Origin of the sequence: Rheinheimera texasensis, assembly GCF_964031785.1 — a bacterium.
In the GTDB taxonomy this organism is placed as follows: Bacteria; Pseudomonadota; Gammaproteobacteria; order Enterobacterales; family Alteromonadaceae; genus Pararheinheimera; species Pararheinheimera texasensis_A.
In genome coordinates, this window is record NZ_CAXIRE010000022.1 from 57672 (window position 1) to 115342 (window position 57671).

Sequence of the window (57671 nt, forward strand, 5' to 3'; positions counted from 1 at the left end):
GGACCAAATCAGCTTCCAGTTCAGCCCACCATAACTGCTGATTGCCCCAATACAGATAAGCACGGCCGTCATCGTCGATAAACACCGCCGGGTCGATATTGCGCCAGCTGTGGTTTTTATCTTTGGCGGTATCTTCGAGCAAAATCAACGGCATACCACGAGGGTCAGTAAAAGGCCCAAAAGGGCTGTCGCCCACCGCCACGCCAATCGAAAAGCCAAAAGCACCACCAGTCTGACCGCCTTCCACCGCAGCATAAAAATAGAATTTGCTGTTGCCGCTCTGGTCTTTGCGCGCAATCACATGATGGGCATACGCATTGCCGGTTTTGGCATCACCACGCGCCCAGGCAAAATCGGAGTAGCGCAACACAGCACCATGGTTTTGCCATGTCTGAAGGTCCCGGCTACTCCAGAGCCGGTAGTCATACATGCGGTAGTCTTTACCTTGTGCAGTCTGTTCGTCGTGAGTGGTGTAAAGGTACAAAGTACCGTCATGCACCAGCGCCGCCGGGTCTGCGGTATAAATCAGCGGGCCTTGTTGGCTTGTTGGATCTTTGCTGTCGGATTTAATAATGGGGTTGTTGAACTGGGTTGGTGCTGTTTCCGGGGCTGATTGGCTGACCTTTGATGCGGCGGATTCTGCTGCATCAGCAGCACCATAAGCGGTATTAAGCAGCACAGCGCCAAGCAACATCATCGGCGCGAATCGCGGTTTAACCGCACAAAAAGAGGACAACATCAACATCACCACAAACCCTGGCAGATAACAAAAAGTGCTTGTTAGTGTGTTGAAAATTCAGCCAAAACGGAACGGCAAGGCCGTTATGAAACTGGGTAAGTGGATTACCTTATTTGACCGCAGGCAGACGTTTACAATCTTAAAGTCTGACTGCGCCATTTGTAATACTTGTGCGTTATAGATCTTTTGGTGCATTCATTTTTTTTTGCCGCTCTTCCTCTTTTTTTATTTTTGCTGCAATGTTTGCAGTTTGTAGATCTAAGGATTTTGTTATTGATTGCGATGAATATGTTATGGATACATAAAAATCTTGATTATCTAGGAAGGTTATCTTGGTGTCGCCATCATAAAAATAATATTCATAGACTGCAAATTTCATAGGGACACTTCCACCTTCTGGAGTGCCATATTTATTTTTTAACGCTGCCAGCAGGCCATAACTTTTTTCATCCTTTTCGTATGAAACGTTTATTTCATACAGTTTGTTTTTCGTGAATTTTAAATCCGCCCACTTTACCTTCCCAAACTGGTCAAATTTGTTAAATGATCTGATCTCAATTTTTTCCACGATGCCAGCATATTCGCCGCCGAACGCATCGCCTTGCGTGATGCCTGATGCGCCAGCATTGTTTAAAATCGACAAAGCTTGCGTCTTTGTAAGTACACCTAGATCAAACCCTAAGTACTCTCCTGCTAAGAGAGCATTAGAGAAAAGTAGAGGTGCAATGAAGGTTGAAAGTTTTATTGTGATTTTCATTCTTGGCATTGAAATTTCCTTTTATAGTATTTTTGATGTGTGTTTTATAATTTTATTAAGACTTAAGGGTGATTAAGTCCGGTTTTTTTCTTAATTAGCTTTAATTGTTCATATTTTGGTTATTTCTAAGTTCTAAAAAATTAATTTATTAAAAGACCAGGCGGCATCGACATTAAACCCACCCTGGCATACAAGCAGCCAGCAGGTAAATGTTGACCACCCGGTCTACTTTATTGTGTAAACAGCGTCTTACTTATAACCAAACTGGTTAATGGTCGTAATCCATATGTTGGCAATATTCTAATGCTACGGTATTACTCGCCGTTCACTGCGGTTTCGAAAAAGTGGTATGAAGATACCAGCAAGCAAAATACTCAGTGAGCCAGGCGTTGGTATGGAAGATGGTGGGTTTACAATCGGCGCATCTCTTACCAATGCCACGCCAACATTACTATTTTTTGAGGTCAGTTTGAATTTGTGGACGTTGTCTGCCAAAAACATCGCGCGCCCTGAATATTGATTTGTGGCATTCTGAGACATCACAAATGTCATATCGCCGATCACTGACGCAGATCTGAACCAGCCATCGTTGTTTGAATCATCGCCAAACATAACCCAACTTTCTGCGGCTGGATCATTTTGCGAGTAGCAATACGTCGAGGTTACATTCGCGCATCGTAATAGTTCTGTAAAACCGAACAAACTAACAAAATGATCTGCCGGGCTATCTTCCTCTGGTGTCCATGCAATTTCGGAAATCAGGCTACAGGTCTCACAGATATCCCAACTGGACTTTGGTAATCCGAAACGAAATGTGCCGAATAGATCTGTTAACTGACGACTATTGGCGAGCCGCCAACCGTCGGCCGAGAATGCCGCGAGTGCGGACTGGATACTCATACCTTTGGTGATATTCCAACTTAACCATTCTAATTTACCGTCGCTGACTACGGTGCTGGAGCTGTCTCGGCTATAACCGTAATGCTCGATAACCGAAGCTTGTGTAACTTGACTTGATAAAAGTAAACCTAACGAGATTATAAATTTCTTATGCATTCCCTCAGCCTCCAAGCCGCGTTGAAATATTTTTTTGAAATTAATAAAAACTTTAAAGCCCGGCGAAGCTGCATAAAGGAGGCCAGTGATTTGTTTATTTATTAATCAACAACTTGGGTGATCAAAGTTTTATCTGATCCAGAAAGTGCATAAAAATCTGACAGTTAGTTATTGAATTATTGGCAGCCTTCAGGAGGTTTACATATGTCTGCAACTAACCATTCAAGTGAATTTTCAACACGGAGGAAAGGCTGTAGCAGATGCTCAGTCCGAGGGATCCAATGTGTGTGACGCCCAATCTTGTGTCAATGTCCGAGCCGTTTGCTGTGGTTTGCGTTAGGCTTTCGTTTTTGATTGTGGGTGTCCATAGATTTTGTTGTTAGTGTGTTGAAAATTCAGCGAAAACGGAACGGCAAGGCCGTTATGAAACTGGGTAAACGGATTGTTTTATTTGGGTGGTACTTGATTCGACTTAATATCGGCTCTCATAAGAGATGAAAGTGCATAGTATCTCTCTTGTCATCAACCACTCATCAGGAACTTGTAGTAAGTATTATAAACAAAACTATTACAATGATTATGTAATAAATTAGGTCGGTATACCCATTGTCAGATTTTTTTTGAAGATTAATTTGAGATGGAGATGAATTTACATCAGTTTTTTCTATTGTCTGGTTCGATGGCTTTGATGTTTTTTGTATTGCAGAATCCTGAGTAATCTGTTCAGTATCTAAGTGTGTTTTTTCATTTGTATGTGTCACAGACTCCTTGCTGGCAGCTATTTCTTCAGCTCGAATCTTTATATAAACAGCTTGAACTCTGTTCTGTTCGCCATCTGCCTCTGCTATAGCTCTGGTCATAAGACCGCTGTAAATATTGCCACGACTCATTTCGTCTGCGATCTGGTTATATATCGAGTTGTCAATATGCAGTTTTTTTTGCGAATTGTCAGAAAGTTTTTTTGCACCTGTTTTGATTTTGGCGTAGAGCCAATATGCGATATGAATAATAATTAAAAAAATGCCCCACATGACAGCAGCGTTGATCGCTGATAGCTCATTTTGTTGTCCAAATAGATACGTTACATTTATGCTTGCAACAATCCAAGAGCCTTCAATCAGCAGTGGCGGGCGAGCTTTATAAATTTTGGTCAATGTGATGTGGATAAAAGTCGCAATCAATAGACAAAAAATAAACCACATAATTACCTCAAGCTCAAATATTAATTTAAATTTTTTGACAGGGAAGCAGTGCGTATTTCTAACAATGAAAATTTATAGAAAGTTGTATGGAAAATAAATTATATCATTAAAAGCTGACTACACCAGTCACTGCATTTCTAATGGGTTAGAGCTTTTTAGGTATATAGAATCGTTCGATTGCCGGGCTCCGGCTAATCGGTGCGAAATTAATGTTCTCACCAATATTATAATACCTAAATGGCGGTTGCATGTCTGCCATTTATCAAGAAACTTGAGACTTTCTCAATTACCATGGCTCTCGTATTCAACTTAATCCGTTTGGTAGCAACCCTACCTCATTGCGTTCTGGAATGGCCAATCCATTAGATTTAGCGATTGCAATAATTTTATTTTCAAGGTGAGGAGCCCATCCATCCGTATTTCCTTGATAACAACGATTGCAGATATTAGCTCCATAAGTTGGTAAAAATTTACCTTGATATAATATTGGCCCCATTTTGAAGCTTTTACTACATAAATCGCATGTTAAGTTGATTACATTATCTGACATTAGTTACCTCTTTATTTAAATGGCTAAAGCAACATAATTTTGAATAGACTAAAATCTTAGTGAATTGGCACCGTCAGAAATACTTCGGATTGTGACAATGCTTGTTCATAAGTAAAGCCAATAGTGAGATTTAAATATTAACGCTAATGTTTGATTCTTGCACGATGTGGAGCTTAAAACGAATCCTCTAAATGGCCAGTTGACTAAAAAAGCAGCATCCCATCTACTTGAAACTCTCTCAGGAATTCAGGGAAATACTTTGAATCATCTTCTCTCAAGGTGACTCCTTGTGTGCCCCTAACGAACGAAACACAGGCTTAAACCTGCACAGCGGTTGAGGACTAGGTGCAACCACTCCGAGGACACTGATTTAGTCCGTTAAATGCACCGGCACTAACATCGCCACAACTGAAGGAAATGATTGTCGTTGGCTTTGCAGGTTTTCCTGGTTCAGGTTTTGTTGGAGTTTTGAATGTTTGTGTTGAGCGAATTGAGCGGATTGCGGGCGACCACAATCGTGTGACGACCAGAGGCCCTTACATATTCTTAAATGCTCGCTTTTGGCACAAAGCGACGATGCAAACGAACTCGTAAAACGGCCGGACGACAACGTTAGCAGACCCTCTGCGGCAGGGATGCCGCAGAGGAGCCTACACGGATGTATTCACGGCGTGTCTGCGGTGTTGTCGTCCGTGCCGTTTGCTGCGGTCTTCGTTAGCCGTTCGTTTTTAAATGTGGAACTCAATGGATTCGTAGTCGTACGGCGTGTGACGCCCAGCGGGCTTCGCTTGCCGGTACCTACGACTCCCGTTCAGAACGCGGTTAGGCGCTGCAGCCTTCCCGTGGCGTCAAGTCCGATTCGCCAAACAAAAAAAGCCCGGCAAATGCCGGGCTAACCAGTTACACACATCACTTACACACACTGGGACTAAATGCGCTGGCGGGGACAGGGCGACCTCGCCAGCGGGGTACTGCAAAACTAGCGGTACAGCACCAGGTTGACCTGGTTTTCCAGCAGTTCCTGGCGGCCGCTGACGGCTTGTGGGCTCAGCTGTTTCTGCTCGGTCAGATCTGCCAGCGATTGCAGCGAATGCTGGCCTTGCTGGATAGCCTGACCCAGTGGCGCGCTCCAGCCGGCGTAGCGTTTAGCGACGGCCTGGCCGAGGAAGTCTTTTTCCAGAAGCAATGCCGCCTTCTTCAGCGCTAAGGCTAAGTGGTCCATGCCGCCGATATGGCCGTGGAACAGGTCGTAGCGGTCAACGCTTTGGCGGCGTAACTTGGCGTCGAAATTAAAACCACCAGTGGAGAAACCGCCGGCTTTGAGAATTTCGTACATCACCAGGCTCAGTTCTTCCACGCTGTTCGGGAACTGGTCGGTGTCCCAGCCGTTTTGCGCGTCGCCGCGGTTGGCGTCGATGCTGCCAAAGATGCCGAGCGAAATGGCGGTGGCCACTTCATGGTGGAACGAATGGCCGGCCAATGTGGCGTGGTTGGCTTCAATATTGACGCGGAATTCTTTCTCCAGGCCAAATTGCTTGAGGAAACCGTACACAGTGGCCGAGTCATAATCGTATTGATGTTTGGTCGGTTCCTGCGGTTTGGGTTCAATCAGCAGCAGGCCTTTAAAACCGATTTTGTGTTTGTGTTCGACCACCATCTGCATAAAGCGACCAAGTTGCTCGCGTTCCTGACGCAGGTCCGTATTGAGCAGCGTTTCATAGCCTTCACGGCCGCCCCACAGCACATAGTTTTCGCCGCCTAAACGCTGGGTCGCGTTCATCGCGTGAAACACCTGGGTGGCGCCATAGCTGAACACTTCCGGGTCCGGGTTGGTCGCAGCACCAGCGGCATAACGCGGGTTACTGAACAAATTGGCGGTGCCCCACAGCAGTTTGACGCCGGTTTCTGCCTGTTTTTGTTCCAGCACGTCGGTCATGGCGGCGAAGTTATTGATGTATTCGCGGATGCTGTGGCCTTCCGGCGCGACGTCGATGTCGTGGAAACAATAATAAGGAATGGTCAGCTTGCTGAAGAATTCAAAGGCCACGTCGGCTTTTTGCCGGGCCCGTTCCATCGCATCACCGGCTTCTAACCATGGGCGGCCAAAAGTGCCCTGACCAAATACGTCCTGGCCGTTCCAGCAGAAGTTATGCCAGTAACAGGCGGCCATGCGTAAATGCTCGGCCATAGTTTTGCCGAGGATTTTTTCATTGGCGTTGTAATGTTTAAACGCCAGTGGGTTGGTGCTGTCGGCGCCTTCATAGGCAATTTTGTCTAAGTTGTCGAAATACTGAGCCACGCTGCTCTCCTGATTGGTCTCGATTAAGGCTGATGCTGTCATGTTGGCTATCGCCCGGCGTTCTCACAATTATGTTTTTTCAGAGCTACCTTGTGCTTTTCGGTGGCAGCATTAACCGGCGGCAAAAAACGGTTCTACTGCGCCATACAAGGCTTTAAAGCGCGCAAACCGCACGCTCAGCAGCTGATGACGCTGCTGGTCCGGTTGATGCGAACTGACCAGCGGCGGCGGTGGGCATAAAGCCGCCGCTGCCACTGTTGGATTCAGCGCCAGGGCCGCCAGTCGCGCCGCGCCGAGCGCCGGGCCGACTTCACCGCCTTCGCGAAAATTCAGCGGTAAATTCAGCACGTCGGCCAATAACTGGCGCCAGAATGCGCTTCGCGCGCCACCGCCAATCAGATTGATTTCATTGGGGATTCCGGCCGCACTGTGCAGGGCTTCAGCGCCTTGCGCTAAGGCAAAACTGACGCCTTCGAGCACCGAATAAGTTAGGGCGGCGCGGTGAGTGTCGTGCGTCAGGCCAAACCACAGGCCTTGTGCATTGGGGTTGTTATGTGGCGTGCGTTCACCGGATAAATATGGCAGGAATAGCGGGGCCTGGCTGATGTTAATCTCTGTGTGTTCCAGTTCAGCTAAAAGCTCTGTCACCGGATTTTTCATCAACTGCTCGCTGTACCACTGCAGACAACTGGCGGCGCTTAAGGTCACCGCCATCAGATGCCAGCTATTGGGTAGCGCGTGGCAAAACGCATGTACAGCTGATTGCGGATTGGCGCTGTAGCCTTGGCTTACCGCGAAATAAACGCCGGAAGTGCCCAGCGACAACATGGCCTGACCCGGCGCTAAAATCCCGGCACCAACAGCGCCGGCGGCATTGTCGCCCCCACCGGCTACCAGTGGCACTTGCGCCATGCCCCAGCGCTTGGCTAAATCGCTGCTTAGCACGCCGGTGATTTGATTGCCTTCATAAAGTATTGGCATTTGATTGCGGCTGAGGCCACAGACACACAGCAGCTCGTCGCTCCAGTCGCGCGCGGCTACATCCAGCCACAAAGTGCCGGCCGAATCAGACATATCTGAAGCAAAATCGCCGCTTAAGCAAAAGCGTAAATAATCTTTGGGTAATAACACCATGGCGATGCGGGCAAAAATGTCCGGTTCATGCGCGCGCAGCCACAGCAATTTGGGCGCGGTAAACCCCGGCATCGCCAGATTGCCGGTGATATCGGAAAGCTCTGGCACCCGCTCGGTCAGTTGCTGGCACTCAGCAAAACTTCGGCCGTCATTCCATAAAATCGCCGGGCGCAGCACCTGATGTTGGCTGTCCAGTAAAGTGGCGCCATGCATCTGACCGGCAAGGCCAATAGCTTTGACTGCGCTTAAATCGTGACGCGCACTTAACACATCCAGACATTGTTGTAAGGCGGCCCACCAATGCGCCGGCTCTTGTTCTGACCAGAGCGGCTGCGGCCTGCTCACCGAAAGCGGCGCGCTTGCACTGTCTATTACGCTTTCAATCGCGGGGTCTTGCGCATCCAGCAAAATCACTTTGATGCCGGAGGTGCCTAAATCGATGCCGAGATACATGGGCCAAATCACTTCTGTTGCCGGGAAAAGATGGGCTCATGCTTGGGGTTTGACGTCATCGCAGCAATTATGAAAATTCATAATTTGCTGTTGAATTCTGTTTTCGTCTTCCAGTCTGGCGATGGTGCAGTCTATTATCTGAGCGGATAAGACGATTTTACTGATAACCAAAAAAGATAAAGACGGTGGAATTATGTTCAAGGCAAAACACAGTATTACGCTGCTGTTTAACGCAAACAAAGTGTACGATCGACAGGTGATTGAAGGTATTGGGCATTATCTGCAGTCGTCGAAAGTCGACTGGGATGTGTACCTCGAAGAAGACTTTTTATGCCGGCTGGAGCATATTCAGGAATGGGGCGGCGACGGTATTATCGCTGACTTCGACGACATGAATATCCAGCGCGCCTTAGCCGGCACCGACAAACCGCTGGTCGGTGTTGGCGGCTCTTATGCCAATGCGCAGGATTATCCGCCGGTGCCTTATGTCGCCACCGATAACTTTGCGCTGGTGCAGGCGGCTTATGAGCACTTAAAACGCAAAGGGCTGGACCGTTTTGCCTTTTACAGTGTGCCAGCCGACGAAAACCATCGCTGGGCGGCCGAGCGTGAAAACGCCATCAAAAAACTGACCGCCAAAGACGGTTACGATTGCCAAATTTACAGCGGCCATTGCACCCGGCCGGAGACCTGGCAATACGCGATGAACCGGCTGACTGACTGGATCCAATCCTTACCCAAACCCATCGGCATTATCGCCGTCACCGATTCGCGCGCCCGCCATCTGCTGCAGGCTTGTGAGCATGTCGGCATCATAGTGCCGGACAATATCGCCATCATCGGTATCGACGATGATGACATCGCCCGTTATTTAAGCCGCATCAGCTTAAGTTCGGTGACTCAAGGCTGTTTCGAGATGGGTTATCAGGCAGCGAAATTGCTGCACACGCAGCTTAATAACATCGATGTTGGCCGCAAACGCATTCTGGTAGCGCCGGTTGGCGTGGCGTCGCGCCAATCCACCGACTTTAAAGCGCTGCGTGATCCTTATGTGATCCAGGCGATGCACTACATTCGCCGCAACGCCAGCCGTGGCGTCAAAGTCGAGCAAGTGACTGATTTTGTCGGCATTTCGCGCTCGAACCTCGAGCAACGGTTTCGCACTGAACGCGGCCATTCGATTCACACTGAACTACACAATCAGAAGCTGACCCGCGCCTGCAAAATGCTGCTGGATACGCAAGTGAACCCGACTGAAATTGCCAATTTATGCGGTTACCCGTCGCTGCAATATATGTACGCAGTGTTTAAACGCCACTTCGGCCAGACGCCAAAAGAATACCGCATGGCACGCGGTGAAGCTTTTGTTGATCAGGCGGTGAATGATTGAGGAGGGGGAGTGGCCGCATAAAAATGCCGGCCATTAAATAGTGAGGTGCCGGGTTTAAAACTCATCGTTAAATTGGTGCAATACATCCATGTGCTGATGGAGAACCCGTGCTACTTCAATTCCGTCTGGTCGAATACCGTCTGAAGATGCGAAGCGGTAAAACAAGATATGTTTGCCACATGGAAAGCTCCGCGCGCCGGGCGCTATCTCGTCGCGTTGTCGGCCCAATTCGGGCTGCAACGCCAACATGCATAAGGTTTTATCCAAATCTGCCAGATAAGCTCTGGCTTGGGTTGTTCCCCAACGGCTGATTGCAGTTGCAGCAATCCCTCTGAGATCGGCCTCTGCCAGCGCCGACAGCCGGTAGTTAGCCATTAGATTCAGAGCTTACTTCTGCAAAAATATCTAAGGCACTTTTTGACGTTGATTCGCCAACGGAAAGTTGGTCAAAGCCTCTTGCTACTTCTTGTCTGAGAATTTCAAGCTGTTGTTGTTTCAACATATCTTTCTCAAACAATAAACGTAATCCGTCACGGATCACTTCACTGGCCGAGGTGTACAAACCAGAAGCGATTTTTTCATTGATGCGTTTTTCAAACTCTGTACCCAATGTGATATTCATGGTTACCTCGGTTTTTGCCTGTGTTATGCGCATATTATGCCTGTGTTGTGCGTCTGACAATATGCTTTGGGGAGCTGTCACAATGAACAATCAATTTGCGGCGACCTGGAATGACACTTCATCTCCGGCCAAAAATCGCACAGTGCTGATGTGTTTTCATAACAGCCCGAGCATTGCTGTCAGGCGGTTTTTTCCTTCTAATTCATCAGGAAAAATGGAGATACACTGATGAATTACTCATTGAAGTTAGTTGAAAAACTCAGCACCATCGCTTTGTTTGGTCTGCAACTTGGGGCCTGTCAGGATGCCAACATGGCTGCCCCGGCCGCGACGACAACGCCTGTTGTTCAAGCTGCACAAACCGCGCCTGCAGCTGCGGTTTTTGACTGGTTTAGTTACGAAGGCCGCGACCCTGAGTTCGCCACGCCTTTGACCGCCGGCACTTACCAGAACCCGGTACTGGCCGGTTATTTCCCGGACCCGACGATCACTAAAAGAACCAATGCCGACGGCAGCGAAGATTTTTATATGGCGGTGTCGTCTTTTGTCATGACGCCGGGTTTGCCGATTTTGCACAGTAAAGACTTAGTCAATTGGCAGCTGATTGGTCATGCACTGGAACGGGATTCGCAGTTTGATATGCGTGGCCAGCAAATTTCGCAGGGCATTTACGCGCCAACCATCCGTTATCACGACGGTGTGTTTTATCTGATCAACACCACAGTCGCGACCCAAACCACCAAAGGCGGCAATTTCATCATGACCGCAACAGATCCGGCCGGCCCCTGGTCGGACCCGATTTGGTTGCCGGAAGTGCCAGGTATTGACCCGGATATCTTTTTTGATGACGACGGCAAAATCTATATCACCCACAATGCTGAAGCACCTGGTGAAGCCTTGTACGAAGGCCATCGCGCTATCTGGCTGTGGCAATACGACCCGCTGCAAAAAGCTGTGCTGAAAGATTCGAAAAAACTGCTGGTCAATGGCGGTGTCGATTTGGCGAAAAAACCAATCTGGATTGAAGCGCCGCACCTGATTAAACACAACGGTTGGTACTATCTGATTTGCGCTGAAGGCGGCACCGCCGACCAGCATTCCGAAGTGGTGTTTCGCAGCAAAAGCCTGAATGAGCCATTTGTGCCCTGGGAGAAAAACCCAATTCTGACGCAACGCGATTTGGCACCGAACCGGCCAGATCCGGTGACGACGGCTGGCCATGCTGATTTTGTCCAGCTGGCGGACGGCACTTGGTGGGCGGTGTTTCTGGCGACGCGCGCTTATGATGAGCAATATTTTAATGCCGGTCGTGAGACCTTTTTATTGCCGGTGAGCTGGCAAGACGGCTGGCCGATGATTCTGCCGCAAGGCGAAGTGCTGCCAATGCGACCGGCGTTGCCGGCGAGTCTTGTCGGTAAAATGCCCAAAGTCGCTGACCCGCTGACGGGTAATTTCAGCTGGCGCGATGATTTCACCACGTCCATTTTATCCAAACACTGGTATCAACTGCGTGAACACAGCAAGGCCAAATTACAGTTGGATGGTCAGCAGTTACAGTTAAACCCGGCCGCTTCGCTGGCCACGCTGGAGCAACCGGCTTTTGTCGCGCGGCGGCAGCAACATCTGCATTATGACGCCAGCACCGCACTGACAGTGCCAGCTGCTGGCAGCTCTGCGGGTTTAGTCGCCTTTCAGAATGAGCAATATCACTATTATCTCGGCGTGCGCCGCAATGCTGATGGTGCTGAGATTTTCCTCGAACAAGCCGCAGGGGCTGCGCCACAACAACTGGTGAGCCTGGTGGTGAAGGCTGCGCACCATCAAATCCAGCTGAAGATCAGCGGTGATAAAGGCGAAGTGCGGTTCTTTTATGCGCTGGGTGGCGCGGGTGGAGAGCATGCGAAATGGCAGCTGTTAAGCAGCCCGCAAGGTGCGGTGTTTGATGGCAAAATCCTTAGCACTCAGGTCGCTAAAGGTTTTGTCGGCACCATGCTTGGTATGCATAGCCGGCTGGAACCTGCGCTGCTGAATACGGTTGCTGTGGCGGATAAACCCTGATGCGATGGCTGCGGTCTGTCTTTGTTGCAGCGGTGTTCGGCCTGTTGTGCAGCGGCGGCCTGGTTTTAGCCGCCGAGCCTGAAGTTGCCGCTGCGCCTTATGTCCTGACTCAAGCCAGCAGCCCTGCTGATTTTGCGCTGGTTGGCGACAAGCAACAGGCGCAAATACTGCTGGACCGGCATGACCACAAAGGTTTGCAGCGCGCCGTTGCCACTTTGCAGCAGGACATCGACAAAGTCACAGACCGGCAGTTGCCGGTTTTTCACAAGGTGACCGCAGATGCGGGCTCAGGTCTGGCGCTGATTATCGGCAGTCTGGACCAATCGGCCTTGCTGAAAGATTTAGTTCAGCGCGGCAAACTCGATGTCAGCGCCATCCAGGGCCGCTGGGAAGCCTTTCAAATCAACTTGGTGCAGGCGCCGCTGCCCGGTATCCGTCAGGCATTGGTGATTGCCGGCAGCGACAAACGCGGCGCCATTTTTGGGGTTTATGATTTAGCTGAGCAAATCGGCGTATCGCCCTGGGTCTGGTGGGCCGATGTGCCGGTAAAAACCAGCAAGGTGCTGTATATCAAAGCCGGAACGCTGAAAGTCGACGCGCCGAAGGTCAAATACCGCGGTATTTTCCTCAACGACGAATACCCGGCGTTAACCAGCTGGGTTTTGCAAAAATACGGTGGCTACAACCACAAGTTTTATCAGCAGGTGTTTGAACTGTTGCTGCGGCTTAAAGCCAATTTCCTTTGGCCGGCGATGTGGAACAACGCCTTTGCCGACGACGACGCCAAAAACGCATTGCTTGCCGACGAAATGGGCATTGTGATGAGTACCAGTCACCACGAGCCGATGATGCGCGCCGACAAAGAATGGAACCGCTATGGCAAAGGCCCTTGGGAATATTCAAAAAACCGCGACGCTATTTATCAGTTCTGGCAGCAGGGCGCGAAGCGGCATAAAAACTTAGAGAGCATCTTCACACTTGGCATGCGCGGGCAAGAAGATGAGCCGATGAGCGAAGGCGAAAATATCGGTCTTTTAGAGCGCATTGTCGCCGATCAGCGGCAAATTCTGGCTGAAACCTTTAAAGGTCGGGGCATCAGTACAGTGCCGCAAGTCTGGGCTTTATATAAAGAAGTGCAGGGGTTTTACGAACGCGGCATGCGGGTGCCGGACGATGTGACTTTGCTGTGGTCCGACGATAACTTCGGCCATTTACGTCGTTTGCCGACCTTTGATGAGCGCAGCCGCAGTGGCGGTGCCGGGGTTTATTATCATTTTGATTATGTCGGCGGGCCACGTTCTTACACCTGGATTAACTCGACACCTATTGCCAAAATCTGGCAGCAAATGGATTTGGCCTCACGTTATCAGGCGAACCGCATCTGGATAGTCAATGTCGGCGATTTAAAACCGATGGAATATCCGATCGACTTTTTCCTGCGGATGGCCTGGAACCCGACGCAGTTTAATGCCGGCAACCTCGAACTTTATGCCCGCGATTTTGCTGCGCAGCAGTTTGGTGCTGAGCACGCCGAAGAAATCGCCTATTTATTAGAAGGTTATAGCCGCCACAATGGCCGGCGCCGGCCCGAAGCCATGACAGCGCAGAGTTATCCGCTATTGGCCAACAACGAAGCGGCGCGGGTCAGCAGGGAACTGGCAGATCTGGCCGCTCGTTCGACCGCATTACTGGCCAAACTGCCGCAAAATCAGCAGGATGCTTTTATTCAGCTGGTTGACCATCCGGTGCAGGCCACGCAGGCGTTGTTTGAGCTGTATCACGCAACGGCGCGTAATCAGGTGTGGGCCGAGCAAGGCCGGCGCGAAACCAATACCGCTGCGGCGGAAGTCAAACGCTGGTTTGCACGTGATGCGGCACTGACGGCACGTTATCACCAGCTTGGCGCGCCAGCGGGCCAGCCTGGCCGCTGGGATCAGCTGATGGCGCAGCCGCATATTGGCTTGGCGTATTGGCGCAATCCGGAAGCCAATACCATGCCGGTGGTGCTGACGAATCAGCCGATCACGCCGGCCGATATGGGCGTGGTGGCTGAAGGCTCTGGTACAAGTTGGCCACAAAGTGATGACCTCGGGCAAAGCCTGACGCTGCCGCGCTTTGACCGTTTAGGCACGCAGCAACGGGTTATTGAGATTTTTAACCGTGGTAGCCAGCCTTTTTCGTTTGCAGCCAAAGTAGTTGGCGCCGGTAAGGCTGCAACCGACTGGCTGCAGATCAGCGCGCAACAAGGTGAGGTGGCTGAGTCCTATCCACTTCGCGTCAGCATCGACTGGCGCAAAACCCAGCCGGGACTGAATCAGGCCGAGGTCTGGGTCAAAGGCACCGGTTATGGCTGGGCCAAAGTCAAAGTGACGGCACTGGATAGCCCGGCCGCACAAGCGCCCGTGCTGAAAGCTGCCTTGGCTTCGGCTGCGACCGCGCCTTTTGCCGACGCTGATGGTTATATTGCCATCAACGCCAGCAGTGCGCTGGTCACTGGCAATACAGCCGAACGCTATTGGCAGCAGGTAGCAGGTCTTGGCCGGTTTTTAATGGCCGAACAGGCTGGCAGTATGGTGGCAGTGACACTACCGGATCATCTTGCCGATTTAAGTCCGGCCGTTATCAAACAAGCACCACAGCTGCAGTTCCCGCTGTATTTCCAGCAAGCCGGTGAATTTACTTTGCAGCTGCAGCTGTCGCCAGCGCTGCAAATCACACCGGGCCGTGGTGTGCGCCTCGCGCTGGCGCTGAATGACGCAGCGCCACAGCTGCTCGACCTGATGGCAGATTATGACGACAAGCTCTGGCAACAGTCGGTGCTGGATAATATCCGCATCCTGCGAATGCCATTGCAGGTGAAGACTGCGGGCCTGCATCAACTAAGGGTCTATCTGGTCGACCCGGCAGTGGTGCTGCAAAAAATCCTGATTGATACCGGTGGTTTAGCACCGGGTTATTTAGGCCCGGTGCAGAGTCGCCGTTTGCAGTTACAGCAGGGCCAATGACAGCGCGTTGATTCGCCGGGGCATTGCGCCACCGCTGTTGTTAGCCCTTTCTTGCAGCGTGGCAGGGCTTTGTGGTGATTCGGCAAGGTTTGGCGGCTAACCAGTCCCAGTCGCTGGCGTCAGCATGGCACTGCGCACCGCGGGGATTAAGCGCCGGCTGACCGGGACTTGTTGCCCACTGGCCAGAATTAATACGGCGCCACTGCCGCTGTCGCTATCTGTGGTGGTGCGAAATTGCCGGACCTGATGTGCGTTGACCAGATATGAGCGGTGCACGCGGATAAAGTGGCCGGGTAATTCCTGCTCCAGCGCTTTGATGGTGCCGCTATATAAATGTTGCCGGCCATCGGTCTGCCAGATCTCGGTGTAATCCCGCGCAGCCTGACAATAGGCGATATCGTCGGCCAACAGCCGCTGCACCTTGCCGGCACTGGTTATGGTCAAACTGGCTTTTGGCGCAGTGCTTTGATGTTGTTGTAATTGCAGTTGAAGTTGCAGGATCAGCTGTTGGTCGGTCAGCTGTTGTCTGAGCTGTTGCTGACGTTGCAGCGCCTGCTCGACAAAGAGGCCACAGAGCAACAAAGTTACCAGCAAAAACGCTAAAATTTCCTGAAAAATACCGTTCAACACCACTGCGGAACCGACATAAAGCAGCAGTAATACCGCACTGCTGCCGGCGCCTGCTGTGCTTGTTGCATCCTGGTGGTCTGCCTGATACCAGCGGACGCCGGCGATACAGGCCGCCAATGCCGCCGGCAATAAAGTCGCGATGGCAATGCGTGCATCAAAGCTGTCCAGCCACCACAGCAAAGGCAGCAGTACCAGCACAGTCAAAAGCGTCCAGAAACGCCAGAGCGCGGGCTGATAACGCAGCAGCGTTAACCACAACAACGCAAAACCGAAGCCGCAGGCACACAACAAAATGGCGCACAGCCGCAGCTCATGCAGCGGATAAGGATAACCGAGCAGGCCCCGGCTCATTTCCAGCCCTAGCTGCGCCGCAGCACAAAGACTCAACAGCGCCAGCAATGCATCTTGTCCACGGGTAGCAATTGCAGGCTCGGCAGGACCGCTGACTGCGGTGCTGCTGCCCAGCAATGCCAGCGTACTGAAATACAACAGACCGGTGCATAACACACCCAGGATCAACAAACCGAGTCCGGTGTATTGCTGCAGGTAAGCATTGACATTGCCGTAGGGACCAATGCCAATAAAATGAATAGGTTGCGCCAGTTTGAACCAGCCTTGTTGGGCCGACATCAACAGCACCAGTTGGTTACTGCCGGTGCGAAGCTGCGTTGGCGGTAAGTAAATCTGGCTGTCCATCTGCCCGGGAATTTCGCTTGCAGCGACACCGGGCTGGCCGTTCTGACCGACTAACTGGCCGTTTAAATACACTGCGCTGGACGCTTTGGCGAAGATAAACAGCGCCAGTGGTTGTGCTGTGGCGCCGGATGGCAGTTCAAACGGCAGTTCCAGCCATAACAACCTGCCTTGTGGATCGGCTGGCTGTGTTGCCTGTGACTGACAGCCTGCAGCACTGAAACTGGCGGGTAAAGTGCGGACTTGCTCAGCATCACACCAGGCCTGAATGCCTAACGCCTGTAGTTGCGGCAGTGCACGGGGTTGGCTTAACACCCAGGCAAAACAGCCGAGCAGGATGATCAGTATCAGCGCCACCGCACTGTTGCGCGCAAGAGGCATTTGGGGCAGGGCATAGGTTGGCATGGATGGCTCCGGTGGCAAAAAAGCGCTGCCGTTTAGCGGAAAAAACACCACCGTTCAGCGCCGTCGCAGTGATACATCCTACCGTTGGCAGATGTCTGCTCGCGATGCAGCTCCGGCCTTGTTTTACTGCAGGAAAGTTAACCAAGGAGTGCATGTTATGTTATTGAAATGTCTCAAGACAAGCAGTTTGTCCCGCCGCCCGGTCCGGCCGGTTTTTGTTCTGGCCACCACGCTGTTGCTGCTGGCTGGTCACAGTGCGCAAGTTCTGGCTGCGGGGGCAGCACCAGTGCGCTACGCCAATGAAACGGCATTTCGCTTCACTGCCGGCAATGGCGAAAGCACTGACGCTTATCGCGGCTTCTTTTTAGTGCCGGAGAACCGGCAGCGCGCCGGTAGCCGCTTGCTGAAATTGCAGTATGTGCGCTTTCCGGCGACAACGAAGCAACCGGGCGCGCCAATTGTTTACTTGTCCGGTGGCCCCGGAGGTTCTGGCATCCATACCGCCAAGGGCCCGCGTTTTCCACTATTTACCGGTCTGACCGCGCAGGCCGATGTGATTGCGTTGGATCAACGTGGCACCGGCTTATCTGCTGATATCAAGCCATGCCAGTCGTCTGTGCTGGTGCCGACTCATCAGCGTATCAACGAGCCGCAATTTGCCGCGTTGTATCAGCAGGCTGCAGCCGAGTGTCAACAGCGTTGGCAGCAGCAAGGCGTTGATTTGCTGGGTTATACCACAGTGCAGAATGCGCTTGATCTCGATGCGTTGCGCCAGCATCTGGGCGCGGACAAACTGACATTATGGGGCATCTCCTATGGCACCCATCTGGCACTGGCGGCCAGCAAACTGTTCCCCGAGCGGCTGGATAAACTGGTACTGGCCAGTGTCGAAGGTCTGGATCAGACGGTCAAACTGCCGGCAGAGACCCAGCTGTACTTCCAGCGTTTGCAGCAGCTGATTGCACAGAACCCGGCATTGCTGGCGCGTTTTCCCGATATTGCCGGTTTAATGCAGCAAGTACTGCAGCAACTGGAGCAAACACCGCTTGCACTGCAACTGAAGCAGGCCGATGGCAGCAGCCGCGAATTTTTGTTTCAGCGCCTGCATTTGCAAATGCTGACGTCGATGTCGTTGGCTGACCCGAACCAGCGGATGGGGCGATTGCTGCAGTTGTATCAGGGTTTAAAAGCGCAGCCAGAGGCGATGAAGCCGGTACTGGAACAGATTCTGGGGACTGGCCTGCTCGATGGGTTCATGGCAGGGCCAATTGAACTGCAACCGATGTCATTGCTGATGGATGTCGCGTCCGGCATCTCAGCGCCCCGTCTGCAGCAATACCAGCAACAACAGTCGACGGCGCTGTTGGGCGGTATGCTGAATTTCCCGATGCCGCAGCTCAACGGCACAGTGCCGGGACTGGATTTGGGTGATGCATTCCGTCAGGAAGCCCGCCATGCCATTCCGACGCTGGTGCTCAGTGGCACGCTGGATGGCCGCACTTATCTGGCAGAACAACAGCAAGCTGTCGCCGGCTTATCCGCCCGTCAGCAAGTGACAGTGCGTTACGGCGGGCATAACCTGCTGGAAAGCTCGCCGCAGGTGCTTGCACTGATGCAGCAATTTATCAGCACAGGCAAGGTCAGTCAGCAGCAGATCGATTTACCTGTGCCTGATTTGGCTTTGTAAAAACGCTCCGTGTTTGCCGGGCCAGCAAAGCGAGGTTGTGGTCCGGCATCCCACACGATACGCACGGCTTTGATCATCAGCCACAGGCCTTGATACATGCATCTTAACTGATTTAGATTTGCCGCGAATGTGGGCTGATATGTAGGGATAATTCATTTTTAAGCAGAAAAATCAGCGAAAAAAATTCATCGGATCTGCGTTTTCAGGGCTGGACAGTCGTCGGAGGTCTGGCTAGTCTGGTCTGAACAGTTTGGATCTAAACATATAACTAAAAAGTATCCTATGAATATTATCCTGTTCGCCATTCCGTTATTTTTATCCCTCATTCTGCTGGAACTTTACTTAGACTGGCGGGCGCAAAAACAAACTTACCGCTTTAACGATGCGATTAATTCGCTGAACCTCGGCATGATGAGCCAGGTGATGGGGCTAGCCTATAAAACCCTGCAATTTAGTGTGTATGTGCTGATTTTCCAGCATTTGGCACCCTGGAGCCTTGGCACTGAAGCGCTGTGGGTTTATCTGTTTGCTTTTGTTGCTTATGACTTCTGCTACTACTGGTTTCACCGCATCAGCCATGAAATTAACCTGTTCTGGGCCGGCCATGTGGTGCATCACCAAAGCGAGGAATACAACCTCAGCACGGCGCTGCGCCAGTCCAGTGGCGGGTTTTTCAGTTTTATTTTTTATCTGCCGCTGGCGCTGATTGGCATAGAACCACTGGTGCTGTTGACGGTCGGCTCACTGAATCTGGTGTATCAGTTCTGGGTGCACACGCGCCATATCAACCGGATGCCGGACTGGTATGAAGCGGTGTTTGTCACGCCGAGTAATCATCGGGTGCATCATGCGCAAAACCCGCTGTATATGAATAAAAACCACGGTGGTGTGTTTATCCTGTGGGACCGCTGGTTCGGTACTTTCCAGGACGAACTGCCGGAAGAACCGGTGATTTTTGGCATCACCAAACCGCTGCAAAGCTGGAACCCGATCTGGGCCAATCTGGATACTTATTGGGCGCTGGTGAAAGACAGCTGGCGCACCGGCTCTTTTGCCGACAAATTCAAAGTGTTTTTCAGCAAAACCGGCTGGCGGCCGGCCGACGTGCGTAAACAGTTTCCGAATAAATTCGCTAACCCTTATCAGCAGGTCAAATTTGACACGCCGCTAAGCGGCGCACAAAAGCTTTATGTGTTTTTGCAGCACCTGACGTTAATTGCTTTAGTGCTGTATTTCCTGCTGAGCGCCGGCAGTTTCAGCGTTGTCACTATTTGGGCTGGCGCTGCCGTCATTCTGTTCTGCTTATTTTGCCTTGGTTATTACCAGCAACAACGCCAGCACACAACTTGGCTGGAATGCGCTAAAAATCTGCTGTTGGTGCTGCTGGCGCTGTATTGGTTTGGTACAGCCGCAACCTGGCCTGCGCTTGGTTGGTTGTTGCTGGTCAGTGTTGCGCTGTTGCGTAGTTCACGTGGCCATAGCAGTGGTTTGCTGGTGCAGGGCAAAAATTCTTAATACCAAGGACATTCGTCCACAACGGCCAGCTGTCCACAGCAGACATCTGGCCGGCATCTCGACAAAAAATCTATAACAAGGGGCTCAAGCCCCAACACACCACACGACAGGGGAAGATATGAAACAACAGGGCAAAGTGCAGTTGTCACGCATTTGTCTGGCAGTTTGTTTGGCGATGGCCAGTCAGACTGCTCAGGCACAACAAACTAACGCCAAAGCAGAAGCAGAAGGGCTGGAAATCATTCAGGTCACAGCGCAAAAACGCAGTGAAAACATGCAGCAGGTGCCGATCGCTATCACGGCTTTTAGCCGCGACAACATCGATAAAATGGGCCTGGTGAATGTCAATGATTTAGGCCGCATCACGCCGGGCCTGGAGACGAACAACGCCACAGCAACGCAGACCTCTTTTAACATTCGTGGTATTTCTACCAACGATTTTGGTATTGGTCTCGATGCGGCCGTCGCTGTCTATATCGACGGTGTCTATGTCGGCCGGCGCGGCACCTCGAATATGAACTTCACCGACGTTGAGCGGGTGGAAGTATTAAAAGGCCCTCAGGGCACGCTGTTTGGCCGTAACTCGGCCGCCGGTGCTATTCATATCATCACCAAAGCAGCCAGCGCCGATGCTGAAGGCCAGTTCCGCGCAACACTGGGCAGCCACGGCAAACAGAAAATGGAATTCTCCGGCACTGCAGCGCTGACTGATACCGTCAATGGCCGCATCGGCATTAACCGCAATAAACGCGACGGTTATCTTGATGTAAAAAACAGCAAAGACAAATACGGCAACCAAAATGACTGGTCGGCGCGTGGCTCGCTGGAAACCACGTTAAACAACGGCGCCAGTCTGGTCGCCCGTGCTGATGTTTCCAATATCGATCAGCAAGGCCGGCCGGCGGTGACGCTGAACACTGCTTATGGCAGCGGTGACCCTTTTGGCCCGATTGAATACGATTTTGAAGGCCATGAAACCCGTGAAGCCGGCGGCTTATCCGTTGAATATCAACAGGATTGGTCTGGCATGCAGTTCACCTCGCTGACCGCTTACCGCCAGTTTGACCGCGGCAATGCGATGGAAGATGACGGTTCGGCTTTTGCCCGTGCTTTTTTTGCCAGTAATCTGATTGAAGACCAAAACCAACTGAGCCAGGAATTCCGTTTAAGCCAAAACGGCGATGATTTTAAATGGACCTTAGGCGCCAACTGGTTTCGCGAAAATATCGAACAAATCACCCAGGCAACTTTTAATACCCTGACGTTTGACGCGCTGGCCGTGGTGCAGATGGGCGCAGATCCACGTTCAGTGCCAATGTTGCCGCTTGGTACCGGTGTCGCCGGTGCTTATATGACGATGGGCACCGCAGCGGCGCGTCAGGCAGTGGCCGCTGAAATTGGCCGGCTGATGATGCAGGGCATGAGCTTTGCCCAGGCGCAGGCCAGCGTCGGCAATGCGCTGGTTAATGCCAACCTGACCAAGGTGATGGGCCAGCATATGGAGCAGTTCGACAACGAAGGCACCACCACCAGTACGGCGATCTATTTTGACGGCACTTATGCGCTGACCGAGCAGCTGGACTTGACGCTGGGTGGTCGTTATACCTTTGATAAAAAAGACTTTTACTTAAATAGCGTACCGCGTAACTTCTTTAACGTGCCATTCGGTAATGTCGGCCAGGTGCCGCTCGCCGTAGCCTTTATTCCGCAATCGGCCGATCAAAATGCCGATTGGTCCAAGTTCACGCCGCGGGCGGTGCTGGATTATCAGTGGACGCCTGAACTGATGACGTACATCTCTTATGCTGAAGGTTTTAAAGCCGGTGGTTTTAATACCTTAGGTGAAGCGGCGCCGGTCAAAGAAGAAACGGTGAAAAACACCGAAATCGGCGTCAAATCGACCTGGCTCGACAACAGAGTGCGGCTGAATCTGTCGGCTTATCAATATGACTATACCAACCTGCAGCAGTTGGAACTAGTTGGCCCACCGGGTGGCGTGCCGACTTACAACCTGCGTAACGTCGACGCGGAAGGCAAAGGCGTGGAGCTGGAGCTGATTGCGCTGGTGACTGACGATTTACGCCTGACCGCCAATTACGGCCATCTCAACACCGAATATACGAAGTGGCAATATTTCAGCTGGGAAAACAGCGGCAGTAAAGTCGGTCAGCCAATCTCCGGCATGCCGGAAGATCAGGCCAGTTTGCTGCTGGATTATTATTTTGCCGGTCTTAATGGCCAGTTTAACTGGAACCTGACTTACAGCTACACCGGCGATCGCACTGAAGGCGTGGACGGGCCGAAACTGGCGGTGTTGCCGTTTGAGCAAGGCAGCGTGAAAGGGCTGAATAATGATGCGCTGAATTCGATTAAAGGCTTTGGCCTGGTCAATACCCGGCTGAGCTGGCAGAGCGACAACCATCCGTTTAGCCTGGCGTTTTTTATCAATAACGCGCTGGATGAGCAATACATCATCCAGACCGGCGGACAGGCGATGGCAGTGGGTTCGCCTATTGCGACACCGGGTTTACCACGCATGTACGGCATTGAGTTTGGTCTGACGTTCTGACAAGTTGTACAAGGCCCTGCGGGGCCTTGTTTTTTTCTGACTGAATTGGAGCAGCATGATGTGGCTGGCGGTAGCAGGAGAAGTTGGTCTGGTGATGGCGCTGGGTTTATGCGCGCTGCGGTGTTGGCGGCAGCGGCAAACTACGCCGGCACTGCAGTGGTGGCTGCTGGTGTTGGCCGTTGCTTTGGGATTTATTGCTATCAACGCGGCGGTTGGCGCGCTGCGTTATGCCGGTGTTACTGAAGTGATCCCAGTGCATATGCAGCTGACGGCGGTTTCAGTCGGCTGGATGATGCCGCTGTATCTCGCTGCGGCGCTACGCTTATGGGGCAAGTTGCCCGGCAGCGTCTGGGGATTGTGGCTGGTGCTGGCGTTATTGCCGGCGGTGTCTGCGTTGCCAGGCCTATTGCGTGATGCCATGCTGGTCCTGGCGCTGCTGCGGCTTATTCAGCAAACGCCGGTGCGACTGAGTTTGACGCTGGCTTTAGCGTTGTTGCTGGCGGTGCCGCTGATTAACTTGTTGCCCCTTCCTGCAGACGCAGCACTGGGTCTGTTTCATCTGCTGCTGGCCGGGCATTTTTACGCTGTTTATCGCGTTGTGCCGGTTTTGTCTGCGCCCAGACTGGCGTCGTAAAAGGCCCAATGATTGCGGCCAAAATGTTTGGCCTGATACATAGCGCTGTCGGCTTTCTGGCACAGCGCATCAAAGTCAGTGCCGTCGCGCGGGGCAATGGCGATGCCGATGGAGCAGGTCGCACTGAAAGTTGTATGACCAAATTCAACCGGTGTCGCCACGGCGGCCAGCAATTTTTCCGCCAGTTGTTGCACTTCAGTTTGTTGATGAAAACCTTCCGCCAATACCAGAAATTCATCGCCGCTGATGCGACAGACCAGATCTGACCCGCGCAGATGGCTGCGTAACTGGCTGGCGACGCTTTGCAACAATTTGTCGCCGGCATGATGACCGAGGTTGTCATTGACCTGCTTAAAATTATCCAAATCGATAAACAGCAGTGCGACCCACTGCTCTTGTGGCCGGCAGCATTGCATGGCTTGTTCCCAGCGTTCCCGCGCCAGTACCCGATTGGGTAATTGGGTCAGCGAATCATGGTTAATCAGCTGGCGGATTTGTTGTTGTGACTGATGTACTCTGTGGTTTTCCGAACGTAGCGCCTGCACCAGTTTGGTTAAATCGCCAATCATCAGCCAGACACTGCTGGCCAGCAACAGCAGGATAATCGCCAGTAACGCACCTGAGTGGATGGTGCTGCGCATCGGCTGATGCTGCACCAGGCCTAAGTCATTGCTGAGCCCAATGAGCAGCAAATTCAGCAGCATAAAAGCGGTCAGCCACAAAAAAGTACGGCGTAATCCCATTAGCGCAGCAAATACCAGAATACAGGGATAACCCAACAGCGCTTCATCGGACAGGCCACTAAACACCCACAACAGCGCTGTGACCAGCAGCGTCAGCCCAATCAGCAACCAGCGCGTTGCCACTTTTAAGGCATCCCGCTGCGCCAGCAACCAGACCGGACTGAGCAGTAAGGCGGCGATGAATAATGCGGCGGATAGCTCCCGTGCCAGCACAGCACCGGCATATAGCCGGTGCACCACTTCAATCAGCAAAATAGCTTCGGTCAGCCAAAAAACCTGCAGCAGGCGGCGCTTGCGCTGTTGTTCAAATTCTTCGATGGTCATAGTGTGGATCTGACGGGCCGGATCTTCACAGCTTAGCTGATGATTCCGTGCCTGGTTGAGCGGGGGCGCAAATGGCGCTGCGCGAGTTGATCTGCCGCAAAGGGAGAGTGTTTAAATTTAGTATTACCTAATATAATGTCGGTTTTACAGCGCTGCAGCTGATTTTGGGCCTGTTTTTGCGCCATAGTGTCAGCACAGCTTTTTTATCAATGACAGGAGTAAAAACCATGCTGAAGTCAGCGCAACAACTGGTGGCAGAAGCCCGCGGCCAGATCCGGGAAGTGTCGGTCCAGCAGCTTCAGGCTGTCTTGGCTGATCATCACAACATTCTGATTGATGTACGCGAACCGGATGAATTTCAGCAAGGCCGCGTTGACCGCGCGGTGAATTATCCGCGTGGCGTGCTGGAAATGAAAATTCACCAGCATCCGGCCGTGTCGGCACATTGTGAGCCACAACAGGCGCTGGCTGAACTCGCCAGCCGGCCGGTTTATCTGATGTGTCGTTCCGGTGCCCGTTCTGCGCTCGCGGCACTGAGTCTGCAGCAGATGGGTTTTGCAAAGGTGTACTCAGTGGCCGGTGGCTTTGTGGCCTGGCAGGAAGCCGGATTACCGGTTGAGATCTGAGTAAATTAAACAGGCCAGAGCTGCCTACGCAGGTCTGGCTGCGCCGTCGTTCATGCGCCGGATTCAGCCCTGATGCAGCAGCTGGCCGGCGCTGTCCCGCACCTGTACTGTCACCTCAATGCCCTGACGCACGCTTTGGGTCACCACACAAAAATTCTCGAATTGGCTTAAAGCCCGCTCCAGATGTGGCATTGTCGCGCTATCGGCGCCAAGCTGCAGCCCGACCTGCAGTTTGCCGATGCGCCAGCGGCCGTCCTGCCGTTCCAGTTCGCCGACCACTGTGGCCTGCACCTGGCCCGGGTCTTCTTTAAATTTACGCACCGCAAATAACAAACTGGCCGCCAGACAATTGGCCACCGCGGCCGCCAATAAACGCGACGGGTTCGGCCCTTCGCCTGCACCCAGCGGTGGTGGTTCGTCACTGAGCAGCTGACCGGCGTCGCCAAAGTCGATTTCAAATTTATAACCGTCCAGCAAACGCAGCTGGACACTGAATTCTGTTTGTTCTGCCATCGAAAACTCCGTTGTGGGGACAAATCTGTGTCATGCCGAAGTGTAGCCTGCAGGCAATTTTACGGCACAGGGAATAGCAATATTTGTGCTTGCACAATCTTACCTTGCACTGCTGAGCTGCTTTTCGTCGTGACAGGCTGAAGTAAATAAATCTTGCCAATCTTTTGCATCTCTACTTTGCTTAAATGATTAAAAAATGTCCCAACTGTTGCTATTGTCTCATTTGTCCTTTAAAGTTGTCTCCAAGCTTGACCGGCGCAAGTGCTGTGTCAGAACCAGGATGACTTAGTCTCCCCCCAGGCGAGGTACATGCAATGCAGTTACAGAATATCCGGATTAGTACCCGCTTAACCTTCGGTTTTGCATTCGTTGGTTTGTTGATGTTGTTACAGGGAATATTCACCTTGTACAGCATGCACTCAATGCACAAAGTCACTGAACAGATTGATAAAAACACCATTCCAAGCCTGGAACATCTGGCGGAGCTGAATCTGAATGTGATGCGGATGCAGGTGTCCGCGCTGCGTTTCTTGATTGCCCGCAGCGATGCTGAAGTGCTGTCAGCCAAACAAAGCATCAGTGAGATCCACCAGCATATTGGCCAGATCCGGCAGCAGTATGAGCCGCTGATTTCAGTCAGTGGAGAACAGCAAAGCTATGACGAGTTCAGTGCAGCTTACCTGCGTTATACCCAGCTGAAAAACGATTTGACTGCCTTGGTCGAAGCAAAAAATCACACCGCAGCGACTGAGTTGGCGAACACCAGTCTGGCCGAAACAGCGAATCAAATGGCTAAAGCCCTGCTGCAGCTGAACGAGCTGAATTCGGGTTATGCATCAGAGCAGGCCGATAAATCGGAGCAAAGTTACCTGCAAAGCTGGAACTATGTGACTGGCATGGTCTTGCTCAGTTTGCTGATTGCAGCGGCAGCCGCTGTTTTGTTAAGCCGCAGCATCGTGATCCCGGTCCGCCGTGCCCTGCGTCTGGCACAAAAAGTCGCGGGCGGCGATCTGACGCAATCCATTGAAATCAGTGGTAAAGATGAGATGGCTGAGCTGGCGGATTCGATGCGGACTATGCAACAAAACCTGCGCGACACCATCCGTCATATTGCCGCGTCGTCGCAAACGCTGGCGTCGGCGTCGGAAGAATTAAATATAGTGACGGACAGCGCTGCAGCAGGTGTCAGTCAGCAAAATGATGAAATTCAGCAAGCTGCGGCTGCTATCACCCAAATGAGCGCTGCGGTCGAAGAGGTGGCGCACACGGCGCTTGCCACTTCTGAGGCTTCGACGCAGTCGGCGCAAAATACGCAGCTGGGCAAACAACAGGTTGAGCAAACGCTGTCGGCTATCCATGACATTAACAAAGATATGGCGGTCAGCGCGGGGTTGGTCGGCGATCTGGCCGAGCAGTCACAACATATCGGCAAAGTGCTGGATGTTATTCGCGCCATCGCGGAACAAACCAATTTACTGGCGTTAAACGCTGCGATTGAAGCGGCGCGGGCCGGTGATGCCGGCCGGGGTTTTGCCGTCGTGGCGGATGAAGTGCGGGCGCTGGCGCATCGCACTCAAAGCTCCACCAAAGAAATTGAAAGCATGGTGCAGAGCATTCGTGGCGTCACTCAGGCTGCGGTATCCTCGATGCAGCACAGCCGTGACAAAGCCGAACTGGCGTTAGCGCAAGCCAATAAAGCCGGCGAAGCGCTGGACATGATTGCCCGACAAATTAACCGCATCAGCGACAGCAATCACATTATTGCCAGTGCCGCCGAGCAACAATCAAAAGTCGCGCGTGAGGTAGACCGTAACATCATTAATATCAGCGATTTAGCAACTCAGACTTCGGCAGGTGCACATCAGACCAGCGCAGCGGCGCACGACCTGTCACGCCTTGCTGTTGACCTCAATACCTTAGTTGTTCGTTTTACTGTTTGAACCGCGTTCGCAATACATCTCTGACCGGAGGCTGGGGGGCTGAAGGAACAAAGATGTGGTCGTGACCGGGGCTCCGGGAAGGAGCCCCTTTTTTTGCCAGCCGGCTTTGCGAAAGGCTCCCGGAACTTACTGCAACATCTGATCTGGCAGCAGCAAACGAAAGGACTGATTTACCTGTTTCGATGACCCCAAACCCGACAATTTTTGCCGTGTCAGCCAAAGTGCTGACCTCCCACACAACAGGCAGGTGCAGTATGTTCGGACAGATGTTTCAGCGTCAAACTAAGGCAGCAGCGCCGCAAAGCAGCAGTTTAGAGCAACTGTTTTATCATGCTGTGCAACAGCAGGAACCGATGATTGTGTTCACCCCACAAGGTGAGATTGTGGACGCCAACTCATTGTTTTTAGCTGCGGTTGGATACAACAAAGTTAATGTGGTTGGCCAGCATCACCGGATGTTCTGTGCTGCGGATTATGCGCGCAGCAGCGATTATCAGCGTTTTTGGCAGGCGCTGGCGCGAGGTGAAGCGCAAAGCGGGACCTTTAACCGTTACAAGAGCAATGGCGAACTGATCACACTGGAAGCAAATTATTTCCCGGTGTCTGAGCATAATAAGGTGCGCTGGATTGTGAAGTTTGCCGCAGATGTCACGGCAAAAATGGCGCAGCTGGCTGACCAGCAAGCCATTATCAGTGCGCTGGATAAATCGATGGCTGTGATCGAGTTTCAACCGGACGGCACTATAGTGCGAGCCAATGAAAATTTTCTGCGCACGGTTGGCTATCAAAGCGCTGAGATCACGGGCAAGCATCACCGGGTTTTTTGTCCCAACAATTTTTTACAACAACACCCTGATTTTTGGACCGAACTGGGCGCCGGCACTTTTAAACACGGTCGGTTTGAACGCCTGGACAAAGCCGGCAACACTGTTTGGCTGGAAGCGACTTACAATCCGATTTTTGATGAGCAGGGCAAGGTGATCAAGGTCATTAAGTTTGCCTGTGATATTACCGGCAAAGTCCTACACGAACTTGAAGTCGAGCGGGTTGCGGCTTTGGCGTTGCAGTCTTCGCGGCACACAGTAGATGTCGCGGGCCAAAGCCGGCAACTATTGGATGCTGTGCAACAAAACTCGGGTTCTATTTCCGCTGAAGTCAGGCAGACCTTTTCGCAAATTGAGCAATTGAATGACGAGTCAAAAGCGATCTCAGCCATCGTCACGACCATCAAATCCATCGCAGATCAGACCAACCTGCTGGCATTAAACGCGGCGATAGAAGCGGCCCGTGCCGGTGAGCAGGGGCGTGGTTTTGCTGTGGTGGCTGACGAAGTTCGCAATTTGGCAGCGCGTACCAGCAGCTCTACGGTCGAGATCCAGCGTGTGGTTGAGCGCAATATGACACTGACTCACACAGTGCTGGACCGGATGAAAAATGCCAGCGGCCTTTCCGAAGACGGAGTCCAGCTGGTTAATCAGGCGCATCAGGCACAGCAACAAATTGCGCAGGTGGCGCAAAGTGTCAGCGACACTATTGCCAACCTGACCTGATTCTTCGCTACCAATGGGGCGTTATTTACGCCCCATCCACAGCCAAAAACCGATTAATACCAACAGCATGGAACTGCCAAGCCACTCCAGCGTGCTGTTGTGCTGCACCCGTTGTGGTGGCGTTTGTGAGTTTGCTGGTTCCGGCGGCACGTCCAGCTGGACTGGTATCACATTCGGTGTTGTGTTAGTCACGATTTTGCCCGGCGTGATGTTTTCCGCCGTACAGTATTGCTGCAGTTGTTGCTGTAGTTTGCCATTCTGAGCCAGGGCATCGGTCTGAACTTGTTGGCGCAGTGCGGTACAGCGTTCAGTACTCCAGGTTTCGGTGGTTTCGGCCTGCAAATGGAATGTGGCACAGAGCACAAGCGCCGGCAGCAGCAAGCGGGGGATGTTACACATAGGGACTTTCCTATGGACAACTGAAACATCTGCTAATGGTAGCGCAAGCTGGCGTTGCCTCGCCAGCAGCTGGCCTAGCGTTTATATTGGCTGGGGCAATAACCGCGTTTGACGTCCGGCGATCGCAACGCGGTATGTTTGGTAACCCGGCCGCTGGTCCGTGCCCGCCATAAGCGGAAACTGCCTGCATTCAGTTCGCGCCGCATAAATTTAATCAGCTGGTGCTGATTGAGACCATACAACTGTTCTATCGCTTCAAAAGGTGTGCGGTCTTCCCAGGCCATTTCAACAATGCGGGATATATCAGCAGGATTGTATGCTTCGGACATTGGCGGTTGCTGGTTGTGCACAGATGGCGGTGGTACGCGACCACGCCCCCATTAGATCAGTTATGGCCAGTCGAAAATGAACGTTAAGTCGTGATTTGCTGTACGGTGGCGCGTTGCTTACCGTACCTGCCTTTGGAATTCCATGGTAGGCACGGCAAGCTGCAGCGTGCTGGCCACAACGTGGCGTAAAATTGTGTCGGCATGCAACACTGCAAATTCCAGGCGCCATCAAGGCAGCGGAATAAACTCGTCTTCATCACCCGGTACTTTAGGGAAATTCCCCTGTTGCCAGTCGGCTTTGGCCTGTTCGATGCGCTCGCGCCGGCTTGAAACAAAATTCCATTCGATGTAACGCCGCGCCATGGCGGCACCGCCAATCAGCGCGACGCGGCTGTCGCTGACTGCTTCAATAGTCACGACAGTATCGGCATCGAGCACCGCCATTTCATATTGCTTGAGCTTAGTGTCGCGCGCTTTGACTGCGCCGGCCGCAATATATAAAGCGCGTTCAGGCGCTTGTGGCAACACCAGCTGCTGACCGGCTTTTAGACTGGCTTCGATATACAAAGTCGGCGCAAATTGTTTTACTGGTGAGGTCTGGCCGTAGGCGCTGCCCATAATGACGCGCACCGGCACGCCTTCAACGTCCAGCGCCGGGATATCTGCCGCCGGATAATGATAAAACGCCGGCTCGGTTTCTTCGTCGGCTTCCGGTAATACCAGCCACAGCTGCAGGCCGTGCAGCTGATGATCAACAGCCGTGACTTCCGGCCGCTCGCGTTCCGAGTGCACTATGCCACGGCCAGCCACCATCAGATTGATGTCACCGGGCCGGATCGGCTGCAGGCTGCCCAATGAATCGCGGTGCAGAATTTCACCTTCAAACAGGTAGGTCACAGTCGCGAGGTTAATATGCGGATGTGGCCGCACCTTGATGCCGGAGCCTGCCGAAAAAAATGCCGGGCCCATATGGTCAAAGAAAATCCAGGGCCCAACCATCTGCTGACCGGCAACGGGCAACAAACGGCGCACCGAAAACCCGCCTAAGTCTTTTTCCCGTGGCTGAATGATTTTGACAATAGCGCCGCAGCCGGCGGCTTCATTGCATTCACCGCGGGTATCCTGGGTTAAATTACTCATTTGATGCTCCTTGGATCGGTTTGGAATGGCCTGTTTGCGAATGGCTGGACTGAGAATGGTTTGAACCGTGACTGGCCGGATCTGACGCCTGGCAGCAGGCATGGCTGCTGCGTAATAACACGGCGAGCAGTGTCAGCAGCGTGATACTGCCAAGCGCCGCGCTGGCGCCTGATGTTTCGGCCAGCAGATGGCTGAGCAGCGGGATCAGCCCGACAAACCATAACAGCAAATAACGACCGGCGCCGCTGAAGATAAACCGATCACGCACCAGCCAGAGGCCAAACAGGTAAAAAGCGACCGGTATAGCTACAGCGCCTGTTGCCATGGCACTGCTCAAGTGCGCCTGGCCGGTGAGCAGGTCGACCTGCACCGCAATACCGGCGCCGACTGCCGCGCCGGCGGCATAAATCAGCAGATGGCCATAACCCCAGGTCAGCGCCATTCGCAGGTTTTGCACTGCTAAATGTTCTTCGCGGGAGAAATACAGCCACCACAAACAAAACAGCAGGATCATGGCGAGCAGCGGCACTAAAGCCAAAGTCAGCAGCGGCCAGAAGCCGGCGGTACTGACGGCTAGCTGTTGCAGTTGGCTGATGGCCACTGAGCCGGCTAACAGGGTTTCGCCCAGCACAATCAGATTCAGCAGGCCATAACGCTCGATCATGTGGTGACGATGCCACGGCGTGATACCGCGGCGCTCAGCAACAGCCGGCACCGCCAGTTCCAGTACCGCGCCGCCGCCAAACAGCAGCAACAACGTTGGCAGTGACAAAGGCTGCATCAGCAGCAGGCCAACCCAATAGCTTTGTACCAGAATAAGCCCGATGGCATAAGTCAGCGAAGTCGGCCGGTGCGCCGGATCATGACGGGCGGCGCGCAACCACAGCAGCACCATACAGATGCGCATCCAGACAAAACCCAGCACTATCAGCAGTAAATCAGCCTGCTGAAAAAACGGCCGGATCCCAGCAGCCATCGTCAAAGACCCAATCATCAGCCCCATCGTCAGCAAGCGGAACACGGCGTCGTCATTGTCATAAGCCGAGGCAAACCAGGTGAAATTCATCCAGGCCCACCAGATAGCAAAAAACGCCAACACAAATTTGCCAGCACCTTCCAGTGTATGGCCATGGGCGATGGCATGGTGTAATTCGCCGGCAGCGGCGGCAATCGCAATCACCGCGACCAGGTCAAATAACAATTCCAGCGGCGTCGATGCGCGGTGATGTTCATGCACATCCCGCGCGGGCATAGCACGGATGCCCTGACGCCAGTACTGACTCAACCCTTGTTTTAGCATTGGCATTCCTTTTCTCAGAGCTTCCAATTTATGACTTTAATGCACCGGCAGTAATAGCCAGACCACTGAGTAATAACAAGATATATAACAAACGGATAAACAGCTGTTGCGGCAGGTTACGCTGCACCCACACCCCGGCCTGCACCGCAATAAAGGCCAGCGGTGTGCAATACAACACCCGGACAATATCGGCCGGGTCAAACTGACCGGTCAGCCAATAAGCCGGCACTTTGAGCAGGTTCAGCACGGCAAAAAACACTGCACTGGTGGCGATATAGCTGACCGGTGGCAGTTGGCGGGCCAGCAGATGCAGCGATAACGGCGGGCCGCCAGCGTGCAATAAGGTGGAGCTGACACCACTGAGAAAACCCAGGCTGACGCCGGCTTTGGCACCGGCAAACAGGCTTAAGTCGGCATTGCCGTAAAAATAGCGCAGTGCAAACAAGGTTGCGCCGATGCCAATAAACAGCTGCAGTTGCTGGATAGTCACCAGCAGCAACACAAAGCTGGCGGCGACAATGCCGAAAATGGCGGGAAGTAATAAAAACCGCAGCGCGGCCAGGTCCCACTTTTTCCAACTGCTTTGCAGGGTAAATGCATCGCAGAGAATGAGTACCGGCAATAACAAGGCGAGTGCACGGTCAGCCGGAAATGCCAGCAATAACAGCGGCATGGCTAATAAACCCAGACTACCGGCAAAGCTGGTTTTGGAGATACCAGACAGCATCACCGCGCCTGCCAGCGTCAGCCATTGCCACAGATCCATCGTTACTACTCCGTTTTGTTACTGCACTGATAGCCGATTGAGGCCACCGGCAATGCCGGCGGTATTCATTGCGTATCCTAACGCATTTGTTGTGACGTCACTGCTGAAAAAGCCGTGTTGTTGTTTCGATTTTTTGCAACATGAAGTCGTGTGGTTGCTACTTTCGGCCGGATAAAACTGCAGCTATACCAGTCGCGCCGGATCTAACAATTGCCGCAGCTGCGCTTCTGGTAAACCGGATAACTCCAGCGCCACATCCAGCACCGGCCTTTGCTGCTGATACGCCTGTTTGGCAATCAGCGCCGCTTTTTCGTAACCGATCAGGGGATTAAGCGCAGTGACCAGAATCGGATTGAGTGCCAGCACCCTTGTGGTGTTGTCGGCGCGCACTTTCATCTCTGCAATGCATTGCCGGGCAAAGGCCTCACAGCTGCCGCTGAGCAAATCCACACTGCCAAGCAGATTGTTGGCTACCAAAGGCAGCATCACATTGAGTTCAAAATTACCAGACTGACCGGCGATGGTGATGGCGGTGTCAAAACCAATCACCTGGGCACAGGCCATCGCTACGGCTTCAGGGATCACCGGATTAACTTTTCCCGGCATAATCGAAGACCCCGGTTGCAGCGCCGGCAATTCGATTTCTGCCAGACCCGCCAAAGGCCCTGAGTTCATCCAGCGCAGGTCATTGGCAATTTTCAAAAGCGCCACTGCCAGCGTCTTCAGCACGCCGGAGCAGGCGACTGCGGTATCCTGGGTACCCATGCTAAAGAAAAAATTGTCACTTGGTACAAATGGGAGGCCGGTCAGCTGACTGAGTTCCGCCGTAAAGCGACTGGCAAATCCCGGCGCCGCATTGACGCCAGTGCCCACTGCAGTGCCGCCTTGTGCCAGTTGTTGTAACCGCGGCAGCTGTTCCTGCAGCAAGGTTTCGACATGACCAAGCTGCGCCTGCCAGCCGGCAAAAACCTGCGAAAATTTAACCGGCATGGCGTCCATTAAATGGGTGCGGCCGGTTTTTAATACCGGACCGGAGATTGCATTTTGCTGACTGATGGCTTGCTGCAACTGTTGCAGTGCCGGCAGCAGCTGTTGCTGGATCGCCAGCGCCGCGCTGGCGTGAATGGCGGTCGGCACTGTGTCGTTGCTGCTTTGCCCGAGATTGACATGGTCATTCGGATGCACCGGCCGGCCCAGCGCCTGACTGGCCAGCGTCGCCAGTACTTCGTTGACATTCATATTACTGCTGGTACCGGAGCCGGTCTGAAACACCGGTACCGGATATTGCGACCAGTCCGGATTCGCCAGCTGAGCGGCGGCGGCACTACTGATGGCGCTGGCGACGTCGGCATCGAGCAGGCCCAGCGCGCTGTTGCTGTGGGCGGCGGCTTGTTTAATCAATAACATGGCACGGATAAAACTGGCCGGCATTGGGGTGGGGCTTATCTGGAAATTCTGCACTGCGCGTTGGGTCTGCGCCTGATACAAAGCGCTTTGGGGCACTTCAAGCGCCCCCATGCTGTCGTGTTCGGTGCGGGTGGTCATGTACTGTCCCTCTTATTATGCCAAAAGGGACAGTATAGGACAGCCTGACGACGCTGGCTTACAGGCTGCCGACCAGAGCTTTGTCCGCCATGATTTGTTCGATTTCAGCCAGACAGGCCGGGTCGTCAATGGTCGACGGAATACTATATTCGCTGCCTGCGGCGATTTGCCGCAGCAACTTGCGCAGGATTTTACCAGAGCGGGTTTTGGGCAAACGTTTGACGATGATGGCTTTTTTAAAACAAGCCAAAGCGCCAATCTCTTTTCGTACCATAGCTGCCAGTTCGGCCTCGAGTACCGATTCTTCTATATTGCTGCCGTTTTTCAGCAGTACCATAGCCAGTGGTTGCTGGCCTTTAATCGGTTCATGAATGCCGATCACACAACATTCCGCCACCGCCGGGTGACTGGCGACGATTTGCTCCATTTCGCCGGTCGACAGGCGGTGGCCGGCGACGTTGATCACATCGTCGGTGCGGCCCATGACAAAGAGATACCCGTCTTCGTCGAGATAGCCGCCGTCGCCGCTGGCGTAATACCCGGGGAAGGTGCGCAGATAACCGTCGACAAAACGCTCATCATTGCCCCAAATGGTGTTGAGGCAACCGGGCGGCAACGGCAATTGGATGGCGATATAACCCTGCTGATTGGGGCCGAGCGGGCAGCCGTCGTCGCTTAAAATCTCAACGTGAAAGCCGGGTACAGGCACTGTGGCAGAACCGGCTTTGGCCGGTAATAACGCCACGCCGGCTGGATTGGCACTGATGGCCCAGCCGGTTTCGGTTTGCCACCAATGGTCAATTACCGGTTTGCCGATTTTTTCACTAACCCAAAAATAAGTAGCCGGATCTAAACGCTCGCCGGCCATAAAAATGTACTTCAGCGCCGACAAATCATAAGTTTGCAGCAGCGCTTCCGGGTCTTCTTTGCGCACGGCGCGAAAGGCGGTGGGGGCGGCGAATAACACTTTGACTTTGTATTCAGCGCAAAGCCGCCAGAAAGCGCCAGCGTCTGGGGTAAACACCGGTTTGCCTTCATACAAAATCGTCGTGCAGCCGGCGAATAACGGCGCGTAGACGATGTAGGAATGGCCGACGACCCAGCCGACATCTGAGGCGGCAAAAAACACATCGCCGGGGCCGCAGTCATAAATAGTACGCATGCTGTAAGACAGCGCGACCGCATGGCCGCCGTTATCGCGCACCACGCCTTTGGGTTTGCCCGTCGTGCCGGAGGTGTAGAGAATATACAGCGGATCTGTTGATTGCACTGGCACACAAGCGACCGGATGCGCCTTGGTCAGCTCCAGGTTCCAGTCTAAGTCGCGGCCAGTTTGCATCTCGGCCAATAACTGTTCGCGCTGGAAAATAATGCAGCTGGTTACCCGATGCTGCGCCAGTTCCAGCGCTTCATCGAGTAGCGGTTTGTAGGCAATCAGCCGGTTTATTTCGATGCCACAGGAGGCGCTGACAATCACCTTCGGTGTGGCGTCATCGATACGCAGTGCCAGTTCATGCGCGGAAAAACCACCAAATACCACCGAATGCACAGCGCCTAATCGCGCCACGGCTAGCATGGCTATCACCGCCTGCGGGATCATCGGCAGATAAATCACCACCCGGTCGCCTTTGCCAACGCCTTGTTGTTGCAGCACGCCGGCAAAAAGTGACACTTCATCCAGCAGTTGCAGATAACTGTACCGATGTTTGCTGCCGGTCACCGGCGAGTCATAAATCAGTGCGGTCTGAGCGCCGCGGCCTTGCTGCACATGGCTGTCGAGCGCCAGATAACAGCTGTTCAGCACACCATCGGCAAACCATTGGTAATGGTCGGCATCGGTTTGGCTGAGTATTTGCGTCGGGGCTTCAAACCAGTCCAGCTGCGCGGCTTCGCGCTGCCAGAACTGCTCAGGCTCCATAGCAGCCTGCTGGTGCAGTTGCTGATAACGTTGCAGTGGCAGATTTGGCTGTTGAGCTGTGTTGGTCATGATAGTGATCCCGGCAAAAGTAACTGCTGAGACTTTAGCCGTTTTTTTCAACCGGCGAACTTAGACTTTTGGCGGGGGCGGCCAGCGTCCGCACTGAGCCAGCAACTTGCGCTCAGAGCGGCGACCGCGGTTTACTCAGAACGGTGACAACAGGGTACGGATCACCGGTTTTAACGCGAGCAGTACCGTCTCGCGGTCCAGTTGTGGATTTAACACCCGGCGGATCATCAGGCCGCCAAACAGCGCAAACATCACGCTGATGCGGCTGTCGAGTTCAGGCTCCGGCAAGTCGCGCACCAGGCTGCCGTCGCGGCGCAGCAGCTGTTTCATCAGCCGGCGCGCTTCAGTGTCGGAAGCCTGCAGCGACAACGCGACTTTGTCGTTGCGTGCTGCTTCGGAAATCATTTCCAGTTTTAACGCGCCTTTTTCCACATCCAGATGTTTGTCGACGCCATCTTCACAACCAGCAAGCATCACGTCCAGTAACAGGCCTTCAGCCTGCAAAAAGCCGTTAAACACCGAAAACATCTCTTCCATATCACGCTCGATGATGGCGTCGATAATGGCTTCTTTGCTATCAAAATAGTTGTAGATATGGCCCGGGCTCATGCCGGCGGTTTTGGAAATTTCCGCCATGCCGGCACCGTGATAACCGCGGCGGCGGAAACAATCAGACGCCGCGTCCAGCACTTGCAGCCGCCGGCTTTGCGCCAGTTGCGGGTCTTGTCGTCTGGTTTTTGTCGTCATGTTGTTTCCTCCGCTTGGTGTTAATGCGTCGTTTGTCGCTACGTCTTTTATTGCTGCGCCGTGGTGCTGCCGGTCTGAGTTTGCAGCTCCTGCCAGCCACCGCCCAGAGCCTTATACAGCCCCAGTTGCGCCTGCAGATAATTCAGCCGTGCTGTGCTCAGCTGCTGTCTTGCGCTGTACCAGCTGCGTTCGGCGTCCAGCAGTTGCAGATAACTGTCAGCGCCGGCGTCATAGCGCGCCTGACTGAGCTGTTTACTGTGAAAACTACTGCGTTCCAGGTCCTGCAGCGCTTTCAGCTGGGCCTGATAACCGGCTTTGTCGGCCAGTTGATCTGACACTTCGCGAAACGCCTGCTGAATACTGTGCTGATAGGTTTCGAGCGCGATAGTACGGTCTGTTTCAGCCAGCTGCAAGTTGGCCTGCGTGCGGCCCATATTAAAAATTGGCAGGCTGATGTTCGGCACAAAGCTCCAGCTGCCGCTGCCGGCGTTAAATAAACCGCTCAGTTCATTCGACGCAGTACCGGCGCTGGCGGTGAGGCTGATGGACGGGAAAAACGCCGCCCGTGCCACGCCGATATTGGCGTTGGCCGCTTTGAGCTGATGTTCGGCCTGCTGAATATCGGGTCGTTGCGTCAGCAATAACGCCGGGCTGCCCGGTGCCAGTTCGGGCAGCTGCAGGCTGGATTGTTGCAATGACTCCTGCGCTGTTGGCAGCCAGGCGCTGAGATCGGCACCGGGCTGTGCGACCAGCAACTGCAGCGCGTTTAAATCACGCTGCAGTAAACGCTGATACCGCGCCACATCGGCCTGACTGCTTGCCAGCAGGCTTTGCTGCTGACTCAGTGTCAGCTCTGACGCCGCGCCAAGCGCGACTTTGCGCTCAGTCAGTTGCAGGCTTTGCTGGTAGCTGGCGGCGCTGTGCTGCGCCAGCGTTAACAGCTGCAGATTGCTGGCATAGCTGTACCAGCTGGTGGCGACTTCGGAAAGCAGACTGACCTGCGCCGCCTGCTGCGCTGCTTCACCGGCGAACAGTTGCTGCAGCGCCTGTTCGGACTGATTGCGCACTTTGCCAAACAGGTCGAGCTCCCAGCTGCTGCCCACAGTCACGCTGGCCTGCTGCTGGATGGATGCGCTGCCGCTCTGACTGAGATCTGCCGGCAGCCGTTGCCGGCTTTGGCTGGCGGATAAATCCAGCGCCGGATAGCGATTGCTGTCGCTGATTTGATACAGCGCCCGTACCCGCTCGACATTCAGCACCGCCAGTTTCAGATCATGATTCTGTGCCAGCGCTTGTGTTAACAACTGCTGCAGCCGCGGCTCCTGAAAAAATGCCTGCCAGGACAAGTCAGCGGCCTGTGGAGTCGCTGTATCCGCTGGCGTTTGCGAATAAGCTGTCGGCACTGCGCTCGGAGCTGGCGGCAGATCCGGTGCTAACGAACATCCGGTCAAAGCGATGGCTGTCAGGACGCTCAGTGTTTTCAACCGGAAGCTGCCGGTTTGTTTGAATTGCAATAACATGGAAAGCTCCTTAACCCTGAGTATCTGCGGCCGCTTTGAGCGGGAACAGCCGGCGCACCAGCACAAAAAACAGCGGCACAAAGACTACGGCCAAAATACTTGACGCCAGCGTGCCGCCAATCACCGAAATACCCAGCGCGTTTTGCGCACCTGAACCGGCACTGGAAGCGATCGCGAGCGGCAATACACCACAGATAAAGGCCATCGACGTCATCAGGATAGGCCGCAGCCGCAGCCGAACCGCTTCGACCGCAGCGTCGACCAGACCTAAGCCTTGTTCCATCCGCGCAATGGCGAACTCGACAATTAAAATGGCGTTTTTCGACGCCAGGCCCATAGTGGTCAGCAAACCAACCTGCAGGTAGATGTCGTTGGAGAGATTGCCCACCAGCGCAGCCAGCGCGGCACCGAACACACCCAAAGGTACAATCATCATTACCGCCGCCGGTACCGACCAGCTGTTATACAAAGCGGCCAGACAGAGGAATACAACAAGCAGCGACAAGGCATACAACATCGGCGCCTGCCCCCCGCTTAACCGTTCCTGATAAGAGATGCCTGTCCACTCAAAGCCGACGCCGGCAGGCAGTTGTTTCACCAGTTTTTCCATCTCATCCATCGCCTGACCCGTGCTGTAACCCGGTGCGGCGGCGCCCTGAATTTCCATCGCGGAGAAACCGTTGTAACGTTCCAGCCGTGGCGAGCCATAGCTCCAGTGGCTGCTGGCGAAGGCGCTGAACGGCACCATGTCGCCTTTGCTGTTGCGTACATACCATTTACTTAAATCTTCCGGCGCCATCCGGCTGTCGGCTGCACCTTGCAGGAAGACTTTTTTCACCCGGCCACGGTCAATAAAATCATTGACATAACTACTGCCCCAGGCTGTGGCGAGTGTGCTGTTGATACTGCTTTGGCTGACACCCAGCGCTTCAGCTTTGGCTAAATCAATGTCGAGTTTGAGCTCCGGTGTATCTTCCTGGCCATTCGGCCGCACACCGGCCAGCACCGGGCTTTTTGCCGCCATGCCGAGCAGCATATTGCGCGCCTGCAGCAGTTGGTCGTGACCAAGACCAGCACGGTCCTGCAGATAGATGTTAAAGCCGTTGGCTGTGCCCAGTTCCACTACTGCCGGTGGCGGGAAGGCAAAGACAAAAGCTTCTTTGATGGTGGCGAAATAACCCATAGCTTTACCGGCGACAGCGCCGACATGCAGGTCCGGCCGCTGCCGCTCATCCCAGTGCTTCAGGCTGACAAAGCCAATCGCAGCGTTTTGACCGGAGCCGGCAAAACTAAAGCCTGCCACAGTGAAAATCGATTTCACTGCTTCCTGTTGGTCGACCAGGAAATGCTGTTCCATTTTTTCCACAACACCCAAGGTTTGTTCTGTGGTGCTGCCAGCCGGTAACACGACCTGATTAAACAAAATGCCCTGATCTTCGTCCGGCAAAAATGCTGAAGGTAACTGGCTGAATACATACAACAAACCGCCCAAAATCACGCCGTAAACCAGCAGATAACGTTTGCTTTGCTTAATCATCCGCGCGACAAAACCCTGGGTACCCTGATTGGTTTTATCAAAACCGCGGTTAAAACCACCAAAAAAACGGCCGGCCAGCGAGCTTGGATTTGGCACATGGCTGGGTTTTAACAAAGTGGCACAAAGCGCCGGCGTTAAAATCAATGCGACCAGCACTGACAGCGCCATCGCCGAGACCAAAGTGATCGAAAACTGGCGGTAAATCACACCGGTAGAACCGCCGAAAAACGCCATCGGCACAAATACCGCCGACAACACCATGGCGATACCGACTAAAGCGCCTTTGATTTCGTCCATCGATTTGCGCGTAGCCGCAAGCGGTGAAAGATTTTCTTCGGTCATCACCCGTTCGACGTTTTCCACCACGACGATGGCGTCGTCGACCAGCAAACCTATCGCCAATACCATCGCAAACATGGTCAGGGTATTAATCGAATAACCAAAGGCATAGAGGATGGCAAAAGTGCCAAGCAGCACCACCGGTACCGCGATGGTTGGGATCAGCGTGGCGCGGAAGTTCTGTAAAAACAGATACATCACTAAAAATACCAGCACGACTGCTTCAATCAGCGTATGCACCACTTTTTCAATTGATAAAGACACAAAAGGCGTGGTGTCGTAAGGCACGACCGCTTTGAGGCCGGTCGGGAAATAAGGCGTTAAATCAGCTAAGGCTTGTTTGACGCCATCGGCGGTATCGAGCGCATTGGCGCCGCTCGCCAGTTTAATACCGATACCTGAGGCTGGTTTGCCGTTATAACGCGCCACCACGTTGTAGCTTTCACCACCGAGTTCAACGGTCGCCACGTCACTTAAACGTACAGAGCTGCCATCCAAGGCGCTTTTCAGCAAAATATTGCGGAACTGCTCCGGCGTTTGCAGCCGGCTTTGGGCTGTGACAGTCGCATTGAGTTGCTGGCCTTGCGCAGCCGGTAAACCACCGAGCTGACCGGCGGACACCTGAGCGTTTTGCGCCACAATAGCGTTGCTTACATCAGCCGGTGTCAGGTTAAAATTCTGCAGTTTGGCCGGGTCCAGCCAGATACGCATCGCATATTGTGAGCCGAATAACTGCACTTCGCCGACACCTTCGACACGCGAGATAATGTCCTGCACGTTGGACGCGACATAATCACCAATGTCGATGTTGGTCATGCTGCCGTCTTCCGAGACAAAACCCACCACCATCAAGAAGTTACGTGCCGACTTAGCCACAGTCACACCCTGGCGCTGTACTTCCTGCGGTAACAGCGGCGTGGCCAGTGCCAGTTTGTTCTGCACCTGCACCTGAGCGATATCCGGATCGGTTTCGGCATTAAACGTCAGCGTCAGCGTGACCTGACCGCTCGACTCAGAAGTCGACGACATATACATCAGGCCATCGAGGCCTTTCATTTTCTGCTCAATCACCTGGGTGACGGTGTCTTCCAGCGTGCGGGCGGAGGCGCCCGGGTAACTGGCACTGACGCTGATCGCCGGCGGTGCGATGGATGGGTACTGCGCGACGGGCAGGGCTCGGATCGCCAGCACACCGGCCAGCATCACCATAATGGCCAGTGCCCAGGCAAAAATTGGTCTGTTAATAAAAAAATGCGACATCAAACACCTCGCTTAACGGGCTGCAGCCGGCGCTGCCTGGGCAGAACCTTTGCTGTCGGAAGTTGCAGCAGCTGAAGTGACTGCGGTGGAAGTCGCAGGTACCGCCTGCACCACAGCGCCCGGCCGCACTTTTTGCAGGCCTTCGACGATGAGCTGGTCGCCATCCAGCAGACCGGCGGTGACTAACCAGTTGCTGCCGATGGTGCGGTTGGTTTGCAGCACCCGCGGTTCGACTTTGCCGTCTTTGCTAACCACCAGCGCCGTGGCTTCGCCTTTGGCATTGCGGCTGACGCCACGCTGTGGCACCAGTAAGGCGTTTGCCTGCAGGCCTTCTTGTACAGTGGCGCGCACATACATGCCCGGCAGTAACAGCTGGTCCGGGTTCGGGAAACTGGCGCGCAGCGTGACGGAGCCGGTGTCCGGGTTAACCGTCACTTCGCTAAATTGCAGCCTGCCTTTGTGGGCGTAAGTGCTGCCGTCTTCCAGTGTCAGGCTGACTTCTGTCTGCGTGGCTGCCTTTCCGACTATGCCTTTGGCGAGTGCTTGCTTTAATGCCAACAGTTCGCTGCTTGATTGCGTTAAATCGATGTAGATAGGGTCAAGTTGCGTCACAGTCGCCAGAGCCTGACTTTGGCCGCTGCTGACCAGCGCGCCGGTGGTGACAGTTGATTTGCCAATCTGGCCGCTGATAGGTGCCAGCACTTTGCTGTAGCTCAGATTAATCTGCGCGCTGTTGATTTGCGCTTTGGCACTTTGTAATTCGGCCTGCGCCTGCAGGAAGGCGGCTTCGGCTTCATCAAAATCCTGCCGGCTGACGGCTTTGATTTTCAGCAGTTCGCGGTAACGTTCTGCTTTGGCTTTGCTGCTGGCGATATTGGCTTTGGCTTTGGATTCTGCGGCTTTTGCGCTTAATAAAGCGGCTTCAAAGGGCGCCGGGTCAATCTGATACAAAGCGGTTCCGGCAGCGACTGTGCTGCCTTCAGTGAAGTGGCGCGCCAGCACAATGCCGCTGACCTGTGGCCTGATTTCAGCAATCTGCGCGGCCTGCACCCGGCCTGGTAATTCACGGCTTAAGGTCACGTCCTGCGTCTTTAAAGTGACGACACCTACCGGCACCACGGCCGGGCCAGCACCTTGTGCTGCAGGTGCTGGCTGGCCACAGGCGCTTAAAAATAAGGCGCTGGCGAGCAGGGTCACAGTGCTTGGCAGCAGGGGTTGTGGACGACGAATAGGCTGCATGGGAATGATCTCCAAATTAGAGTGAACGTTCATTCTAATTTGTGACGCTGAAAAAATCAACGTTGGGAATTGTCAGGATTGGGTAAATGTTGCATAAAGCAACTTAACTGTTACTGCAAAAGGAACTTGTGATGCTGAACAAACTGTTAGTGTTGGTGGTGTTGATTGGCGGTTGGCAATGGTGGCAACGCACACAAACGGTGGCGCCAATGCCAGAATCGCTGCCGGTATCGGAATCGCTTCCTGTGCCGGTTGAGGCAGTGGCGGCAGAGCCTCAGCTGCAATTAAACCAGAGCTTTCAGTGTGATGGCCGGCAACATTGCAGTCAGATGCGCTCCAGAGCTGAAGCTGAGTTTTTTGTTGCCAATTGTCCGAATACTAAAATGGATGGCGACCGTGATGGCATTCCTTGTGAAAATGACACTCGCTGGTAGCAGTTATTAAATACCGAAATGCTGTTTGTTTATCCAGTAGTTAATTTGCTACAGTAACGCCAACGTGACCTGAACCGGATGAACCGATGCCTGCGCCTGTTGTGTTACCGCCGGATTATTATCTGCAGCATTTCGCTGAGTTTTTGCTGCGTATTGAAGCGCAGTACGCCGGGTTGCTCGGGCCGGCCGAATGGCAGTTTATCGCCGCGTATCGGGCTTTATCGCCGGGCGCACAGCGCCAGTGGCTGCGGATGCTTAGTCGCAAGGGCACGGTTTTTGCGCTGACGGACCTGCAATACAGTGAAATCAGCGATCAGCGTGCTGCGACCATGCAACTGCTCGATAGTGGTTTTGCCGCGCGGCCTGCACAGCAAGCCGATCTCGTCAACTGGCTACTCAAAGCCAATAAACGGCAGCTGACGGACTTACTACATGTAGGCCTTGAGCAGGGGCTGTTGGCGCAACTCCCGAAAAAATCTGCTGACAAAGCGACCTTACAGCAAGCCGTCACGGACGCGAATTTATTACAGCCACAGTGGCTGGCACAAAGTGGCGACTGGCTCGCCCTGCGCCAGACCGAGCCGCTGCAGTATTTGTTGTTTTTATTTTTTGGCCGCATCGAAACTGATTTATCCGCCTTTACGCTGCGCGATTTAGGTGTGATGGCCACCGGCGGTTTGCGCAGCAGCGCTGTGTCTGCCGGCCCTGAACAAAGCGCCGGCGAGCCGCTGTATCTGGCACGTTTTCTTGATGTCGCCACTGCGCAGGCGGCTTATGCTTATGCCCGGCTAAAAGCGCAACTACGTGAGGCCTTACCGCGTAAAAACAGCCTGCTGACCCTGGAACAGCTGCAGCAATGGCAGCTGGATGCGTTGTTGTGGCCTGAGCCATTAGATGACCGCACAGTGCTGACGCGGGAAAAACTCTGTGAAGCCTTAGGCCGGCAGGCGGAGCGCTTGCATTCGCCGGAACTGGCGATTGACTGGTATTTAGCCGGTGGTGGTTATCCGGCGTCGGAGCGGTTGATGCGGCTTTATCATAAACTGGGCCGGCGCGCTGAACTCGACGCATTGCTTGCGCAAATGCAGGCCGAACCTTGTTGTGACGAAGAATATTATCTGGCGCTGGATTTCAGCCGCCGCGTGCTAAAACAAAGCCGTATCACCGACACCACACATTTACTGCAACAGGCGGCTGTGCTGACGCTGGACGAGCTCTGGGCCAATGCGCCGGAGCAGGGCGCGCTGCATTATTACCGCCAGCTGGGTTTTCAGGCCGAACATCTGGAAAATAATTTGTGGCTGGCTCTGTTTGGCCTATTGCTGTGGCCGCAGTTGTTCGAAGCCGCCGACAGCAGCATTTATAATGAATTTGAGCGCCGGCCACGTGATTTAACCACGCCGGCGTTTTATCAGCGCCACGGTGCGGCCATTGAAACGCTGCTGGCGCTATTGGATGACAAAGCTGCGGCTTGCCGTTATTTGCTGGCGCAAAGCACCCGGCTCTATGGCAAAGTCAACGCGATTTTCGGCTGGTCCCCGGAATTAATCCGGCCACTGCAGGCGCTGGTACAAGCCGCGCCTGCAGGCGCTCTCGCTGCAGTGCTGCGGAAAATGGCCATGGATTTTCGCCGTCACAGCAGTGGTTATCCGGATTTAATGTTGTGGCGTGATAATCGCAGTGAAAGTGGCTGCGACGGCCAGGTGCAGGATCTGCAGTTTATTGAAATCAAAGCACCGGGCGACAGTGTGAGGCGTAATCAATTAAGCCGGCTGCATAGCCTGCGTGAGCTGGGCTTTGCTGTCCGATTGGAGCGGGTCAAATGGATACTGGACCCGGCGCGGGTGTATGCGGTCATTGACGTCGAAACCACTGGCGGCACAGCAGGCAATGATCGGGTCACCGAAATTGGTCTGGTCAAACTGCAATATGGCCGCGAAATAACCCGCTATTCGACACTAATTAACCCACAGCGACGTATTCCGCCTTTTATCAGCCGGCTGACCGGCATCACCGATGCCATGGTTGCCACTGCGCCGGTGTTTGCCGATATCGCAGCGGATTTGTGGCAACAGCTGCAGGGCTGCATTTTTGTCGCGCATAATGCGCGGTTTGATTATGGTTTTATCCGCGCCGAATTTGCCCGCTGTGGTTATCAGCTGCAATTACCGATGCTCTGTACTGTTGTGGAAAGTCGGCGCTATTTCCCCGGCTTGGCTTCTTATAGCCTCGGCAATCTGGCGACACATTTTGGTATTGAACTCAGACAACATCACCGCGCTTTGGCAGACGCCGCGGCCGCGGCCGAATTACTGTTGCTGATTAATGAAAGAAGGGCGAAGGTCGGGTTAGCAGATACAGCAAGCGGGCCTGAAACAGGCCCGCAGCAAAGCGAAGAATTAACGCTGACGGCGACGCAGACCCAGCGCCAGTAAACTCAGGCCAAACAGGCCTAAAGTTGCCGGTGCTGATACCGCTTGTGTTGCTGTGTCGTTGCTCAGTTCAAACGCCAGTGAAGCACCGGTATTGAGCCAGGAACCGCCGTAAGAAGCACCGTTATTACTCGGGCCATTGCCGTTTGCCCAAAACCAGTTGTCTGAACCGCTGTTTTGGTTGGACAGACTGATGAAATAGCTGGTGTTGGCGGCCAGGTTAAAAGCGCTGAAAGCTGACTGATAGCTGTACTCGTTCCATGCGTTCAGCATCACATTACCGGTGGCCGTTTTGTTGCTGGCACCTAAGTTGAAGCTGTACAGCAAAGCGCCAGGGGTTGCACCGCCTGCGTAAAAGCGCAAAAAGAAATTATCGGTTTGGTTTTGGTTGCCATCATAAGCTCCCCACCATTTGATGCTGTTGACGGCAGAAGCGCTGTTCAGCATAAAGTGTGCACCGGTTTCGGTGTAGGTATAACCTTGATCGGCATAATACCCGCCTGACGAGGTTGACGCACCACCGTTGTAAACCAGAGCCGCCTGTGACTGGCTGGCAAAAACAGCTGAGAACAATAAAGCGGCGAGCGACAGAGTTTTAGCTTTCATTGGTACTACCTCAAGTTTGCATCATTGCTGATCGAGGAATTGCATAGGACAGGCCAACTTTTTAAGTGATTAATATTAAACAATATTAATTAATGCTAATGCAGTAGCTGCTTCAAGTAGTAAAAAAATCTGACACTATCTGTATAACATTTTTATCATTGAATACGCCGAATTGTTCAGCATCAGAAGACTGCCCCAGCAGCGCTGCCGTGGGGCAAAACCTAAATCACAGGAACATGCCGCCGGACGCTTCGATACGTTGGGCCGTGATCCAGCCGGCGTCGTCGCTCAGTAACAGCCGCATCACAGCACCGATATCATCCGGCTGACCGACACGGCCAAGCGCGGTGTTGCTGGCCAGATACTGGTTAATCGCCTGATTGTCCCGCACCGTGCCACCACCAAAATCCGTTTCAATGGCGCCCGGTGCCAGCACGTTGACGCGGATGCCCCGCGGTGCCAGTTCTTTGGCCAAGTACAAAGTCATGGTTTCCACCGCGCCTTTCATCATCGCATAAGCGCTGTAACCTGGAATGGCAAAACGGGTGAGGCCAGTTGATAACTGCAGAATGCGGGCGTTATCGGACAACAGCGGCAGCAGCTGCTGCGTCAGGAAATAAGGGCCTTTGACGTGGATATTCATCAGCTGATCAAATTGCGCCATGCTGGTTTCGGCAAATGCTGTGTGAATACCAATACCGGCGTTATGGATCACCGCATCGAGCCGGCGGCCGTTCCAACGGCTCTGCAGGCTGTCCTGCAATTGGCGGATAAAGTCGTTCAGCTGGTCCGGCGCCGCCAAATCCAGCTGCAGCGCCACAGCCCGCTGGCCCAGCTCCCGTGCCTGTGCCGCCACTTCTTCGGCTTCCTGCGCGTTGTGCTGGTAGGTCAGAATCAAATCAAAACCAGCGGCTGCCAGTTTTAACGCGCCATTTTTACCCAGACCGCGGCTGGCGCCGGTAATTAAAACGATTTTATTGGTCATCTGTTGCTCCTTGAGGTTGGCTGAATTGCCACCGACAGCTGCAGTGTATTGCTAAGCATATAGCCAATAAATATGCTAAAAATGCTTAAACTATTCGCTATTTGAGGATAATCAGCATGCAAGACGAACTGCTGGCCTATCGGGTCTTTACCCGCATTGCGGAACTGAAGAGTTTTCATCGGGCGGCAGAAAGTCTTGGCTTGTCCAATACCTATGTGTCGACTTTGCTGCGCCAGCTGGAAAAGCAGCTTGGCAGCCGATTGCTGGCACGTACCACCCGGACTGTGCAGCTGACCAGCGACGGCCAGCTGTTTTATCCGCGTTGTGTCGAGTTACTGGCCGAACTGGATGAACTGAACCAGCTGTTTGTGCCGCAACAAGGTGAACTCAGTGGCAAGTTGCGTATCGACATGCCCACCGGCATCGCCCGTTCAGTAGTGCTGCCAGCGTTGCCAGCGGCCTTAGCAGGACACCCACAACTGCAACTGGATATCAGCTGTACTGACCGCAAAGTAGATTTGGTCGCCGAAGGTTTTGATTTAGTACTGCGTATCGGCAGTGTCGACAGTGAAGGCCTGGTGGCAAAGCAACTCGGCGTGGCGTCGCTGGCGCTCGCAGCGAGCCCGGCTTATCTGCAACGAACCTGGACACCCACTTCAGTTGCTGAGTTGGCCGGGCATCAGCAAATCCATTATGTCCGCCATTTTGGTGCTGTAGATCCAGGGCTTGCCTACCTGCAGGACGGTATTCAGCATCTGGTGGCTTTGCCTGGCGCTGTCACGGTGAATCATACCGACAGCTACCAAATTGCTTGTTTGCAGGGGCTTGGATTGATCCAGGCGCCGAGATTTGGCCTGGCAGCGCATTTCGCCGCCGGGACTTTAATTGAAGTCTTACCAGAGCTGGCCCAGCCGGCGATGCCAGTCTGGCTGTTGTATCCGCACCGGCGTCATCTGACGCCGCGGTTACAGTGGGCTTTGCAGTGGTTACAGAATTTAATCACCCCTTTGCTGGTTCAGCCTTGACGGCAAGCCATTGACGGCACAGGCTTAATCTTCTCCTCCTTATTACAGCAGGATTCTGAGATGTCTGATCCATTTATGCAGGCGGCTATCGCCGAAGCTGAACTGGGCCTGGCCGAGGGCGGCATTCCGATTGGTTCTGTACTGGTGATCGACGGCAACATCGTCGGGCGCGGTCACAACCAACGGGTGCAAAAAGGCAGCTGTACTTTACATGCCGAAATGGACTGCCTGGAAAATGCCGGCCGGCTCAGGGCTGCAGATTATCGTCGGGCTGTGTTGTATTCAACCTTATCACCCTGCGACATGTGCAGTGGCACTGTGTTGCTTTATGGCATCCCCAAAGTGGTGATTGGTGAAAATCAGACTTTTCAGGGCCCGGAAGCTTATTTGCAAAGCCGGGGTGTTGAACTGGTCAATCTGCAGGATGAACGCTGTAAATCTTTGATGCAGCAGTTTATTGCTGAACGTCCTGCCTTATGGTTCGAGGATATCGGTGAGTAGCCGCTGGGGCTGGGCGCTGTTGCTGCTGTGCTGGCCGGCCACCCCTTTGTGGGCTGCCGAGAAAGTGCGGTTGCAGCTGAAATGGCAGCATGGGTTTCAGTTTGCCGGTTACTACGCGGCTGAACAGCAAGGTTATTACGCCGAAGCCGGACTGAAAGTGGAGCTGGTGGCCGCCAAGCCTAAACTGCAGGTGGTTGACGAGGTGTTATCCGGCCGGGCGCAGTTTGGCGTCGGCACCAGTGCTTTGTTGCTTGATTATGCCAAAGGCCGCGATGTAAGGCTTATCGCCAATGTATTCCAACACTCAGCGCTGGTGTTGCTGACCAAAGCACATGGCGTCGTGCCGGACTTGCAGCTGCTGCGTGGCCAGAAAATTCTACTGGAAACCGGCGCCGATGAGCTGCGTGCGTATTTACGCCGTGAAGGCCTTGCTGAGCAGGATTACCAGCTGATTGAACATGAAACCTCCATTCCGGATTTGCTGAACGGCGACGCCGCCGCGATTTCGGCATACAGCACCAATGAGCCGTTAATCCTGCAGCAAGCCGGCATCGCCTATCACCAGTTTTCCCCGCGCAGTGCCGGCATTGATTTTTACGGTGACAACTTATTTACCAGCGACAAGTTATGGCTTAAAAATCCCAAGTTGGTGGAAAAGTTCCGTGCCGCCAGCCTGCGTGGCTGGTCTTATGCAATGCAGCATCCGGCTGAAGTCATTGCATATATGCAGCAGCATTACCCGTCTGGCAGCAGCACGGCACTTTTGCTGGCGGAGGCCGCTGCAATGCAGCCGCTGCTACAGACCGACTTGATTGCGCCTGGGTATATCAATCCGGATCGCTGGCTACATATTGCTGAAGTCTATCAGCAGCAGGGATTGCTGAGCCTAGTGCCGGATTTGGATAATTTTTTGTATCAGGCCAGCACTCCTATTGACCTGACCTGGGTGCTGATTGCGCTACTGGTGCTACTCGGTTTACTACTGGCGCTGGCGCTGCTGGCTTATATCACCCAGGTCAACCGGCGGCTGCATCAGTTGCTGGCGCAAAAACGGCAACAACAGAGCTGGCAGCATATCCGCAGTCAGATTTTGCAGCAGATGCTGCGGGACGAAACGGCGCCGAATGAGCTGATGACCACGGTACTGCAGTTGTTGCAGCAATTTCGCCCGTCGTTCCATCCGATTTTGTTACTGGACCGGCCCAAAGGCCTGCCGCAGATTATTCATGTTGACCTCTGCCCTGCAGGTTGGGCGGAGATCCAGCGGCGGATAGAGATCTTTGGCGATGATTGTGACACACCAGGTCTCAATTTATTGCGGGTGCCGCAACTGGGAAAACCGAGCCCGGCCTTCACTGATGCGCCGGCTGGCCAGCTGCAATTCTGTGCTTTTCCGCTGCAGGGTGACAGCAGTCAAATCCCCGGCGTGTTATTGGTTTGGCAGGCCAGCGCTTTTAATGCCCAGGATTTTGATGTGCTGAGCGATGTAGGTTCCATGGTGGCTATTGGTCTGGAGCGCCAGCGTGACCGCGAAGCTCTGCGCCAGAGCGAAGCGCGCCACCGGTTGCTGACCGACAATGCCAGTGATGTGATTTGGACTATGGATCTGTCCGGCAATATCACTTATGTCAGCCCGTCGGTGGAGCGTCATCGCGGTTTTACCGCCGAAGAAGCGATGCGCCAGCACGTTACAGAGGCGCTGACGCCGGAATCCGCTGAGCTGGTATTTAATCAGATGCGTCAGGCCCGTGCGGCCGTAGAAGCGGGGCTGGCTTATCCTGAGTTTGTGGCGGATTTGGAGCAACCGCACAAAAACGGTGGCACTGTCTGGAGCGAGGTGAAAACTGCCGGGATTTATAATGAAGCCGGCGAGTTTATCGCGGTGGTTGGGGTGGCGCGTGATCTGACCGAACGGCGCAAAACTGAACAGCAGATGCGTTATATGGCGCAGCACGACAGCCTGACCGGTCTACCCAACCGCGCACTGTTTATGGACCGGCTACAGCAGGCGCTGACTTATTGCAGCCGGCATCAGCGCCAGCTGGCGGTGCTGCTGTTGGATCTCAATAAATTCAAGCCGGTCAATGACGAATATGGTCATGCCGCCGGCGATGAATTGCTCAAAGCTATTGCGGAGCGGCTGCGCAAATTACTGCGGGCCTCTGATACTGTGGCGCGTCTTGGTGGCGATGAATTTGTTGTGTTATTGCCGCAGCTCGAGTCGCCGCAGGAAGTGGGGCAGGTTGAGCATAAAATCACGCAGGCACTGGCAGAACCTTTTGTTCTGAGCATGGCGACAGTACAGATTGGTTGCAGTATCGGTCAGGCGTTGTTTCCGGATGACGGCTCAGACGCTGATCAGCTCATCCGCATCGCCGATGAGCGGATGTACCAGCAAAAACAGCTGCGGCATGCGGGGCGCTGATAGGACAGGAGACTGTTCATTCAACACAGGACCACTCAAGACAGGACAGCCATCGGAACTAAGGATTTTTTAGAATGGACAGGCATCTCTAAAGAAATCAATGCTGGACAGCCTTCTGAAAAAGGGACTGGAAGTTACGAGGGCCAAATGTGTTCAACACAGCTCAAAAGAGACAATTTTTGCGACTTGGTTGTTCAAGAGATCGAGAAGCAGGTCATTGCGAAGTCACTGATAGAGATTTTGGACGTACTTATTGAGGGTAATTGAATTGCCGCAAGGTTTTAGAGTGTCGTGAAGGTTAATTTATCAACCAAACGCCAACCTGGCGGCTGTGATACCAACGACACGTTGCTGCTTGAACTTGTTGCAGAACTCTTGCATCAGGATGCTGCTGCCAATCACGCGATGATAAGTTTGCTCTAAATGTGCGCAGTTGTGTAACCAGGCCACTGTATTCATTTTTAGCTGCGCAAAAATCGGCGGCGTATGTTCTTTGATGTAACCTTTTTTACCATCTCTGATTTGACGGCCAGTCCAGTCAACCAATTGAATGTATTCGTTGATGTTGTAGGGAATGTGTTCGGAGTTGTTGCTTTGATGCGCGCCACTGGCAAAAGGGAGCAGCAAAGCTTTCATCGGCGATTGAGACTTATTAATTCTGGTTTGAATGGAAGTGAAGTCACTGCTCTGAAGTGAATCCGCTGACGTTGCGCGGATAGGATTTAAATCCACATAGGCCATGGCCTGCAGCTCAGCACGCTCATCGAGCAGGGCTTGTGATTTAAAACGGCCTTCCCAGAAATGGCCGGTACAGTCGTCTTCGGCATTAGCCATCCGGGCAATGGGTTCATTTAGACAGCGCATAAACCAACTTAAATCGTAAAGTCGCGCCCGCCTTAATTCAATTTGTCGCATGGCTTCGTCGAGTTCAGCATCGGACATGATGTCATTGTCTGCGTAACGCTGAGCAAAAAGCGGTAATGAAAACAGAGCTCTCCAGCGAGTGATTACTTCAGCAAGTGACAAATCCATCGCCCGTTGTTTTTGAATGCGCACCACCAGATGGTAGTGATTGGACATAATGGCGTAAGCGGAAATATCGATACAAAACAACTGCGTCAGCTCAGCAAGCCTTGCGACGATGGCATCACGGCGATGACTGAAATCTTTGTTATCAACTACACCGAACAAAAAGGTGCGGCGGACACAGCGGCTGACGACGTGATAACTGGGCGTGGTATCAACAGACACCAGCGATTTACGGGGGATGGGCATGGTATTTCCTTGACGGTCCGTGTCGAGGTTGGGTTTTAACTATGGTTGCTGAAATGTTAATGTCAAGGGGCTTTTGGGCTTGGGTGGGTGTCCTCGAAGCTGGGTGTCCTCGAAGCTTGTCATCCTCGAAGCTTGTTGCTGGAATCTGGAAGCCACAAATCTTTTTGTGGCTGTCCTGCGTTGTATCAGTGGCTGTCTTGTGTTGAAGTAGTGGCTGTCACAATCGATTAAAGTACAAGGAAAAAACCTGCAACAGCAAGGGGAGAGCGCGCTGCTGCAGGTCACAGGTTAAAACCATTCAGAACTGATATTTCACTTCCACACCGGCGGTGCGCGGTGGATTCAGTGAGGTGATTGGGGTGCCGAGCACGGCGGCGGCAAAACCGCCGATACCACCTGTTGTTTCGTTATCTGTCAGATTTTTACCAAACACCGCCACTTCCCAATGGTCGCTGTTGCTTTGCCAGCTGATGCGCGCGTTGAGGTTCTTGCTGTCGGCAAAATAGGCCGGAATTTGTTTGGCTATCGCCAGCAGGTCCGGGTCATCGGCGCGGGTGTTTTCCTCATAAACGTAATCGACATGCACTTTCCACTGGCCATCGCCAAAAGCCCAATCTGGTGTCCAGTCGGCGGTCAGGGTGTAGGCATCGGCGCTCGAGTCCTTTTCGGTGTCGGTGACTAAGTCGCCGTCTCCGTTATAAAACTGCTCCCAGCTCGATTCGGTTTTGCGATATTCGGTGACCAGCCCCAGCTTCAGCGCTGGGGTGGCCTGCCAGTCGACAATCAGCTCCATGCCTCGAATGTCCTGGTCGCCGTTGATGATCAGCGGCACGGCCACACCGTCGCCCGGCCTTTTACTGCTGACCGAACGCTGGCGGTTGGTCAGGTTCATATTGTAAATCGACGTTTGTACCCGCACGCTTTGCCACAGTTCGGCTTTGTAGCCTAACTCGATGTTTTTTACTTCTTCCGGCGCATAAGGATTGGCAGAAGACATTGGGTCTAACGAGTCATAACCACCTGATTTATAACCAGTAGAATAAGATAAAAACCACAGCTGGTCAGCATCCGCCTGGAAGCGCACCACGCCACGGCCGGTCAGTTTGCTCCAGTCTTTACTAGCTTTGAGGTTGGTCACCAACGGGAATAAGAACTCGGTCAGGCTTGGCAGCGACGCGCCAAACGAGCGTTCGCGGATATCCCAGCTGAAGTCTTTTTCATCGCGGCTATAACGCAGACCGGCGGTGAAACCCCACTGGTCGTTGTACTGATAGTCGACGTCAGAATAGATGCCATAAGAGTTAAATACGCCGTTGTTGACGATATCTTCACTCCACATCTTACCGGCGTTGGAAGGACCAAAAATTTCGGCAATACCCAGGCCACCGCCAATCAGCTGATAAGTCAGGTCGCCGGTGGCGCTGATCGCAGCCGCCAGTTCCGGGCTGAATGGCTCCGCGCCTAATTGTTGTAGCAGGCCGGCGACGGAAGGGTCGACCATCGCCAGAATACTCAGCACGCTGGCCCAGTCGGCCGGTTTCCAGATATGGTCAATCGGCAGGCCCATCTGACCCAGTGCTTCGGCCGGCACGCCGGCTTGCATCAGCGCACCACCAAGCATCTGATTCAGGTTATCGCTGGTCAGCCGCGCGATAGTGTCGGCGGTGATATCCAGTGTGGTGGTTTGATGCACGTTTTCTTTGCTGTAAGTGATACCACCGACATAGTTCAGCTTGTCGTGGCTGTAGTTCAGCTGCAGCTCGTTGTAGAAAATGTCTGAATCTTCAAAGTTGATGGTATCGAGATAACGGGTTTTGTCGGCGGTGCCGTCGGCGTCGTCGCGGCCGGATACTTGCCATTGCCGTTTGCTGGAAATGAGTTTGCCAGACCAGTCGCTGTTAAATTCATGATTGATTTTTACCGTCCAGGCGTCCATGTCGCGTCGCTCGTGGCCGTCAATCACATCGTTTTCGATGGTGTGGTCGAGTGGGTTCATGCTGTAGGCATAAGGGCTTAAGCCGATGGCTGGCGAATAGCCTTGGTCCATGTCGTCATAATCGTAACTGAACTGGACTTTGGTGCTTTGGGTGGGGGTCCACAGAGCGGCGATGCGGGCGGCCTGATGGTTGGTGTTGCCGAGCTCCTCGCCCTGATAATCTTTATAAACGTTGTCGATGTAACTATCGCGCTGGTTCGACAGCGCGTTGATGCGCAGGGCAAATTGGTCGGACAAAGACGTATTGGCCATGCCTTCAAAACGCTGCAGGCCATAATCGCCGAGCGTGGCTTTGAGAAAAGCTTCATCGGTATGTTCCGGGGCGTTTGGCACCATACTAACTACACCGGCCGCCGCGTTTTTACCAAATAATGTGCCTTGTGGGCCTTTTAAAATTTCGATGCGCTGCATGTCGGCAAACAACACACTTTGCGCTGCGCGTGGCAGATAAACGTCATCATAAAAAATCGCGACAGAAGGATCGCCGCCGGTGCTGATGTTAGAGCTCGACACGCCGCGCATAGTCGCAGTGGCCTGAGCGACGGCGTCTTTGCTGAATTTAAAACCCGGTGTGTAGTCGGCGATATCGCCCAAAAGCACCGAGTTGGTTTCTTCTAAATCTTTCGCCGAAATCGAATCGATTGCGACCGGCACTTCCATCAGATTTTGCACGCGTTTTTGCGCTGTGACTGTCATCACTTCGATGGCTGATTCGGCGTTTTTGTCAGTGGTCTGTTGCGCTTGCGCACTGCTGACCTGGCTATACAGCGCGCTGCTGCAAAGCAAGCCTATGTATAAGGCGAGGGGCGTCTTCCTGTGTTGTTTGTTCACACCTGTCATTTCTGTTCTCCGGATTATTTTAGTTATGGTCGGCAGATACCGGTCTGCCTTGCTGTGCGCCTGTGTTTGAAATCAAACCATGGCGACAGCCGCTTAGCCGATAATATCGGTGCACAGGTTGAACGCAACACAGCCATGGTCGGGGCGGGCAGTACGACAACGCCGATACATAGCGGAATCGCCATGCCGCTGCTGTGGTCTTGAAAGTGGGAATGACCCTGATTTTACGTGGCTTGCAGCCTGATTTAAATTTGACCAACCGCCTGTTTTTGCCTTGCCGGAGCAGGCCGGATGTGTCGCTTTTACGGCCCGATTTTGTACACTTTTGTACACTATTTTGATTGCTGCCTGCCCCCTGCCGACGCACCCTACAAACATCAAAGTCTGACGACCAGCGTGATGTGTGCCTGCCCAATCCATGGGGTAGGTAGCCACTGCCGGTTGCAACTGACGCAGGAGTTTGTGTGAGATTACGCTTCTTATTGTGCAGCTTGTGCAGCAGTCTGTTTTTGCTCATCAGCACCGCATCACAGGCTGTGCCGGCTGCTTTACCGCTATGTCAGAGTTGCCATCAGGCCGATGGCAGTGGCAATGCAGCGCTGCAAGCACCGGCCCTGGCCGCGCAGCAGCCCGATTATTTACTGCGCCAATTGCAGCATTTTCAAACCGGTCTGCGCGGGGCGCATGCTGAAGATGGCACTGGGGCGCAGATGCGGGCCGCTTTGCCTAAAGACTTAACCAACGACGATCTGCAGGCTTTAGCCAGCCATTTTGCCGGGTTACCAGCGCCGGCTAAAGCCGCGCAGGCCACCGATGCGGCTCAGGTCGATAAAGGCCGGCGCATCTACATCAACAGTTGTGGTGCCTGTCATGGTCCTAAAGCGGAAGGCGTTGCCGCGCTCAAAGCACCAGCACTGCGCCAGCTTGATGCGGTGTATCTGCAGCGTCAACTGAACTATTTCCGCACTGGTGTGCGCGGTGCAGATAAAAGCGATAAGCCAGGCCGGCAGATGGCGATGATGGCGCGCACGCTACAAAACGAGCAGGACATTGCACAGGTCATTGCTTATATCGGGTCTTTACCGTGAACAGCTGGCTGCCCCTTGTACTGCTGTGGTCCGCAGCAGTGACCGCAGGTCCGCGGCTGGCGATAACCAGTTTTGCCAGCGCTGATGTTGTCAGTGCGACACCAGTACAAATTCAGCTTTCAACCGTCTGCCCGCCAAGTTTTGAACTGGTCGGCCAGCAGTGCAAACTGGTCAATCTGTATCAGCAATATGATTCGCTGCAAAACAAAGGCGTGGGCGGCACCAAAACCGCGTTGCCGGCGGCGCGCGACGGCTTTAGCCCCCAGCAGATTGATCTCGGCCGCTTTCTGTTTTTTGACCCGCTTTTATCTGCCAATAAACAACAAGCCTGCGCCAGCTGCCATCAGCCGGACAAAGGCTTTACCGATGGCAAAGCCGTCAGTACCGGCGCTTTTGGCCAGCAAGGCAAACGCAGCGCGCCGACTTTATGGAACGTGGGTTTTCTACAGAAATTATTCTGGGATGGCCGCAGCCCCAGCCTGGAACAGCAAGCCGCCGGGCCTTTGTTTGCGCCCGATGAAATGGCCAATACACCGGAAAAACTGCTGCATGATTTAAATGCCAATGCGGTGTATCCACGTTTGTTTGCCGACGCCTTTGGTCAAAAGGGGCCGATTGAGCTGCCACAAGTGGTCACGGCGCTGGCCGCTTTTCAAAGTTCGTTAATTTCGCTTAATAGCCGCTACGACCACTATGCGCACGGTTTCCATCAGGCGCTAAATGATACTGAAATCAAAGGCATGAATGTGTTTCGCTCTTTTGTTGCCCGCTGCGCCGAATGCCACACTCCACCGCTTTTTACCAACCAGCAAATTGCGGTGATTGGTACGCCGGAGCCGGAAGGCCGGCCTTTTGATGTTGG

The 57671-nt window shown here is 53.5% G+C and carries 43 protein-coding genes and 2 pseudogenes (2 of these 45 cut by a window edge); 18 read left to right on the forward strand and 27 right to left on the reverse strand.

The features are described from left to right. From ABNT34_RS17190 to xylB, 7 genes are all read right to left on the reverse strand, one after another. Positions 1-739, reverse strand: partial view of a glycoside hydrolase family 43 protein gene (locus tag ABNT34_RS17190; RefSeq protein WP_348733821.1) — the 5' portion only. The gene continues 419 nt to the left of window position 1, outside the view; 739 of the gene's 1158 nt are visible here — the first part of the coding sequence; its start codon is at positions 737-739; its stop codon lies beyond the left edge, outside the window. Between the two features lie 175 nt (positions 740-914). After that, positions 915-1505, reverse strand: a complete 591-nt coding sequence (locus ABNT34_RS17195; RefSeq protein ID WP_348733823.1) for a hypothetical protein — start codon at positions 1503-1505, stop codon at positions 915-917. A gap of 297 nt (positions 1506-1802) precedes the next feature. Continuing rightward, complete coding sequence (locus ABNT34_RS17200) at positions 1803-2552, reverse strand: hypothetical protein (RefSeq protein WP_348733825.1); 750 nt, start codon at positions 2550-2552, stop codon at positions 1803-1805. Positions 2553-3085: 533 nt separating this feature from the next. Then, positions 3086-3754, reverse strand: coding sequence for a hypothetical protein (locus ABNT34_RS17205; protein WP_348733827.1), 669 nt, complete (start codon positions 3752-3754; stop codon positions 3086-3088). 304 nt (positions 3755-4058) lie between these two features. Further along, positions 4059-4304, reverse strand: a complete 246-nt coding sequence (locus ABNT34_RS17210; protein WP_348733829.1) for a hypothetical protein — start codon at positions 4302-4304, stop codon at positions 4059-4061. 979 nt (positions 4305-5283) lie between these two features. Beyond that, complete coding sequence (xylA, locus tag ABNT34_RS17215) at positions 5284-6603, reverse strand: xylose isomerase (protein WP_348733831.1); 1320 nt, start codon at positions 6601-6603, stop codon at positions 5284-5286. A 111-nt stretch (positions 6604-6714) separates the two neighbouring features. Further along, positions 6715-8202, reverse strand: a complete 1488-nt coding sequence (gene xylB / locus ABNT34_RS17220; RefSeq protein ID WP_348733833.1) for a xylulokinase — start codon at positions 8200-8202, stop codon at positions 6715-6717. 181 nt (positions 8203-8383) lie between these two features. Here xylB and ABNT34_RS17225 point away from each other — a divergent pair, with 181 nt between their 5' ends. After that, positions 8384-9580: a DNA-binding transcriptional regulator gene (locus tag ABNT34_RS17225; protein WP_348733835.1), complete on the forward strand. Its 1197-nt coding sequence runs from the start codon at positions 8384-8386 to the stop codon at positions 9578-9580. A gap of 54 nt (positions 9581-9634) precedes the next feature. Here the strand turns inward: ABNT34_RS17225 and ABNT34_RS17230 are convergent, their stop codons facing one another. Then, positions 9635-9955, reverse strand: coding sequence for a type II toxin-antitoxin system RelE/ParE family toxin (locus tag ABNT34_RS17230; protein ID WP_348733837.1), 321 nt, complete (start codon positions 9953-9955; stop codon positions 9635-9637). Continuing rightward, positions 9948-10202: a type II toxin-antitoxin system ParD family antitoxin gene (locus ABNT34_RS17235; RefSeq protein ID WP_348733839.1), complete on the reverse strand. Its 255-nt coding sequence runs from the start codon at positions 10200-10202 to the stop codon at positions 9948-9950. Before ABNT34_RS17235 ends, ABNT34_RS17230 begins: the two co-directional genes overlap by 8 nt. 228 nt (positions 10203-10430) lie before the next feature. Here ABNT34_RS17235 and ABNT34_RS17240 point away from each other — a divergent pair, with 228 nt between their 5' ends. Together ABNT34_RS17240 and ABNT34_RS17245 are read left to right on the forward strand one after the other, a co-directional pair. Next, on the forward strand, positions 10431-12260 hold the full coding sequence (locus ABNT34_RS17240; RefSeq protein WP_348733841.1) for a glycoside hydrolase family 43 protein: 1830 nt from the start codon (positions 10431-10433) through the stop codon (positions 12258-12260). Beyond that, on the forward strand, positions 12260-15265 hold the full coding sequence (locus ABNT34_RS17245) for a glycosyl hydrolase 115 family protein (RefSeq protein WP_348733843.1): 3006 nt from the start codon (positions 12260-12262) through the stop codon (positions 15263-15265). The genes ABNT34_RS17240 and ABNT34_RS17245 overlap by 1 nt, the downstream gene beginning before the upstream one ends. A 96-nt stretch (positions 15266-15361) precedes the next feature. Here the strand turns inward: ABNT34_RS17245 and ABNT34_RS17250 are convergent, their stop codons facing one another. Continuing rightward, positions 15362-16993, reverse strand: a complete 1632-nt coding sequence (locus tag ABNT34_RS17250) for a LytTR family DNA-binding domain-containing protein (protein WP_348733845.1) — start codon at positions 16991-16993, stop codon at positions 15362-15364. A gap of 157 nt (positions 16994-17150) precedes the next feature. Between ABNT34_RS17250 and ABNT34_RS17255 the strand changes: the two genes are divergently transcribed. The 4 genes from ABNT34_RS17255 (at position 17151) to ABNT34_RS17270 (ending at position 23398) form a co-directional block, all read left to right on the forward strand. After that, a complete protein-coding gene (locus tag ABNT34_RS17255) occupies positions 17151-18680 on the forward strand; it encodes an alpha/beta hydrolase (RefSeq protein ID WP_348733847.1) in 1530 nt (509 codons plus the stop codon). 282 nt (positions 18681-18962) lie between these two features. Continuing rightward, complete coding sequence (locus ABNT34_RS17260) at positions 18963-20195, forward strand: sterol desaturase family protein (protein WP_348733849.1); 1233 nt, start codon at positions 18963-18965, stop codon at positions 20193-20195. Between the two features lie 118 nt (positions 20196-20313). Continuing rightward, positions 20314-22764, forward strand: coding sequence for a TonB-dependent receptor (locus tag ABNT34_RS17265; protein WP_348733851.1), 2451 nt, complete (start codon positions 20314-20316; stop codon positions 22762-22764). 58 nt (positions 22765-22822) lie between these two features. Further along, positions 22823-23398 carry a hypothetical protein gene (locus tag ABNT34_RS17270; RefSeq protein WP_348733853.1) on the forward strand — a complete coding sequence of 192 codons (576 nt, stop codon included), beginning with the start codon at positions 22823-22825 and terminating at the stop codon, positions 23396-23398. Here the strand turns inward: ABNT34_RS17270 and ABNT34_RS17275 are convergent. After that, positions 23353-24465 carry a GGDEF domain-containing protein gene (locus ABNT34_RS17275; protein ID WP_348733855.1) on the reverse strand — a complete coding sequence of 371 codons (1113 nt, stop codon included), beginning with the start codon at positions 24463-24465 and terminating at the stop codon, positions 23353-23355. The two genes, ABNT34_RS17270 and ABNT34_RS17275, sit on opposite strands and share 46 nt — an antisense overlap. A gap of 227 nt (positions 24466-24692) precedes the next feature. On the opposite strand from ABNT34_RS17275, the gene ABNT34_RS17280 reads away from it, so the two are divergent. Next, positions 24693-25091, forward strand: a complete 399-nt coding sequence (locus ABNT34_RS17280; protein ID WP_348733857.1) for a rhodanese-like domain-containing protein — start codon at positions 24693-24695, stop codon at positions 25089-25091. 63 nt (positions 25092-25154) lie between these two features. Here ABNT34_RS17280 and ABNT34_RS17285 read toward each other — a convergent pair whose 3' ends face one another. Continuing rightward, the gene (locus ABNT34_RS17285) at positions 25155-25604 is read right to left on the reverse strand and encodes an OsmC family protein (protein WP_348733859.1); all 450 of its coding nucleotides are present in this window, start codon (positions 25602-25604) and stop codon (positions 25155-25157) included. Between the two features lie 314 nt (positions 25605-25918). Between ABNT34_RS17285 and ABNT34_RS17290 the strand changes: the two genes are divergently transcribed. The 3 genes and pseudogenes from ABNT34_RS17290 to ABNT34_RS17300 all read left to right on the forward strand — a co-directional run. Beyond that, positions 25919-27544 (forward strand): methyl-accepting chemotaxis protein, encoded by a 1626-nt coding sequence (locus tag ABNT34_RS17290; protein ID WP_348733861.1) that lies wholly within the window; start codon positions 25919-25921, stop codon positions 27542-27544. Positions 27545-27810: 266 nt separating this feature from the next. Continuing rightward, a pseudogene (locus ABNT34_RS17295) lies at positions 27811-28554 on the forward strand (PAS domain-containing protein); the annotation flags it as partial. Between the two features lie 141 nt (positions 28555-28695). After that, positions 28696-29094, forward strand: a pseudogene (locus ABNT34_RS17300) (methyl-accepting chemotaxis protein); the annotation flags it as partial. A 21-nt stretch (positions 29095-29115) separates the two neighbouring features. Here the strand turns inward: ABNT34_RS17300 and ABNT34_RS17305 are convergent. The 11 genes from ABNT34_RS17305 to ABNT34_RS17355 form a co-directional block, all read right to left on the reverse strand. Next, the gene (locus ABNT34_RS17305; RefSeq protein ID WP_348733863.1) at positions 29116-29493 is read right to left on the reverse strand and encodes a hypothetical protein; all 378 of its coding nucleotides are present in this window, start codon (positions 29491-29493) and stop codon (positions 29116-29118) included. A gap of 74 nt (positions 29494-29567) precedes the next feature. After that, on the reverse strand, positions 29568-29822 hold the full coding sequence (locus ABNT34_RS17310; RefSeq protein ID WP_348733865.1) for a TIGR03643 family protein: 255 nt from the start codon (positions 29820-29822) through the stop codon (positions 29568-29570). 228 nt (positions 29823-30050) lie between these two features. After that, the gene (locus tag ABNT34_RS17315) at positions 30051-30962 is read right to left on the reverse strand and encodes a pirin family protein (protein WP_348733867.1); all 912 of its coding nucleotides are present in this window, start codon (positions 30960-30962) and stop codon (positions 30051-30053) included. Further along, positions 30955-32262 (reverse strand): low temperature requirement protein A, encoded by a 1308-nt coding sequence (locus ABNT34_RS17320; RefSeq protein WP_348733868.1) that lies wholly within the window; start codon positions 32260-32262, stop codon positions 30955-30957. The genes ABNT34_RS17315 and ABNT34_RS17320 overlap by 8 nt, the downstream gene beginning before the upstream one ends. Before the next feature lie 28 nt (positions 32263-32290). Then, entirely contained in the window at positions 32291-33028 is a 738-nt protein-coding gene (locus tag ABNT34_RS17325; RefSeq protein ID WP_348733870.1) for a sulfite exporter TauE/SafE family protein, read from the reverse strand. A 183-nt stretch (positions 33029-33211) separates the two neighbouring features. Next, entirely contained in the window at positions 33212-34573 is a 1362-nt protein-coding gene (locus tag ABNT34_RS17330; protein WP_348733872.1) for a class II fumarate hydratase, read from the reverse strand. Between the two features lie 58 nt (positions 34574-34631). Continuing rightward, complete coding sequence (locus ABNT34_RS17335; protein WP_348733874.1) at positions 34632-36560, reverse strand: propionyl-CoA synthetase; 1929 nt, start codon at positions 36558-36560, stop codon at positions 34632-34634. A gap of 135 nt (positions 36561-36695) precedes the next feature. Further along, on the reverse strand, positions 36696-37307 hold the full coding sequence (locus tag ABNT34_RS17340) for a TetR/AcrR family transcriptional regulator (RefSeq protein WP_348733876.1): 612 nt from the start codon (positions 37305-37307) through the stop codon (positions 36696-36698). Positions 37308-37354: 47 nt separating this feature from the next. After that, positions 37355-38827 carry an efflux transporter outer membrane subunit gene (locus ABNT34_RS17345; RefSeq protein ID WP_348733878.1) on the reverse strand — a complete coding sequence of 491 codons (1473 nt, stop codon included), beginning with the start codon at positions 38825-38827 and terminating at the stop codon, positions 37355-37357. Positions 38828-38837: 10 nt separating this feature from the next. Continuing rightward, positions 38838-41963, reverse strand: coding sequence for an efflux RND transporter permease subunit (locus ABNT34_RS17350; RefSeq protein ID WP_348733880.1), 3126 nt, complete (start codon positions 41961-41963; stop codon positions 38838-38840). 12 nt (positions 41964-41975) lie between these two features. Next, positions 41976-43202, reverse strand: coding sequence for an efflux RND transporter periplasmic adaptor subunit (locus ABNT34_RS17355; RefSeq protein WP_348733882.1), 1227 nt, complete (start codon positions 43200-43202; stop codon positions 41976-41978). A gap of 131 nt (positions 43203-43333) precedes the next feature. Between ABNT34_RS17355 and ABNT34_RS17360 the strand changes: the two genes are divergently transcribed. Continuing rightward, complete coding sequence (locus ABNT34_RS17360) at positions 43334-43636, forward strand: excalibur calcium-binding domain-containing protein (protein WP_348733884.1); 303 nt, start codon at positions 43334-43336, stop codon at positions 43634-43636. Between the two features lie 86 nt (positions 43637-43722). Next, a complete protein-coding gene (locus ABNT34_RS17365) occupies positions 43723-46071 on the forward strand; it encodes an exonuclease domain-containing protein (RefSeq protein WP_348733886.1) in 2349 nt (782 codons plus the stop codon). Here the strand turns inward: ABNT34_RS17365 and ABNT34_RS17370 are convergent. Both ABNT34_RS17370 and ABNT34_RS17375 read right to left on the reverse strand, forming a co-directional pair. Beyond that, positions 46036-46674, reverse strand: coding sequence for a PEP-CTERM sorting domain-containing protein (locus ABNT34_RS17370; protein WP_348733888.1), 639 nt, complete (start codon positions 46672-46674; stop codon positions 46036-46038). The two genes, ABNT34_RS17365 and ABNT34_RS17370, sit on opposite strands and share 36 nt — an antisense overlap. A gap of 226 nt (positions 46675-46900) precedes the next feature. Beyond that, complete coding sequence (locus ABNT34_RS17375; protein ID WP_348733890.1) at positions 46901-47659, reverse strand: SDR family oxidoreductase; 759 nt, start codon at positions 47657-47659, stop codon at positions 46901-46903. A 116-nt stretch (positions 47660-47775) separates the two neighbouring features. Between ABNT34_RS17375 and ABNT34_RS17380 the strand changes: the two genes are divergently transcribed. Genes ABNT34_RS17380 through ABNT34_RS17390 form a run of 3 tightly spaced genes read left to right on the forward strand, consistent with a single transcriptional unit; the run spans position 47776 to position 51610 of the window. Then, the gene (locus ABNT34_RS17380; RefSeq protein WP_348733892.1) at positions 47776-48684 is read left to right on the forward strand and encodes a LysR substrate-binding domain-containing protein; all 909 of its coding nucleotides are present in this window, start codon (positions 47776-47778) and stop codon (positions 48682-48684) included. Between the two features lie 60 nt (positions 48685-48744). Continuing rightward, a complete protein-coding gene (locus ABNT34_RS17385; RefSeq protein ID WP_348733894.1) occupies positions 48745-49185 on the forward strand; it encodes a nucleoside deaminase in 441 nt (146 codons plus the stop codon). Beyond that, positions 49178-51610, forward strand: coding sequence for a diguanylate cyclase (locus ABNT34_RS17390; RefSeq protein ID WP_348733896.1), 2433 nt, complete (start codon positions 49178-49180; stop codon positions 51608-51610). Before ABNT34_RS17385 ends, ABNT34_RS17390 begins: the two co-directional genes overlap by 8 nt. A 306-nt stretch (positions 51611-51916) precedes the next feature. On the opposite strand, the gene ABNT34_RS17395 is transcribed toward ABNT34_RS17390, so the two are convergent. Together ABNT34_RS17395 and ABNT34_RS17400 are read right to left on the reverse strand one after the other, a co-directional pair. Next, positions 51917-52885: a hypothetical protein gene (locus tag ABNT34_RS17395; RefSeq protein ID WP_348733898.1), complete on the reverse strand. Its 969-nt coding sequence runs from the start codon at positions 52883-52885 to the stop codon at positions 51917-51919. 298 nt (positions 52886-53183) lie between these two features. After that, positions 53184-55721 carry a TonB-dependent receptor gene (locus ABNT34_RS17400; protein WP_348733900.1) on the reverse strand — a complete coding sequence of 846 codons (2538 nt, stop codon included), beginning with the start codon at positions 55719-55721 and terminating at the stop codon, positions 53184-53186. Between the two features lie 464 nt (positions 55722-56185). Here ABNT34_RS17400 and ABNT34_RS17405 point away from each other — a divergent pair, with 464 nt between their 5' ends. Both ABNT34_RS17405 and ABNT34_RS17410 read left to right on the forward strand, forming a co-directional pair. Continuing rightward, positions 56186-56809, forward strand: coding sequence for a c-type cytochrome (locus ABNT34_RS17405; RefSeq protein WP_348733902.1), 624 nt, complete (start codon positions 56186-56188; stop codon positions 56807-56809). Between the two features lie 38 nt (positions 56810-56847). Beyond that, on the forward strand, positions 56848-57671 hold the 5' portion of the coding sequence (locus tag ABNT34_RS17410) for a cytochrome c peroxidase (RefSeq protein ID WP_348733904.1). The gene runs 409 nt beyond the window's last position; only the first 824 of its 1233 coding nucleotides appear in the window; it begins with the start codon at positions 56848-56850; its stop codon lies beyond the right edge, outside the window.

Coding starts and splice junctions, on each gene's coding strand:
- ABNT34_RS17315 (WP_348733867.1), bottom strand. CDS start 30,962: ATGAGTAATTTAACCCAGGATACCCGCGGTGAATGCAATGAAGCCGCC.
- ABNT34_RS17385 (WP_348733894.1), top strand. CDS start 48,745: ATGTCTGATCCATTTATGCAGGCGGCTATCGCCGAAGCTGAACTGGGC.
- ABNT34_RS17205 (WP_348733827.1), bottom strand. CDS start 3,754: ATGTGGTTTATTTTTTGTCTATTGATTGCGACTTTTATCCACATCACA.
- ABNT34_RS17380 (WP_348733892.1), top strand. CDS start 47,776: ATGCAAGACGAACTGCTGGCCTATCGGGTCTTTACCCGCATTGCGGAA.
- ABNT34_RS17285 (WP_348733859.1), bottom strand. CDS start 25,604: ATGGCAGAACAAACAGAATTCAGTGTCCAGCTGCGTTTGCTGGACGGT.
- ABNT34_RS17310 (WP_348733865.1), bottom strand. CDS start 29,822: ATGTCCGAAGCATACAATCCTGCTGATATATCCCGCATTGTTGAAATG.
- ABNT34_RS17360 (WP_348733884.1), top strand. CDS start 43,334: ATGCTGAACAAACTGTTAGTGTTGGTGGTGTTGATTGGCGGTTGGCAA.
- ABNT34_RS17195 (WP_348733823.1), bottom strand. CDS start 1,505: ATGCCAAGAATGAAAATCACAATAAAACTTTCAACCTTCATTGCACCT.
- ABNT34_RS17370 (WP_348733888.1), bottom strand. CDS start 46,674: ATGAAAGCTAAAACTCTGTCGCTCGCCGCTTTATTGTTCTCAGCTGTT.
- ABNT34_RS17280 (WP_348733857.1), top strand. CDS start 24,693: ATGCTGAAGTCAGCGCAACAACTGGTGGCAGAAGCCCGCGGCCAGATC.
- ABNT34_RS17350 (WP_348733880.1), bottom strand. CDS start 41,963: ATGTCGCATTTTTTTATTAACAGACCAATTTTTGCCTGGGCACTGGCC.
- ABNT34_RS17230 (WP_348733837.1), bottom strand. CDS start 9,955: ATGGCTAACTACCGGCTGTCGGCGCTGGCAGAGGCCGATCTCAGAGGG.
- ABNT34_RS17275 (WP_348733855.1), bottom strand. CDS start 24,465: ATGACCATCGAAGAATTTGAACAACAGCGCAAGCGCCGCCTGCTGCAG.
- ABNT34_RS17235 (WP_348733839.1), bottom strand. CDS start 10,202: ATGAATATCACATTGGGTACAGAGTTTGAAAAACGCATCAATGAAAAA.
- ABNT34_RS17260 (WP_348733849.1), top strand. CDS start 18,963: ATGAATATTATCCTGTTCGCCATTCCGTTATTTTTATCCCTCATTCTG.
- ABNT34_RS17290 (WP_348733861.1), top strand. CDS start 25,919: ATGCAGTTACAGAATATCCGGATTAGTACCCGCTTAACCTTCGGTTTT.
- ABNT34_RS17340 (WP_348733876.1), bottom strand. CDS start 37,307: ATGACGACAAAAACCAGACGACAAGACCCGCAACTGGCGCAAAGCCGG.
- ABNT34_RS17225 (WP_348733835.1), top strand. CDS start 8,384: ATGTTCAAGGCAAAACACAGTATTACGCTGCTGTTTAACGCAAACAAA.
- ABNT34_RS17355 (WP_348733882.1), bottom strand. CDS start 43,202: ATGCAGCCTATTCGTCGTCCACAACCCCTGCTGCCAAGCACTGTGACC.
- ABNT34_RS17330 (WP_348733872.1), bottom strand. CDS start 34,573: ATGACCACCCGCACCGAACACGACAGCATGGGGGCGCTTGAAGTGCCC.
- ABNT34_RS17395 (WP_348733898.1), bottom strand. CDS start 52,885: ATGCCCATCCCCCGTAAATCGCTGGTGTCTGTTGATACCACGCCCAGT.
- ABNT34_RS17335 (WP_348733874.1), bottom strand. CDS start 36,560: ATGACCAACACAGCTCAACAGCCAAATCTGCCACTGCAACGTTATCAG.
- ABNT34_RS17305 (WP_348733863.1), bottom strand. CDS start 29,493: ATGTGTAACATCCCCCGCTTGCTGCTGCCGGCGCTTGTGCTCTGTGCC.
- ABNT34_RS17240 (WP_348733841.1), top strand. CDS start 10,431: ATGAATTACTCATTGAAGTTAGTTGAAAAACTCAGCACCATCGCTTTG.
- ABNT34_RS17245 (WP_348733843.1), top strand. CDS start 12,260: ATGCGATGGCTGCGGTCTGTCTTTGTTGCAGCGGTGTTCGGCCTGTTG.
- ABNT34_RS17400 (WP_348733900.1), bottom strand. CDS start 55,721: ATGACAGGTGTGAACAAACAACACAGGAAGACGCCCCTCGCCTTATAC.
- ABNT34_RS17325 (WP_348733870.1), bottom strand. CDS start 33,028: ATGGATCTGTGGCAATGGCTGACGCTGGCAGGCGCGGTGATGCTGTCT.
- ABNT34_RS17320 (WP_348733868.1), bottom strand. CDS start 32,262: ATGCTAAAACAAGGGTTGAGTCAGTACTGGCGTCAGGGCATCCGTGCT.
- ABNT34_RS17375 (WP_348733890.1), bottom strand. CDS start 47,659: ATGACCAATAAAATCGTTTTAATTACCGGCGCCAGCCGCGGTCTGGGT.
- ABNT34_RS17265 (WP_348733851.1), top strand. CDS start 20,314: ATGAAACAACAGGGCAAAGTGCAGTTGTCACGCATTTGTCTGGCAGTT.
- ABNT34_RS17365 (WP_348733886.1), top strand. CDS start 43,723: ATGCCTGCGCCTGTTGTGTTACCGCCGGATTATTATCTGCAGCATTTC.
- ABNT34_RS17200 (WP_348733825.1), bottom strand. CDS start 2,552: ATGCATAAGAAATTTATAATCTCGTTAGGTTTACTTTTATCAAGTCAA.
- ABNT34_RS17210 (WP_348733829.1), bottom strand. CDS start 4,304: ATGTCAGATAATGTAATCAACTTAACATGCGATTTATGTAGTAAAAGC.
- ABNT34_RS17270 (WP_348733853.1), top strand. CDS start 22,823: ATGTGGCTGGCGGTAGCAGGAGAAGTTGGTCTGGTGATGGCGCTGGGT.
- ABNT34_RS17255 (WP_348733847.1), top strand. CDS start 17,151: ATGTTATTGAAATGTCTCAAGACAAGCAGTTTGTCCCGCCGCCCGGTC.
- ABNT34_RS17345 (WP_348733878.1), bottom strand. CDS start 38,827: ATGTTATTGCAATTCAAACAAACCGGCAGCTTCCGGTTGAAAACACTG.
- ABNT34_RS17250 (WP_348733845.1), bottom strand. CDS start 16,993: ATGCCAACCTATGCCCTGCCCCAAATGCCTCTTGCGCGCAACAGTGCG.